Annotated in this window: 37 protein-coding genes and 3 pseudogenes (2 of these 40 cut by a window edge); 21 read left to right on the top strand and 19 right to left on the bottom strand. The window is 64.9% G+C overall.

Going from position 1 to position 57,671, the window contains the following annotated elements; genetic code table 11:
* Together ACVWZ8_RS15860 and ACVWZ8_RS15855 are read left to right on the top strand one after the other, a co-directional pair.
* Positions 1–303 carry the final stretch of an MFS transporter gene (locus ACVWZ8_RS15860; RefSeq protein ID WP_456505139.1) on the top strand. Its footprint begins 948 nt before the window's first position, so 303 of the gene's 1,251 nt are visible here — the last part of the coding sequence; its start codon lies beyond the left edge, outside the window; it ends in the stop codon at positions 301–303.
* Between the two features lie 87 nt (positions 304–390).
* Positions 391–2,085, top strand: a complete 1,695-nt coding sequence (locus ACVWZ8_RS15855) for a hypothetical protein (RefSeq protein WP_456505138.1) — start codon at positions 391–393, stop codon at positions 2,083–2,085.
* A 79-nt stretch (positions 2,086–2,164) separates the two neighbouring features.
* Here the strand turns inward: ACVWZ8_RS15855 and ftsY are convergent, their stop codons facing one another.
* The 7 genes from ftsY to coaD all read right to left on the bottom strand — a co-directional run bounded on the left by ftsY (position 2,165) and on the right by coaD (position 10,421).
* Positions 2,165–3,376 (bottom strand): signal recognition particle-docking protein FtsY, encoded by a 1,212-nt coding sequence (ftsY, locus tag ACVWZ8_RS15850; protein ID WP_426978389.1) that lies wholly within the window; start codon positions 3,374–3,376, stop codon positions 2,165–2,167.
* Positions 3,377–3,464: 88 nt separating this feature from the next.
* On the bottom strand, positions 3,465–7,076 hold the full coding sequence (gene smc / locus ACVWZ8_RS15845; protein WP_456505137.1) for a chromosome segregation protein SMC: 3,612 nt from the start codon (positions 7,074–7,076) through the stop codon (positions 3,465–3,467).
* Positions 7,077–7,192: 116 nt separating this feature from the next.
* Positions 7,193–8,185, bottom strand: a complete 993-nt coding sequence (mutM, locus tag ACVWZ8_RS15840; RefSeq protein ID WP_456505136.1) for a bifunctional DNA-formamidopyrimidine glycosylase/DNA-(apurinic or apyrimidinic site) lyase — start codon at positions 8,183–8,185, stop codon at positions 7,193–7,195.
* Between the two features lie 7 nt (positions 8,186–8,192).
* Positions 8,193–8,960 carry a ribonuclease III gene (rnc, locus tag ACVWZ8_RS15835; RefSeq protein ID WP_426978392.1) on the bottom strand — a complete coding sequence of 256 codons (768 nt, stop codon included), beginning with the start codon at positions 8,958–8,960 and terminating at the stop codon, positions 8,193–8,195.
* A 21-nt stretch (positions 8,961–8,981) separates the two neighbouring features.
* Positions 8,982–9,185 (bottom strand): 50S ribosomal protein L32, encoded by a 204-nt coding sequence (gene rpmF / locus ACVWZ8_RS15830; RefSeq protein ID WP_009356569.1) that lies wholly within the window; start codon positions 9,183–9,185, stop codon positions 8,982–8,984.
* Positions 9,186–9,221: 36 nt separating this feature from the next.
* On the bottom strand, positions 9,222–9,746 hold the full coding sequence (locus ACVWZ8_RS15825; protein WP_426979707.1) for a YceD family protein: 525 nt from the start codon (positions 9,744–9,746) through the stop codon (positions 9,222–9,224).
* 189 nt (positions 9,747–9,935) lie between these two features.
* Positions 9,936–10,421, bottom strand: a complete 486-nt coding sequence (gene coaD / locus ACVWZ8_RS15820; RefSeq protein WP_426978393.1) for a pantetheine-phosphate adenylyltransferase — start codon at positions 10,419–10,421, stop codon at positions 9,936–9,938.
* A gap of 152 nt (positions 10,422–10,573) precedes the next feature.
* Between coaD and ACVWZ8_RS15815 the strand changes: the two genes are divergently transcribed.
* Entirely contained in the window at positions 10,574–11,782 is a 1,209-nt protein-coding gene (locus ACVWZ8_RS15815; RefSeq protein WP_456505135.1) for an aminotransferase class I/II-fold pyridoxal phosphate-dependent enzyme, read from the top strand.
* Positions 11,783–11,786: 4 nt separating this feature from the next.
* The gene (locus ACVWZ8_RS15810) at positions 11,787–12,581 is read left to right on the top strand and encodes a spermidine synthase (protein ID WP_456505134.1); all 795 of its coding nucleotides are present in this window, start codon (positions 11,787–11,789) and stop codon (positions 12,579–12,581) included.
* A 273-nt stretch (positions 12,582–12,854) separates the two neighbouring features.
* On the opposite strand, the gene rsmD is transcribed toward ACVWZ8_RS15810, so the two are convergent.
* The 4 genes from rsmD to ACVWZ8_RS15790 are packed head-to-tail and all read right to left on the bottom strand — an operon-like array spanning position 12,855 to position 17,866.
* A complete protein-coding gene (gene rsmD, locus ACVWZ8_RS15805) occupies positions 12,855–13,460 on the bottom strand; it encodes a 16S rRNA (guanine(966)-N(2))-methyltransferase RsmD (protein WP_456505133.1) in 606 nt (201 codons plus the stop codon).
* A gap of 30 nt (positions 13,461–13,490) precedes the next feature.
* On the bottom strand, positions 13,491–15,749 hold the full coding sequence (locus tag ACVWZ8_RS15800) for an ATP-dependent DNA helicase RecG (RefSeq protein ID WP_456505132.1): 2,259 nt from the start codon (positions 15,747–15,749) through the stop codon (positions 13,491–13,493).
* Positions 15,739–16,818, bottom strand: a complete 1,080-nt coding sequence (locus ACVWZ8_RS15795; protein ID WP_426978398.1) for a DAK2 domain-containing protein — start codon at positions 16,816–16,818, stop codon at positions 15,739–15,741. The genes ACVWZ8_RS15800 and ACVWZ8_RS15795 overlap by 11 nt, the downstream gene beginning before the upstream one ends.
* Before the next feature lie 22 nt (positions 16,819–16,840).
* Positions 16,841–17,866 carry a thiamine-phosphate kinase gene (locus tag ACVWZ8_RS15790; RefSeq protein ID WP_426979708.1) on the bottom strand — a complete coding sequence of 342 codons (1,026 nt, stop codon included), beginning with the start codon at positions 17,864–17,866 and terminating at the stop codon, positions 16,841–16,843.
* Positions 17,867–18,109: 243 nt separating this feature from the next.
* Here ACVWZ8_RS15790 and wecB point away from each other — a divergent pair, with 243 nt between their 5' ends.
* The 3 genes and pseudogenes from wecB (at position 18,110) to ACVWZ8_RS15775 (ending at position 20,165) form a co-directional block, all read left to right on the top strand.
* A complete protein-coding gene (wecB, locus tag ACVWZ8_RS15785) occupies positions 18,110–19,252 on the top strand; it encodes a non-hydrolyzing UDP-N-acetylglucosamine 2-epimerase (RefSeq protein ID WP_456505131.1) in 1,143 nt (380 codons plus the stop codon).
* A 200-nt stretch (positions 19,253–19,452) separates the two neighbouring features.
* Positions 19,453–19,575 (top strand): annotated as a pseudogene (locus ACVWZ8_RS15780) (IS110 family transposase); the annotation flags it as partial.
* Positions 19,576–19,742: 167 nt separating this feature from the next.
* Entirely contained in the window at positions 19,743–20,165 is a 423-nt protein-coding gene (locus ACVWZ8_RS15775) for a YybH family protein (RefSeq protein WP_456505130.1), read from the top strand.
* Between the two features lie 922 nt (positions 20,166–21,087).
* Here the strand turns inward: ACVWZ8_RS15775 and ACVWZ8_RS15770 are convergent.
* Positions 21,088–21,666: a transposase gene (locus tag ACVWZ8_RS15770; protein WP_456505965.1), complete on the bottom strand. Its 579-nt coding sequence runs from the start codon at positions 21,664–21,666 to the stop codon at positions 21,088–21,090.
* A gap of 360 nt (positions 21,667–22,026) precedes the next feature.
* Here ACVWZ8_RS15770 and ACVWZ8_RS15765 point away from each other — a divergent pair, with 360 nt between their 5' ends.
* Complete coding sequence (locus ACVWZ8_RS15765) at positions 22,027–25,365, top strand: discoidin domain-containing protein (RefSeq protein WP_456505129.1); 3,339 nt, start codon at positions 22,027–22,029, stop codon at positions 25,363–25,365.
* Positions 25,366–26,052: 687 nt separating this feature from the next.
* Positions 26,053–28,494, top strand: a complete 2,442-nt coding sequence (locus ACVWZ8_RS15760) for a discoidin domain-containing protein (RefSeq protein ID WP_456505128.1) — start codon at positions 26,053–26,055, stop codon at positions 28,492–28,494.
* A gap of 31 nt (positions 28,495–28,525) precedes the next feature.
* Here the strand turns inward: ACVWZ8_RS15760 and ACVWZ8_RS15755 are convergent.
* Positions 28,526–28,795, bottom strand: a pseudogene (locus tag ACVWZ8_RS15755) (transposase); the annotation flags it as partial.
* Between the two features lie 339 nt (positions 28,796–29,134).
* Here ACVWZ8_RS15755 and ACVWZ8_RS15750 point away from each other — a divergent pair.
* Positions 29,135–31,168: a discoidin domain-containing protein gene (locus tag ACVWZ8_RS15750; RefSeq protein WP_456505127.1), complete on the top strand. Its 2,034-nt coding sequence runs from the start codon at positions 29,135–29,137 to the stop codon at positions 31,166–31,168.
* A gap of 93 nt (positions 31,169–31,261) precedes the next feature.
* On the opposite strand, the gene ACVWZ8_RS15745 is transcribed toward ACVWZ8_RS15750, so the two are convergent.
* The 4 genes from ACVWZ8_RS15745 to ACVWZ8_RS15730 are packed head-to-tail and all read right to left on the bottom strand — an operon-like array spanning position 31,262 to position 36,846.
* Positions 31,262–33,415 carry a glycosyltransferase gene (locus tag ACVWZ8_RS15745; protein ID WP_456505126.1) on the bottom strand — a complete coding sequence of 718 codons (2,154 nt, stop codon included), beginning with the start codon at positions 33,413–33,415 and terminating at the stop codon, positions 31,262–31,264.
* Positions 33,416–33,452: 37 nt separating this feature from the next.
* Complete coding sequence (locus tag ACVWZ8_RS15740; RefSeq protein ID WP_456505125.1) at positions 33,453–34,337, bottom strand: hypothetical protein; 885 nt, start codon at positions 34,335–34,337, stop codon at positions 33,453–33,455.
* Between the two features lie 20 nt (positions 34,338–34,357).
* The gene (wecC, locus tag ACVWZ8_RS15735; RefSeq protein WP_456505124.1) at positions 34,358–35,611 is read right to left on the bottom strand and encodes a UDP-N-acetyl-D-mannosamine dehydrogenase; all 1,254 of its coding nucleotides are present in this window, start codon (positions 35,609–35,611) and stop codon (positions 34,358–34,360) included.
* A gap of 14 nt (positions 35,612–35,625) precedes the next feature.
* Entirely contained in the window at positions 35,626–36,846 is a 1,221-nt protein-coding gene (locus ACVWZ8_RS15730; protein ID WP_456505123.1) for a glycosyltransferase family protein, read from the bottom strand.
* Between the two features lie 33 nt (positions 36,847–36,879).
* On the opposite strand from ACVWZ8_RS15730, the gene ACVWZ8_RS15725 reads away from it, so the two are divergent.
* On the top strand, positions 36,880–37,377 hold the full coding sequence (locus ACVWZ8_RS15725; RefSeq protein ID WP_456505122.1) for a hypothetical protein: 498 nt from the start codon (positions 36,880–36,882) through the stop codon (positions 37,375–37,377).
* Positions 37,378–37,844: 467 nt separating this feature from the next.
* On the opposite strand, the gene ACVWZ8_RS15720 is transcribed toward ACVWZ8_RS15725, so the two are convergent.
* Complete coding sequence (locus ACVWZ8_RS15720; protein WP_456505121.1) at positions 37,845–40,796, bottom strand: hypothetical protein; 2,952 nt, start codon at positions 40,794–40,796, stop codon at positions 37,845–37,847.
* Positions 40,797–41,006: 210 nt separating this feature from the next.
* On the opposite strand from ACVWZ8_RS15720, the gene ACVWZ8_RS15715 reads away from it, so the two are divergent.
* The 9 genes from ACVWZ8_RS15715 to ACVWZ8_RS15675 all read left to right on the top strand — a co-directional run bounded on the left by ACVWZ8_RS15715 (position 41,007) and on the right by ACVWZ8_RS15675 (position 55,688).
* The gene (locus ACVWZ8_RS15715) at positions 41,007–41,594 is read left to right on the top strand and encodes a YdcF family protein (RefSeq protein WP_456505120.1); all 588 of its coding nucleotides are present in this window, start codon (positions 41,007–41,009) and stop codon (positions 41,592–41,594) included.
* A 69-nt stretch (positions 41,595–41,663) separates the two neighbouring features.
* Positions 41,664–41,981 (top strand): hypothetical protein, encoded by a 318-nt coding sequence (locus tag ACVWZ8_RS15710; RefSeq protein ID WP_456505119.1) that lies wholly within the window; start codon positions 41,664–41,666, stop codon positions 41,979–41,981.
* Between the two features lie 195 nt (positions 41,982–42,176).
* A complete protein-coding gene (locus tag ACVWZ8_RS15705; protein WP_456505118.1) occupies positions 42,177–42,875 on the top strand; it encodes a phosphocholine cytidylyltransferase family protein in 699 nt (232 codons plus the stop codon).
* 28 nt (positions 42,876–42,903) lie between these two features.
* Positions 42,904–44,727 (top strand): TIGR03767 family metallophosphoesterase, encoded by a 1,824-nt coding sequence (locus ACVWZ8_RS15700; RefSeq protein ID WP_456505117.1) that lies wholly within the window; start codon positions 42,904–42,906, stop codon positions 44,725–44,727.
* Positions 44,728–45,018: 291 nt separating this feature from the next.
* Complete coding sequence (locus ACVWZ8_RS15695) at positions 45,019–47,940, top strand: CDP-glycerol glycerophosphotransferase family protein (protein WP_456505116.1); 2,922 nt, start codon at positions 45,019–45,021, stop codon at positions 47,938–47,940.
* A 66-nt stretch (positions 47,941–48,006) separates the two neighbouring features.
* A protein-coding gene (locus ACVWZ8_RS15690) for an IS3 family transposase (protein ID WP_354184461.1) occupies positions 48,007–49,190 on the top strand; the annotation gives its coding sequence in 2 pieces (ribosomal slippage) (positions 48,007–48,268 and positions 48,268–49,190; 1,185 coding nt in all).
* A 56-nt stretch (positions 49,191–49,246) separates the two neighbouring features.
* A complete protein-coding gene (locus ACVWZ8_RS15685) occupies positions 49,247–49,972 on the top strand; it encodes a CDP-glycerol glycerophosphotransferase family protein (RefSeq protein ID WP_456505964.1) in 726 nt (241 codons plus the stop codon).
* A gap of 97 nt (positions 49,973–50,069) precedes the next feature.
* Positions 50,070–53,906 (top strand): CDP-glycerol glycerophosphotransferase family protein, encoded by a 3,837-nt coding sequence (locus ACVWZ8_RS15680; RefSeq protein ID WP_456505115.1) that lies wholly within the window; start codon positions 50,070–50,072, stop codon positions 53,904–53,906.
* 498 nt (positions 53,907–54,404) lie between these two features.
* Complete coding sequence (locus ACVWZ8_RS15675; protein WP_456505114.1) at positions 54,405–55,688, top strand: hypothetical protein; 1,284 nt, start codon at positions 54,405–54,407, stop codon at positions 55,686–55,688.
* 45 nt (positions 55,689–55,733) lie between these two features.
* Here the strand turns inward: ACVWZ8_RS15675 and ACVWZ8_RS15670 are convergent, their stop codons facing one another.
* Positions 55,734–56,228, bottom strand: a complete 495-nt coding sequence (locus ACVWZ8_RS15670) for a hypothetical protein (protein ID WP_456505113.1) — start codon at positions 56,226–56,228, stop codon at positions 55,734–55,736.
* A gap of 444 nt (positions 56,229–56,672) precedes the next feature.
* Here ACVWZ8_RS15670 and istA point away from each other — a divergent pair.
* Positions 56,673–57,671, top strand: a pseudogene (istA, locus tag ACVWZ8_RS15665) (IS21 family transposase) (it continues 555 nt past the right edge of the window).

Raw genomic sequence — 57,671 nt, 5'->3', positions numbered from 1 at the left:
CTGCCCTGGTTCCTCGTGGCGTCCGCCGTCGCGGGCATCGGCTCCGGCCTGCTCGGCCCCGCCCAGCAGGCGGCCATTGCCGATGTGATCGGCAATGAACGTTCGGGCGGCCGCGTCCTCGCCGTGTTCCAGATGACCGCGGACAGCGGCGCCATCATCGGTCCCGTGTTCGCCGGGCTGCTGGCGGACCGTCTGGGCTACGGTTGGGCTTTCGGCGTCACCGGCGGCATCTTGGTCGCCGCAGCAGCCGGCTGGCTGGTGGCCCGGGAGAGCCTCCGGGCCCAGCCCGCGGCGAAGGCCTGAGGCCGGGGGCGGCGCCACGGTCAACCGGGCGCCCCGGCCTTGGCTAAGCTGGACGGGACTTGCCAAATCTTCCGGAGGTACTGCCTTATGGCGCCAATCGACCATTCACGCGGGTATTCAGCTGCCCCCGACCCCTCCGATGATGACGGCGCGCCCAAGGGCAACAAGAAGCGCTCGCGGCTGATCGCCGCCGCAGGGATCGTCGCCGTCGTGGCAGCTGCCGCGGTGGCCATCCCGCTGACCTTCGGCGCACCCGCGCCGGGGCCGCAGTCCGCTGTCTCGAGCCCGGCCGCAACGGCCGCAAGCAGCGAACCCGCAGAAGTGGGTCCTGCCGTCACCTACTACGAGCAGGCCGGGCCACCAGCCGGTTCACCGCTGGAAAAGGTTGAACCCCTTAAGGTCGACGTGTCCAAGGACCTGGTGGGCACCTCCCTGAACAAGGGCCTGACAGGAATCTCGCTGGAGGCCACGGACCTGGCCGACCCCGATCTGAGCAGCGACAACGCCTCGATGGTGAAGCTCCTCAAGGAGATCGACCAGCCGGTCCTGCGGTTTGGCGGCAACGCCGTGGACCGCCGGTTCTTCTGGACGTCCTCCAACGAGGCCCTCCCCTCCAACTACCGCGGAGACAAGGCGCATCCCGCAGAGGCTGTCGGTCCGGCGGAACTCACCCGGGTCAAGACGCTGCTGGACGCAACGGACGCCAGGGTCAGCCTCACCGTCGACCTCGGCCACTACGACCCGAACCGCGCGGCGGACATGGTCAAGCACGCCTCGGAAATCTTCGGTGACCGGCTGCTCAGCATCACCATAGGCAACGAGCCCAACGGCTTCGTCTTCAACGATGTGAAGACCGACGGCTACAGCCTGGACCAGTACATCCGGGAGCTCAAGGACTACGCCAAGGCGATCTATGCCGTGGCCCCGAATGTGCCCATTTCAGGTCCGGGCGCCTATGACCAGAAGTGGTGGCAGCCCTTCGTCGATGCGGACATCCCGCAGAAGAAGATCCTCACGTTCCACAACTACCCGCTCTACAGCTGTGATGGCAGCGACCCCAAGGGCTCGCCCACCATGTCCAACCTGATGAGCCGGCTCATGCACGACCGTGCGGCCGATTACCAGCAGGCGGCCCTCAAGGTGGGCCAGGCGGCGGGCCTGGAAACGTGGCTCCCGGAAACCGGGATCGCAGCCTGCCCCGGCTCCAACGAGACCTCCCGCACGCACGCATCGGCACTCTGGACCGCAGACTATGCCCTCAACGCCGCGCAGCTGGGGATCACCAGGATCGGGTTCCACAGCTCCATGCTCAGCTGCAAGGGCGGCCCGCCCATGTCCGCCATCTGCAGCGCCGGCGCCTACCCTCTGGGCAACGGCCAGATGTCCGGCCGGGCCAACTTCTTCGGCATTTCGATGGTGGCCGAGCTGGAGGCCGGAAAGTTCATGAAACTGGACAGCTCCGGAGGCGGGCTGGCGTACAGCTACGCGCTGCAGAACGCTGACGGCAGCACCAGCGTCGTCATCGTCAATGAGAACGATCCGGAAAAGGCCGCCCAGACCGATGTCACGCTGAACCTTCCGGGCAAGCCGCTGACCGGCACCATGACCCAGCTCACCGGCCCCAGCTACGGGGCCGAGGACAGCACCGTGATCGACGGGGTCACGTCCGAACCGACGCCGCTGGCGGACCGCGCCACGGTGCCGGGCTTCCAGTACAAGTCCGGGACCCAGAACTTCAAGCTGACGGCCGGCACCGTGACGGTGCTGAACTTCAAGTACTGATCCTTCCCAACTGGCTCGCATTCGTTGTCGTTTTCAGCGGTCAAAACGGCAACTACTGCGAGCCAGTTGGGTTGCGGACTCAGTTCAGCAGGGCGTCGACGAAGCCCTCCGCGTCGAACGGAGCGAGGTCGTCTGCGCCCTCGCCCAGGCCGATCAGCTTGACCGGGACGCCCAGCGATCTCTGGATCGCGACGACGATCCCGCCCTTGGCGGTGCCGTCCAGCTTGGTCAGGACGATGCCGGTGATGTTGACGACTTCGGCGAAGACCCTGGCCTGGTTCAGGCCGTTCTGGCCCGTCGTCGCGTCCAGGACCAGCAGCACCTCGTCCACTTCGGCGAGTTTTTCAATGACGCGCTTGACCTTGCTCAGCTCGTCCATCAGGCCCACCTTGTTCTGCAGGCGCCCGGCGGTGTCGATCATGACGACGTCGACTTCCTGATCAATGCCCGCCTGGACCGCCTCGTAGGCGACGGACGCCGGGTCCGCCCCGTGGACGTGGGACCTGACCGTGGGGACGCCCACGCGTGCACCCCAGGTGGCAAGCTGCTCGGAGGCAGCGGCGCGGAAGGTGTCCGCGGCGCCCAGCAGCACGTCCTTGTCCTCGGCCACGAGCACGCGGGCAAGCTTGCCCACGGTGGTGGTTTTGCCGACGCCGTTGACGCCGACCACCAGCACGACGGCGGGCTTGTCGGCATGGCGCTCCACCCGCAGGCTGCGGTCCATCGTGGGGTCCACGAGCTTGATCAGTTCCTCGCGCAGCAGGGCCTTGACGTGCTCCGGGGAACGCGTGCCCAGGACTTTCACCCGTTCGCGGAGCGCGTCCACGAGCTGCATGGTCGGTTCGGTGCCGAGATCGGCGAGCAGGAGGGTCTCCTCCACCTCGTCCCAGACGTTTTCGTCGATCTTGTCCGCGGAGAGCAGGGCCAGCAGGCCCTTGCCGAAGATGTTGTTGGACTTGACGAGGCGTTCGCGCAGGCGGGTCAGGCGGCCCGCCACCGGCAGCGGCGTCTCCACCGGGACGGTTTCCAGGCCGGCCACATCGTCCGGCACCTCGACCGTTTCGAGGCCCTCCAGGTCGGCGGTCTCCGGCGCCCCGCGTTCTCGCGTTGGCGAGGGCCGGTCCTCGACGAGGGTTCCTCCGGCGGAGCCTGACTGCACGGGATCGTTCTCGTCACGCGTGCCCGGGTAGCTCGTGATGTTCTTCCGGGTCTTCATGAGGACCGGAATCAGCGCACCGAGGACCACCAGGGCAGCGAGAATGGGCAGGATAATGGGGAGGATGTCGTTCACTCCCCTAGCTTCTCACAAACGCGAAAGCGGCCGCGGAGACGCCTGGGTCCGGGGAGCGGCCCGGGCCGCCGTCCGGGCAAAGCGGGTTTCAGACCTCCGCGCGGAGCCGCTGGCTGATGACCGTGGAGACGCCGTCGCCGCGCATGGTGACACCGTAGAGCGCGTCGGCGACCTCCATGGTCCGCTTCTGGTGCGTGATGACGATCAGCTGGCTGGATTCGCGCAGTTCCTCGAAGATGGTGATAAGCCGCCCCAGGTTGGTGTCGTCCAGGGCTGCCTCCACCTCATCCATGACGTAGAACGGTGAGGGCCTGGCCTTGAAGATCGCCACGAGCAGGGCCACGGCCGTCAGCGAGCGTTCGCCACCGGAAAGCAGCGAGAGCCGTTTGATCTTCTTGCCCGCCGGGCGGGCTTCGACCTCGATGCCGGTGGTGAGCATGTCCGACGGGTCCGTCAGGACCAGCCGCCCCTCCCCGCCCGGGAACAGCCGGGCGAACACGCGGACAAACTGGGCGGACGTGTCCGCGAAGGCTTCCGCGAAGACCTTCTGCACGCGCTCGTCGACTTCCTTGATGATGTCCAGCAGGTCCTTGCGGCTGGACTTGAGGTCCTCCAGCTGCGTGCTCAGGAACTGGTGGCGTTCCTCCAGGGCGGCGAACTCCTCGAGGGCCAGCGGATTGACGCGGCCCAGCGCGGAGAGGTCACGTTCGGCACGTTTGAGCCGTTTCTCCTGCTCTTCCCGGACAAAGGGCTTTCCTTCGACGATCTCGGCGCCGTCCTCACCGACGGGGGCTCGCAGGGCAGCCCATTTGTCCGCCGCTTCCCCGGCGGGCAGGGGCACGGGCTGGTCCGGACCGTAGTCGGCCACCAGCTGATCGGCCGTGAGCCCCAGTTCCTCGACGCTCCTGAGTTCCAGGCCCTCGATCCGCAGCCGCTGCTGGGCGCGGGCCAGTTCGTCGCGGTGCACGGAGTCGGTGAGTTCCGCGAGCTCGCGGGCCAGGGCGTCGGTACCGGTGCGGACCTCGGCGAGTTCGCGGTCCATCTGCTCCCGACGCTCCTCGGCGCTGTCCCGCTCCTGCCGGGCGAGCTCAACGGAGACATCGATGAAGCCGAGCACCTGTTCGACGGCGGCGGAGACGGCGGCGGCGCGTTTCGCCTGGCGGCGGCGGCGGCGCGCGCGTTCGGCGGCTTCCTCGCGGGCGCGGCGTTCGGCGGTGGCGGCGCGTTCGAGCGAGGCCGCCCGGTTGGCGGTGGCTGTGAGTTGTTCCTCGGCGCTGCGCAGCGCGAGCCGCGCCTCCATCTCGGCGGCGCGGGCCTGCGAAGCCGCAAGGGCAAGGGCGTCACGGTGCTCGGCGGACGGCTCTTCCTCGGCGGGCGTTTCCTGGGCGGCGGCCAGCCTCGCCGCCACCGCTTCGAGGGACGCCTGTTCCGTGCGGATGTTCGCCTCGGCCTTGGCGAGGGACGCGGCGAGCCGTTCACTTTCGCCGACGGCGCTGCGCAGCACGGAATTGAGGTGTCCCAGCCGCTCGGCCACGGCCGCGAGCCGGGCGTCCGAGTCGTGGAGTTTCTCCAGGGCGGCGTCCGCGCGGTCCTGCGCTTCGGCCCGCCGTGCCTGCGCTGCGGACAGCGCGAAGCGGTTTCGCTCCAGCCCGGCGGTCACCGCGGCCAGCCTTGCGGCGGCGTCGTCGACGGCGGCCTGGACCTCCAGCAGCGAGGGTGCCTTGGCGGAGCCGCCGCTGGCCGTCAAGGCGGTAAACACGTCCCCTGCCCGGGTGACGGCTGTCAGCTCCGGCCGTCCCGTGATCAGCTCCGCGGCGGCGGCGAGATCGTCGACGACGGCGATGCCCGCCAGCAGGCCGGACAGCGGCAGTTCGGCGATGGCCGTCGGGGACCCGGCGGAGGCGACAAGGCTTGAGGCCCAGCGAGCCCCGCCCGGCAGCCCGGCGTCCGGCAGCAAGATGTCCGGCTGAGCCGGGGCGTCCGGGGCCCCCGCTACCAGCAGCAGCGAGGCGCGGCCGGCGTCGTCGTCCTTCAATCGCTGGACCGCGGCGGCGGCGGCCTCCGCGTCCTGCACCACGACGGCGTCCGCGGAGGTACCGAGGGCGGCGGCGATGGCGGCCTCGAAACCGTTCTCCACCGTGATCATGGCCGCCAGGGACCCCAGCACGCCGGGCAGCCCGGCGCCGAGCACATGGCCGGTGCCGTCCTTGCGGTTCAGGCCAAGCTGCAGGGCGTCGCGGCGCGCCACGAGGGCACCGCGTTCGCGCTCGCCCTCGCGCTCGGCCGCCTTGAGGGCGTCAATCTCGGCGATGACCGCGTCGAGGGCACCGTTGGCGTCCTCATAGTCGGCGTCGAGGGTTTCCTCGCCGTCCTCGACGCCGGCCACCTGGGATTCCAGGGCGGTGAATTCGCTCTGGGCGTGCCGGCGGCGCTCCTCCCCTGCCTTCTGGGACTCGCGGAGCCGGCCGAGTTCGGCCTGCGCCGACTCGACGCGGGACCGCGCCGCGCCGACCTGGCCGGCGAGTTTCGCCAGGCCCTCACGCCGGTCCGCGGCGGCACGGAGCAGGGCCGCGAGCCGCTTGTCCTCGGCGGCGGCCGCGTTCTCGGCGTCCTGCTTGGAGTCGGCAGCAGCGTCCAGCGCGCCGCGCCGGTCCAGGATCTGCCGCTCGAGGTCGGCCTGTTCCTCGCGTACCCGCGCGGCCTGCCGGTCCAGCTGGTCCGGGTCCCGGCCGGTGTCCGGGACCGAATCTGCCGCGCCCAGCAGCCGCCGGCGTTCCTCGGCGAGGGAGCCGAGGGACCGGAGCCTTTCGCGTCCGGCGGAGAGCTGGTACCAGTTGTCCCGGGCGGCGTTCAGCTTCGGCGTGGCCCCGGCGGCGAGCTGTTCCAGATCGGCCCGGCGCTGCCGGCCGTGTTCCAGCTCCCGCTCGACGACGGCGCGCCGGGCCTTGAGGGCTGACTCGTCGGCGACGTCCTGCTCCAGCGCGGACTGCAGCTGGACGAGATCGTCGGCGAGGAGGCGGGAACGTGCGTCGCGGACTTCGAACTGGACAGTCTGGGCCCGGCGGGCCACCGCCGCCTGCTTCCCCAGCGGGGTCAGCTGCCGCCGGATTTCCCCGGTGAGGTCGCTGAGCCGCTGCAGGTTGGCCTGCATGGCTTCGAGTTTGCGGACCGTTTTTTCCTTGCGCCGCCGGTGTTTGAGGATGCCGGCGGCTTCCTCGATGAAACCTCGCCTGTCCTCGGGCGTGGCATGCAGGACCTTGTCCAGCTGCCCCTGCCCGACGATGACGTGCATCTCCCGGCCCAGGCCGGAGTCGGAGAGGAGTTCCTGGATGTCCAGCAGCCGGCAGCCTGCGCCGTTGATGGCGTATTCCGAGCCGCCGGTCCGGAACAGGGTGCGGGAGATGGTGACTTCGCTGTAGTCGATCGGCAGGGCGCCGTCGCTGTTGTCGATGGTCAACGACACGTGGGCGCGTCCCAGCGGCGGCCGCCCGGACGTCCCGGCGAAGATGACGTCCTCCATCTTGCCGCCGCGGAGCGTCTTGGCCCCTTGCTCGCCCATGACCCATGCCAGGGCATCCACCACATTGGATTTGCCCGAGCCGTTGGGTCCGACCACGGCGGTGACGCCTGGCTCGAATTCGAAAGTCGTCGCCGAAGCGAAAGACTTGAATCCCCGGACGGTCAGGCTCTTGAGGTGCAAAGTGCTTCGGAACTCCTTCAGTGGCGGCAGTGCCGTGAATCTACGTGCCCAATCTACCCCGTGGACCACGGGAATCCGCGGATTTCCAGGGTTGCCGGTGCTGCTTGGCAGCCCGTCTACCAGCGGCCGTTGCGGGGCCTGGGCTGGCACACGGGGCAGGTGTAGGAGGACCGGTTCATGAACTGTTCCCGCTTGAGGATGCTCACCAGACCGGCGGCGGCGCAGCGCTTGCACTGCTGCCCTTCGCGGCCGTAGGCGTTGAGGGAACGGTCGAAGTAGCCGGAGGCGCCGTTGACGTTGACGTAGAGCGAATCGAAGCTTGTTCCGCCGGCGGCCAGGGCGTCCGTCATGACCTCCCGCGCGGCGTCCAGCACCCGCTCGGCGTCCGCCCGGCGCAGGGTGTCCGTGGGGCGTGCGTAATGCAGCCGCGCCTTCCAGAGAGCCTCGTCCGCGTAGATGTTGCCGATCCCCGAGACCAGCCCCTGGTCCAGCAGCGCCCGCTTGAGGCCGGTCTTCCGGGCCCGGAGGCGGCGGTAGAACTCGTCGAAGGAGAAGTACGGGTCCAGCGGGTCCCGGGCGATGTGCGAGGCTTCCTCGGCGATCAGCGGAAGCGGCGTTTCGGCGAGCCCGCCGGGACCGCCGTCGGACGTGGCGATCAGCGAGGTGAGGAACAGCCCGCCGAAAATTCGCTGGTCCACGAAGCGGAGCTGTTCCGGCATGCCCTCAGCCGGGCTCAGGCGCAGCCGGACCTTCAGGTGTTTCTCGTCCGGAACACCGGCGTCCTGCATCAGGAGCTGCCCGGACATGCCGAGGTGGGCCATGAGTGCCACGGCCGGCCGGGGGGGTCCCGATTCGGCGTCTCCCGATACGGCGGGTCCCGATACGGCGGTACCGTCCGGTGTATCGGCCAGCGGCAGCCACAGGAACTTCCCGCGCCGGACCACGTCCAGCACCCGGGCACCCTCGAGGTTGCCGGCGAAGTCCTCGGGACCGAGCGCGTGCCGGCGGACGGAGCGCGGATCCACCACGTCAACGGACGTGATGGTCCGGCCGCGTACCCAGCTCACCAGGCCGCGGCGGACAACTTCAACCTCCGGCAGTTCAGGCACAGCGCGCCTAGCTGTCGGTCTGGGTCAGCTGCCGCGTCTCCGAAGGCGTTTCGGGAACCGGTGCCGGGGGAACCGGTGCCGACGGTGCAGGGGGAACCGGTGCGGAGAGCCGGCGCCAGGCGTCCGCGGCGGCTTCCTGCTCGGCTTCCTTCTTCGAATTCCCCGAGCCGGTGCCGTAGTCCGTGCCGCCGATCCGCAGTATGGCCTCGAACGTCCGCGCGTGGTCCGGGCCGGAGCCCTCCACCGCGTAGTTGATGGTGCCCATCTGCCGGCTGGCGGCCAGCTCCTGGATGCTGGTCTTCCAGTCGGTGCCGGCGCCGAGGGCGGCAGCGTCCGCCAGCAGCGGCCCGATCAGCCGCATGACCAGCTGGCGTGCCGTCTCAATGTCGTTGGAGATGTAGGTGGCGCCGATCAGCGCCTCCATGGTGTCCGCCAGGATGGACGCCTTGTTCTTGCCCTCGGTGAGCTTCTCGCCCTGTCCGAGGAAGATGTATTCGCCCAGCCCGATGCTGCGGCCGATGCCGGCCAGTGCCCGGGTGCTGACGACGGCGGAGCGGCGCTTGGCGAGGTCCCCTTCCGGCAGCGTGGGGTTGTCACGGTACAGCGCGTCGGTGACGGAGAAGCCCAGGATGGAGTCACCCAGGAACTCGAGCCGTTCGTTGGTGGGAATGCCGCCGTTTTCGTAGGCGTAGGAACGGTGTGTGAGCGCAAGACGAAGCGTCCCGGCGTCAATAGAGACACCGAGACGCTTCAGAAGCTCTTCAGTTGAAGACATCTTATTCAGCCTGTCGGCGGATTAGACGTCTGCGACCTTGCGGCCCTTGTATTCAAGGAACAGCGCGGTGCCAGCCGAGTCGGTAACGACCTTTGCCTGGTGCGGCAGGCTGTAGGTAACCTGGCCGTTCTCGACAGTCTTCACCAGGTGGGGGGCAGTTGCCTTCCACTGGGAGCGGCGGGCGCGGGTATTCGAGCGAGACATTTTCCGCTTCGGGACAGCCACGGCTAACTCATTTCTCTCTAGTCCAACACTTACAAATCAGTTTTGCCGGTCAGGCTTAGCCAAGTCGGCTAGGGCAGCCCAGCGAGGATCTACGATCTCGTGGTGATGCCCCGGCTCGTCTTCCAGGCGAACTCCACATTCGGAGCAAAGGCCCTGGCAGTCTTCCCGGCACACCGGCTGGAACGGCAGCATGGTTACAACTGCGTCCCGCAACACCGGCTCAAGATCGATAACATCGCGCTCGACTCGATATTGCTCTTCTTCGTCTTCTTCATCCGAGAATTCAGCATCCTCGTAGAAGAAAAGTTCTTGCACATTGACCTCGAGGTCATACGCAAGGGGATCCAGGCATCGGCCACATTCGCCGGTTACTTCGACGTTTGCGGTTCCTGATACCAGAATTCCTTCGTGTACGGCCTCCAGCCGCAGGTCCAGCCCGACATCCGAGCCTTCCTGCACGCCAATGAGCGCCACACCAAGATCACCTGGTGCGGGTACATGTTCCGTCAGCGTCCGCATGCTTCCCGGACTGCGTCCGAGGTCCTTGACGTCGAACGCCAGGGGCGAACTAGCATCTCGTTTAATGAGAACTCCTGTTGAACATATGACCGACGTACTATCTTAGCCTGATCTTCCGGACGGACTCAAACCGCGGATACGCCTGGGGCTCACACCGCAAACGGCTTTGGATTCGGGCCGCGCAACCGGCAGCAGGCCGCCGAGTACCGATCAAGCTTACCCTCTGTGCGCCTAATCCTGGACAGGCCCGCCCGCGTGCAGCCGTTTCAGCACGGATCGGGGCACAAACTCCGAGACATTGCCGCCCAGAGTGAAGACTTCCTTGATCAGGGTGGACGACAAATGAAGGTAATGGGCTTCCGCCGGAAGGAAGACCGTTTCGACGCCGGTGAGCTGCCGGTTCATGGTGGCCATCGGCAGTTCGTAGTCGAAGTCCGACGACGAACGCAGGCCCTTGACGATGGCGGACACACCCCGCTGGCGGCAGTACTCGGCCAGCAGCCCCTCCCCCACCGGCTCCACAACAATGCCGCGCAGGGACGCCAGGGTTTCCCTGGCCATCTCGATCCGCTCGTCCAGGCTGAAGCGGTACTTCTTCGCGTAGTTGGTGGATACTGCCACGATCACCTCGTCGAAGAGGCCGGCTGCTCTGGCGATCACTTCCAGGTGTCCATTGTGAATGGGGTCGAAGGAGCCAGGGCATACGGCGCGTCTCATGCTCCGAACCTACCGTATCCGCGCCGCCGAGCGGGATACCATGGCTGAATGTCAGCTTCCAGCAACCCTTTCGCCGTGGCCGGGGGCGTCGTGCTCGTCACGGGCGCCGCCAGGGGCATGGGCCGGCTCTACGCGCTCCGCGCAGGCTCCCGGTGACCGCCCCGCTGCGGTTCCCGTGGCAGCGGGCCGCGACCGGCGCCAACCTGCTCTCCGCCGACGGCACCCTGGGTGTGACGATCTTTGAGGAAATGACCACGCTGGCGCTGCACACCGGCGCCATCAACCTGGGACAGGGGTTCCCGGACGAGGACGGCCCGGCGGAGATCAAGGCGGCCGCCCAGGCCGCTATCGCCGCCGGCTACAACCAGTACGCGCCGGGCAAAGGCATCATTGAACTGCGCGAGGCAATCTCCCTCCACCAGGAGCGCTTCTACGGCCTGACCCCGGACCCGCAGACTGAAATCATCGTCACCACCGGCGCCACCGAGGCCATTGCCGCCTCGCTGCTCGCCCTCGTGGGCCCCGGCGACGAGGTCCTCACCTTCGAACCCTTCTACGACTCCTACGGCGCCATCATCGGCCTCTCCGGCGCCCGCCACGTCACCGCGCCGCTGCTGGCACCGGACTTCATGCCGGATCTGGACGCCCTTGAAGCGGCGTTCAGCCACCGCACCAAGGTGGTGCTGGTCAACAACCCGCACAACCCGACCGGTGCGGTGTTCCCGCGCGGGGTGCTTGAGCGCGTCGTCGAGCTGGCCACGAAGTACGACGCCGTCATCATCACCGATGAAGTCTACGAACACCTCACCTTCGGCGTCCGCCACATCCCCCTGGCCACCCTGCCCGGAGCGGCCGAGCGCACCCTCACCATTTCCTCGGCCGGCAAGACGTTCTCCTTCACCGGCTGGAAGATCGGCTGGCTCAGCGGCCCCGAACACCTCGTCGCGGCCGCCCGGACCGTGAAGCAGTTCCTCAGCTACAGCTCCGGCACACCGTTCCAGGGCGCCATCGCTGTGGGCCTCGGCCTGCCGGACGAGTTCTACGCCGGGATCGCCGACACGCTCCAGCTCAAGCGGGACATCCTCAGCGAGGGCCTCCGCGCCGCCGGGCTGGACGTCTTCACCCCGCAGGGGACGTACTTCGTGAACGTCGACACCGCGTCGCTGGGCATCTCGGACTCCGTGGACCTGGCCCGCCGGCTGCCGGCGCTCATCGGCGTCGCAGCGATCCCGGTGCCGGTTTTCTGCCACCCGGAAGGAGCCGAGCGCACCCGCAGCCTCCTGCGCTTTGCCTTCTGCAAGCGGATTGACGTCTTGCAGGAGGCCGCCGAACGGCTGGCAACCCTGCGGGACCGGCTCTAAAAGGGTGGCCGGAACACCGGCGGCGGCGTCGCGCTTTCTGCGGACCACGGGCCAGCACGCCACGATCGAGCCCGATGAATTCACCGAGGGCGGCTTCGTGCTCAGCATCGGCGGGGCCGAGCAGTCACACGTGAACCTCACCGACCTTTCGGACATCTTCTACGAGTACCTGCGCCGGATCGGGCACGTGGTGGACCTCGCGGCGCCGTGGGGTGAGCCCATCAGCGCCCTCCACCTCGGCGCCGGGGCCCTGACGCTGGCCCGCTACATCCAGGCCACCCGGCCCGGCTCCGTGCAGTACGCGGTGGAACTGGAGCGGGAACTGCTGGACTTCGTATTGCAGCAGCTGCCCTTGCCCGAAGGCATACAGCTGCACACGCTGATCGGCGACGCCAGGGAGGCGCTGGCCGGGCTGCCTGCAGGACAGCGCTTCGACGTCGTCATCCTGGACATCTTTTCCGGCCCCGAGGCACCCGCGCATCTTGCCTGCACAGAGTTCTACCGCGAGGCCGCCGCGAAGCTGACCCCGCGCGGAGTGCTGATCGTCAACGTGGGTGACGAACCCGGGCTGACCCTGGTCCGGAGCCAGGTGGCCGCGCTGCGCCGGGCGATGACGGACGTGTCGGCCGTCGCCGAGGCCGGCATGTTCACCGGCAGGTATCCCGGCAACATCATCCTGACCGGCACGCAGACGCCGTGGCCGGAGGCGTGGACCGCGGCGCTGTTGGCCCGCGGCCCGCATCCGGCGAGGGTGCTGTCCGGCGTCGGGCTCGATGAACTCTCGGACCAGCCGGGCTGACCGGGCTGCTCCCCCGGGAGGACATGTCCAGTTCTCGCGCCCGGGGCCGGGCATAACCGGAATATGTCCATCCGCAGACCCCGGCGCGGGGCATGTCCGGGCTCCGGGGTGGCACGTCCGGACCAGGGGCGCGTCCGGTTCCAGGGCCCCCGAAGGACATGTCCAGGCCTCGCGCCCAGGACCGGGCATAACCGGTCTATGTCCATCCGCGAACCGCGGCGCGGGGCATGTCCAGGCTCCGGCGGCAGGTGCGGTGGCTCCGCCAGTGGCGGGCTACTCCCCGTCTTCCAGCACTACCTCCGGGACTTCCGGCACACTGGGCTCAGCGAACCAGAGCCGGGTCTCCCCGTACTTCCGTTCGGCAAACCGTTCCAAGCCGTCCGGCCAGGTGGGTTCGGGGCTCCGCGAGGAGCGTTCCACCACGACGACGGCACCTTCCGCCAGGTGCGGTGCGAGCTCGGCCAGCACGTCGGCCAGCGCGGGTTCCTCCAGCGGGTAGGGCGGATCCAGGAAGACAAGGTCCCAGCGGACAGCCTCCTGGGTCCGTTCGAGGAACGATTCGACCCTGGAGCGGTGCACCGAGACCACCTTGCGGCGCGCGACGGTGTTGACGAGGTCCGCGTTGCGCTGGCAGACCTCGCTGGCCTTGGCATCGAACTCCACGAGGTCCACCGTCTCGGCGCCCCGGCTGGCGCTCTCCACCCCCAGCGAACCGGAGCCGGCGTAGAGATCCAGCACGCGGGCGTCCGCCACGACCTCGAAGGCGTCCAGCCGGGAAAACAGCGCTTCCTTGACGCGGTCCGTGGTGGGGCGGGTCAGGGAGCCGGGCACGCTGACCAGCGTGGTTCCGCCCGCGGCGCCGGCGATGATGCGGCTCATCGCCGGGACCCCGTAGCTGCGTGGATTCTGCTAGCCGCGTTCAAGGAACGCCTCCTTCTCAGGGTTAAGGTATTCGTCGATTGCCTCGGCGAGCCCGGGGTGGCCCGCTAGCGACGGGTCGGCCGCCACGATCCGCTGGGCGTCCTGCCGGGCCCGGGCGATGATGTCCTCGTGTTCGAGCACCCGCAGGAGCTTCAGCGTGGACCGGCCGCCCGACTGGGAGGCACCCAGGATGTCGCCTTCACGGCGCAGCTTGAGGTCCTCCTGCGAGAGCTCGAACCCGTCCGTGGTGGCCGCAACGGCATCGAGCCGGCGGCGGCTGGGATGGCCGGGTTCCAGAGTGGTGACGAGCAGGCAGGTCCCGGGCAGGCCGCCACGGCCCACCCGGCCGCGGAGCTGGTGGAGCTGCGAGATGCCGAACCTGTCCGCGTCCAGGATCACCATGAGCGTGGCGTTGTGCACGTCCACGCCGACTTCGATCACGGTGGTGGAGACGAGCAGTTTGGTCTCGTTCGCGGTGAACGAGGCCATGGTCCCGGACTTGAGCGCAGGGTCCTGGCGGCCGTGCAGGGGCGCCACGGTCACCCCGGCGAGTGCCGGTTCGTCCCGCAACTGTTCGACGACGCCGGTCACGGACGCCAGCTCGCGCCCGCCGCCGTCGCCTGCGAGGTCGGCGGCGGACGGTTCGGTTTCCCCGGGACTGAAGTCGCCGTCGTCGTCGGTGCCGATCTTGGGACAGACGACGTAGACCTGGTGGCCGGCGTCGATCTCCTCACGGGAGCGGGACCACAGCCGGGCGAGCCACGCGGGGTGCTCGGCCAGCCCCACGACGTGCGTGGTGATGGGCGCGCGGCCGGCCGGGAGCTCGTCCAGCACGGAGGTTTCGAGGTCGCCGAAGACGGTCATGGCCACGGTCCGCGGGATCGGGGTGGCGGTCATGACCAGGAGGTGCGGAGGTTTGCAGGCCTTGGAGCGCAGGACGTCGCGCTGTTCCACGCCGAAGCGGTGCTGCTCGTCGACCACAATCAGGCCGAGGTCGTAGAAGGAGACGTTGTCGCTGAGCAGCGCGTGGGTTCCGATCACGATCCCGGCCGTTCCGGAGGCGGCATCCAGCATGGCCTGCTTCCGCGCCGCGGTGGGCATGGAGCCCGTCAGCAGGCTGACCTGGACGGCGTCGGCTCCGAGGCCGCCGAGCATCCCGTCCCGGGACAGCGGGCCGAGCGTGCGGCGGATCGACTCGAAGTGCTGGGCGGCGAGGACCTCGGTGGGTGCCAGCAGGGCCGCCTGTCCCCCGGCGTCGACCACCTGCAGCATGGCGCGCAGCGCCACGATCGTCTTGCCGGACCCCACCTCGCCCTGCAGCAGCCGGTTCATCGGGGAAGCCTGGCCGAGCTCTTCGGCGAGCGTCTTGCCGACGGCGGACTGGCCGGCTGTCAGCGTGAACGGCAGCTGGCGGTCGAAGGCGGGCAGCAGACCGCCGGCTGCCGGGCGGCGGGCGGTGGCCTCCTCGGCGGCGAGCTGGGCGCGGCGCCGTGCCAGTGCGGACTGGAGTACCAGGGCTTCCTGGTAGCGGAACCGGTCGCGGGCCCGCTGCCAGTCCGGCGGCGTCTGCGGGGCGTGGATCAGGCGGTAGGCCTCCGCGACGGGCAGGAATTTCTCCCGGGCGGCAATCTCCGCCGGCAGCGGGTCACCCAGGGCCTCGAGCTCGACGGTGTCCAGGAGCGTGGAAATCACCTTCTGGATGGACCAGCTGGTCAGCTTGGCCGTGGCCGGATACACCGGGATGGGCATGGCCGCGAGCTTTTCCGGATCCATCCCCGGCGTCTCAGGGTCCTCGTCGAGCAGCAGGAAATCAGGGTTGGTCAGCCCGAGCGCGCCGCCGTAGCGCGTGACCTTGCCGGAAAACATGGCGCGCCGGCCCGGCTGGAGTTCGGCTTTGGCCCGGAAGCCGTTGAAGAAGCTCACCTTCAGGGTGCCCGGCATCCTTGCTCCCGGGGGCCGGACGGCGCCGGCGGCTCCCCCGGCATCATCGGAGATCACGACGTCGGTCAGGGAGCCGCGGCGGGCGCGCATCTGGCGGGTGCTGTTGGAGATCACGCGGGCGATGAGCGTGACTTCCTCGTCGAGCGGGACCTCACTGATCGGGGTCAGCTCGCCGCGGCTGAGGTAGCGGCGCGGGAAGTAGTTCAGCAGCCCGCCCACGGTGGTGATGCCGAGGTGCTTCTCAATGACCGCCGCGGAGCGCTTGCCGATCCGGCGCTCCAGGCCGAGGTCCAGTTCAGCGTTCATGTCCGTCGGGGTCCCGCGGCTCAAATTCACGCGGGAGGGCGAGTTCGCTGACGGAAAAGTCCGAGGGCTCGCCGAGCGATCGGATCAGGGCCACGGCCGGGCCGGCGTCCAGAACATGGACGTGGACCCGCCAGCGGTACTGGCCGGAACTGTCGGCCGCGGCGCCCACCTGGCTCATGATGACCGAGTCGCCCATCTCATCGAGCCGCTGGCGCATCATCGCGGCATCCAGCGGCGAGAGCGTGATGGTGCACATGACTTCCACGCCCTCGTCCCGGGGCATGGCGGCGTGGATGTGCGGATCCTGGACGTCGTAGCCGTGCAGGCCGTCGAGGAGTTCGCTCTGCAGTTCCTCGCCCAGGACGGCGGAGCGCAGGCAGTCAAGGATCAGCAGCATTCCGACCCCGCCGGCGTCCACCACATGGGCGGCATGCAGGGCATCGAGCTGGTCCTCGGTGTGGATCACCGCTGCCAGGGCAGCCTCGACGGCGGCATCCAGTGCCAGTCCGAGCGTGTGGTTGCTGTCGTCGCCGTCGTGCGCTGAGTCCACGGCGGCGGCGGCGCGGGCGGCGGCTTCCATGACGGACAGCATGGTTCCCGGCACGGGATCGCTCAGCGCGGACCAGGCCCGGATCTGGGCCCGGTTGAGGGCGGCGGCCAAGAGCGGGGCGCTCAGCCGGGTGTGGCCGGCGAGTGGCTCGGCTGCGGCGCAGAGGAAAACAGCGAACAGCGTCCCGGAGTTACCGCGGGCCTGCTCCATGGCGGCCTGGCCGGCCCGTGCCAGGACCGCGCCGACGTCGTTCTGGGCCGGACCGGGGCTCCCGAAAGCGGTTTGGGCCAGGTCCCCGGCGACCAGCGGGATGGAGGCGGTGTCGGCGGTTAAGGAGGCCGTGTCCATGGCCGTGCCCGTGGCTGTGTTCGTGCTTTGCAGTGCGTGCACCGCGGCCCGGACCGTCAGGTAAAGGTTGGTGCCGGTATCGCCGTCGGCGACGGGGAAGATGTTGATGGCGTTCAGGCGGTCGCTGTGGTTCCCTAGCGTTGTTTCTGCCTTGCCCAACCACCGCTTCATCGCTTGCGCGTTGGCGGCAATTTTAGTCTGCAAAGTGATCCCATCCCACGGTGTCAGCGGGCCGGCCCGCGATCTTGACGCCCGCGCTGTCCAGAGGTGCAGGGGCTTCTATCGAGCCTATCGCAGTGAAACCGGGAGGCAGCTGAAGGCCTGCGGGGAATGTGGCGAGCAGTCCGTGGTCTTCCCCGCCGCCCAGGACCCAGGCCAGCGGGTCAGTGCCAAGCAGCGTCGACGCCGGCAGCAAGGGAACGGCGAGTTCCTTCAGTGCGGCGGCGTCCAGGTTGAGCACCGCGCGGCTGGCTGCCGCCATGCGGCCGCCGTCCCGCACCAGGCCGTCGGAGATGTCCATCATCGCCGTGGCCCCGGCTTCCCTGGCCAGCGGACCGGCGGCGAGCGGTGGCCGGGGCCGGCATTGGGTGTCCATCAGGGCCCGCTGCTCCCCGCTGAGCGAGTGGACGCCGGTGTCCGATTCGAGCAGGGCCAGCCCGGCGGCCGCCCGTCCCACGGTTCCCGCCAGCGCCAGTGTGTCCCCGGGGCGGGCTCCGGAGCGCAGCACCGGTTCCCTGCCGTCCAGGGTCCCCAGTATCGCGACGCTGACAGCCAGCTCCCGCCCGCGGCCCAGGTCTCCCCCGGCCACGGCGCAGTCCGGGGCGCCAAGTTCCCGGATGCCGGCGGTCAGTCCGTCCGCGAAGTCCTCCACCCAGGAGACGGCCGTTTCCGGCGGCATCGTCAGGCTCACCACCATGGCCGTGGCGCGGGCTCCCATGGCGTTGATGTCGCTGAGGTTTTGCGCGGCGGCCTTCCAGCCGACGTCGTATCCGCTGGTCCGGTAACCGTTCTTCCATTCGAGCCGGAAGTCCTGGTCCGCCACCTGGGTGTCGATGCTGATCACGGTCCGGCCGTCGGGCACCGCCACGATGGCGGCGTCGTCCCCCGGGCCAAGCAGGACCGCCAGGTTGCCGCCGGTGCCGCGGTTGAGCCGGGGGAAGATCCGTTCGAGGAGCTCGGACTCGGAGAGCGCGGCAACGGTCAGGGAAGCTTCGGGCACGGTGGAGTCGGGCACGGTGGAGTCGGGCACAGTCGATTCAGGCACAGCCCTACGCTACCGCGGGGGCCGGACAACAGACTCACGGGACGGGACGGGACGGGACGGGACGGCAGGACCCCCCGGCAGGCACCCCGGCAGGATCCCCGGCGGGGTGGGGTCGCCGCGGACGCAGATTCACACCGCGTTGAGGGCGTCCAGTACGATCGATGGGTCAGCGGCCTAAACTCTTTCGGGGGAATCACCATGCCTAGTGTCATGCCAATTTTCGGGACCCGTCCCGAAGCTATCAAGATGGCCCCTATAGTTGCCGCCCTTCAGGAATCTGAGCATTTCGACTGCGTCGTCACGGTCACGGGTCAGCATCGCGAGATGCTCGATCAAGTCAACCAGCTCTTCGGCATTGTGCCGGATCATGATCTGAATATTCTGCAGCAGCGCCAGTCACTCTCCGCCATCATGACCCGGACCATCGATGGGCTGGACAAACTCTTCGCAGCCAACAAGCCAGACGTCGTCATCGTTCAGGGTGACACGACGACGTCCACCGCCGGCGCCATCGCAGCGTTCTACCATGGCATCCCCGTGGTGCACGTTGAAGCAGGCCTTCGCAGCGGAGACCTGTTCTCCCCGTTTCCGGAGGAGGCAAACCGCAAAATCACCAGTCAAATCGCCAGCCTCCACCTTGCACCCACAAGCGTGAGCAAGGCCAACCTCGTCGCCGAGGGAATCGACCCTGCCAACATCGTCATTACCGGAAACTCTGTCATCGACGCCTTGCTCACCACGGTCGGCAAGCAGATCCCATTCACGGACCCGCAGCTTGAGGAACTCGCTGCCAGCGGCAGGAAGATCCTCCTGGTCACCACCCACCGGCGTGAAAACCAGGGAGGCGCCATGCAGGGCGTGGGCCGGGCCCTGGCCAGAATCGCGGAAGCCGAACCGGATCTGATGATCGTGCTGCCGGCCCACAAGAACCCGGTGGTCCGCGAAGCTGTGCTCCCGGCGTTGGCAGGCTTATCCAACGTCATTGTGACCGAGCCGCTGGCCTACGGTGAATTCACCCGGATGCTTTCCCTCGCCCACATCGTCCTGACGGACTCGGGAGGTGTGCAGGAAGAGGCCCCCAGCCTCGGAAAGCCCGTCCTCGTCATGCGGGACAACACTGAACGGCCCGAAGCGGTCGACGCCGGCACCGTGGCCTTGATCGGGACAGACGAAGAGGTCATCTTCAAGGAAGTCGACCGTCTCCTGCATGATCAGGAACATTTTGACTCCATGGCCAATGCGGTCAATCCTTACGGCGACGGCCGCGCATCCGAGCGGACAGTCGCGGCCGTGGCCGCCATGCTAAACCTCGGTCCACGCCTCCCCGAATTCGGCCAGTAGCTGCGGGCCGGCTGACGTATCTTGAGGGGTAGCCGAGCCCCCAAGAGCGTGGGTCGAAAGGGTCTCCGTGACTCAGGCGCCCTTCCTTTAGGCTTCTGCGGTGGCCAGGATCCCGGTGGTTTCCCGGTATTTGAAGAGTTTGAGCAGGTTGTGGCAACCCGCCGGGAGCTCCCGTTCGCGGGCGGCTTCCCCACCGGGACCGCCACCCGGCCTACTGGGCCTGCTACGACCGGAAACGCGGCAAAGGCAAACGCCACAACCAGGCCCTCGTCGTCCTCGCCAGGAGACGCTGCGATACCCTCTACAGCATGCTTCGGGACTGAACCCTCCACCAGCCGAGAACCACCGCAGTGACCTGATAGAACCCCAAGGATCTCCGTACAGCAGCCACCGCCCGATTGGAAGATTCAGGAGGCCGGCGACGGGCTGGGCACGGAGCCGCTAGGATTCGCATACCCCAGACGCCCCTATGAGTCAGAAGGTGGGACCAATGCATCTTGACGAGGTCATCGACCAGTTTCATCGAGCGGTAAATCAGTTTGCTAAAGGCGACCCGGAACCCGTCAAGGCCATTTTCTCCCACAGCGGGGATGTCTCCCTTGCTAATCCCTGGGGCCCTCCGGTGGTGGGCTGGGAGCGAGTATCAGAGGCCCTCGATTCAGCGGCGGCACGGTTCAAAGATGGACGCGTCACCGCTTTTGATGCCCTCACCAAGCACGTCACTACCGATCTCGCCTGCTTCCTGGACATAGAACACTGGCAGGCCAAGGTCGGAGGAGGAGACAAAATATCGCCGTTTGATCTGCGGGTAACGAGCATTTATCGCCTTGAAGGTGACACTTGGGCACTTGTGCACCGCCACGCAAACCCAATCACCACACCGCAGGCACCGGACGCCGTGCTGCGAAAATAGCGCACGGGATTCACGCGATCCGAATCCACCCCGGGGTTGCAGACGCACATGGCCGGCCGGACAAACGGCCGTGCGCTCGACGCCGAGCCCCATTGTCCCGGGCGTGCCCCGGTCCAGGGTGCGACATGCCCTCCCATGCATCTTGACGAAAACCATAGCGGCACCCCGTGTTTGTGCCAGCCCGTCGCGATGAAGAACTCGGTCCCACCGGCGGTCTCGATTTCCGTGACATATTCGTGGTTGGCTGCTTCACAATGCCCGGCATCAATGGTCCATTGGAAGGGCATCTGTCCCACGCGCCGGGTGGTGTGTTCGATCATCGAGGCCAGTGGCCGCCTCCGCCCGGGCCTTCCGGGCGGCTTCGCCCTCCATGGGACTTGCGGGCAGCGGCCAGCGTCGCAAGCCGCGATTCCCTGTCCGCCAGAGCCTCCGGCAGCTGGTCCCCGCGCTTGCCCGCACCGTACCGGTTGTCCCTCGGCCGCGTCCACGGCCTGGGGCCGGGCCAGCAAATCGCTGACCTCGTCGGCAAGGATCCTCTGCTTCTCCGTCAGCCTCGCGTAGCTCATCACCTTGCGCCCGGAGGAGCTGGCCCGCACCTTCGTCCCGCCCAACGCGACCCTCCTCCGAGAGACCATGCCCGGGGCCCGGCAGAGCCCCGGGGCCTGGAGGACCACATGGCCCAACGCGGCCAGGTGTTACCGCGCACGTTATTTGACGACGGGTCGGTCACGTTGTCTGACGATGGAGCCCTCTTCTTCGGTCCTTCGCGTTACACGGTTTGACGATCGAGGCGTGAGCAATGACCGCGTCAGCATGACGATGAGCCACCCGCCTTCGTGCAGCGCGTCGAGCCGTGTGCTCGTGGGCCGCCGGAGGGTCTTCCAGCCCGTGGTGCGCCCCGACGAGCCAAGCCCCTGTGTGGTCAGCGCTGTGAACGCGCGGCCAGGGGCTCCTGGCTGGCCCAGGCCATGTGCGGTGCACAGTCGGCGCCGGCGGATCTCTGCCGTCGCGCATCCGAGCGATTCACACGGGATTTGAGCGCGTCAACATGCCGACGGGGCCGCCCGACGTGGGCTGGACAGCACACGTCACCTTGACGATGCGCGTCGGCACCGACGATGACGCCTACGGCGTCAAATAACGTGCGCGGTAACACCAGGTGACGTTGGCGGAACCGTCCAATGGACCGGAAAACCGGAACCTGCTGTCCGGCGAGCCAACGGAACGCGACCACCTCCTCACAGCCCCGTTCCAGCTCCCGTGAGGAGCGCACCCCGACGCAGCATCCGTGGAGCAGGACCCGGACGATGAGCCGCGGATCGCACGGCGGCTGTCCCTTCGCCTTCGCATACGAGCCGTAGAACCGGGCCGGATCCAGTTCCTCGGCGACGACTTCGGCAATGAACCGGGCCAAATTTTTCTGCGGCAGCCACTCGTCCAGCGACGGCGGCACCAGCATCACCGTCTCCGGCCGAAACGCCCATGGACAGCGACGAGCCATCTCAGAAAGCGCCCTCGCGAGCCACCTTCCCGCAACCCCGCGCAATGTCCGCGTCTGCCGCCCAAGGTTTTCCCAAGCTGCCCTGTCTAGCGTCTGTCCTATCCCTAGGACCAGTGCCGCCAGGAGGCGCAGATGGATCGCAGAACAGCACCTATCCTCCTCCCCGCGACCAGGTCCCTTGCGAGGCACTCTAGCCAGGGGCGCCCGCGTGCTTCTTTCCTGCGGCCCCGCACCACACTGATTCAATCCCTCATCTTGGGGCCGACGGCCGGCAGGCATCGGGCTGGCCGCGGCGGAACGCGGGGGCCAGTGATCCTGGGGGCGCCGCGTGTTGGAATTCTCCGCGCGTCCGCGCTTCTGGTGACAGTCCTGCTGATCATGGGGTACGTGGCGACGGCTCCGCAAACCTACTCGGGCGCGGCCGGATCGCACGTTCACTCGGCGGCGCTGCCGGCTCCGCAAGACTCCGCAGGCGTGGCCGGACCGCACCTGCACGTCCCCGAGGTGCTGCCGGCTGCCGCGACGGAGGCACTTCCGGCTCCAATGCCACGGACCGGGTGGACGGCTTCGTCCAGCGACGAGGAGATCTCCGGCCAGAACGGCCGCGCCAGCAATGTGCTCGACGGGGACGCCGCCACCTTCTGGCACAGCAAGTGGACCGCTCCTGCCGGCCCGTTGCCGCACACCATCACGATCGACACTAAGGCGACGCAAAGCATCTCGGGGTTCCGCTATCTCCCGCGTTCCACCACCGCGAACGGGCGGGTCGGCAGCTTCGAGATCCTGGTGAGCACCGATGGCACCACCTGGAGTGCCCCGGTGGCTCAGGGGACCTGGGCGGACAGCAGTGCGGAGAAGACGGTGACCTTCACCGCGGTCAGCGCACGGTACGTCCGGCTGATCGCAACCGCTGAGGCCGGCGACCGCGGTCCGTGGAGCAGCGCCGCCGAGATAAACCTGGTCGCCGGGCAAACCGCACCCCCTACCACCGAGATCAACCTGCTCGCCGGGCAAACCGCACCCGCTGCCGCCGAGATCAACCTGCTCGCCGGGCAAACCGCACCCGCTGCCGCCGAGATCAACCTGCTCGCCGGGCAAACCGCACCCGCTGCCGCCGAGCTCGTCGGCCCGTCGCGGGGGTCCTGGGGTCCCACGATCAATTTCCCGATCGTCCCGGTCGCAGCGGCGCTATTGCCCGGCAACAAGCTGCTGACCTGGTCCGCCTATTCCCCCACCGCTTTCGGTGGCAACAGGGGCTACACCCAGACGTCCATCCTGGACCTCACCACCGGCAAGGTGAGCCAGACCCGGGTGTCCAACACCGGTCACGACATGTTCTGCCCCGGGACCTCGCTGCTACCGGACGGCAGGATTATGGTCAGCGGCGGCGCCAGCAGCACGAAAACCAGCCTGTACAACCCTGCGACGAACACCTGGAGCCCGGGGCCGGACATGAAGATCGCCCGCGGCTACCAGAGCAACGTGACCACCTCCACCGGTGAGGTGTTCACCATCGGCGGGTCGTGGTCCGGCGGTACCGGCAACAAGAACGGCGAGGTGTGGTCCGCCGCCGGCGGCTGGCGAACGCTGCCGAACGTGCTGGTCGACAAGATCCTGACCGCCGATCCCCGCGGCGAGTACCGTGCCGACAATCACGCCTGGTTGTTTGCCGCCAGCGGTGGCCGCGTGTTCCAGGCGGGCCCGAGCCGCCAGATGAACTGGATCTCCACCACCGGCAAGGGCAGCATCACCTCGGCCGGTCCGCGCGCAGATAGCCAAGACGCGATGAACGGCGACGCCGTGATGTACGACGTCGGAAAGATCCTCACCGTGGGCGGGTCGACCGCCTACTCCAATACCCCGGCTACGGCGCGGGCGTACACCATCGACATCAACAACGGGGTCAAGGTGGCCCGGACCGCAGACATGGGAGTGACCCGGTCGTTCGCGAGCGGAGTCGCACTGCCCGATGGCCAGGTGCTCGTGGTCGGCGGTCAGGCCACCCCGGTTCCGTTCACGGACACAGCCGCCAGGATGGCCCCGGAAATCTGGAACCCGGCCACCGGAAAGTGGACCACGCTGGCCCCGATGGCCATCCCCCGGACGTATCACAGCATCGGCATGCTGCTTCCCGATGGCAAGGTCTTCGTCGGCGGTGGCGGGCTGTGCAACACCTGTACCACCAACCATCTGGACGGCGAAATTTTCACCCCTCCCTACCTGCTGAACGCCGACGGGAGTGCCCGCACCCGGCCGGCGATTGTGACCGCACCGGCCACCGCCGCGACCGGCAGCACGATCGCGGTGACAACCAAAGCGCCCGTCACCAACTTCTCCCTGATGCGGATGAGCACCGTGACCCACACCGTGAACACCGACCAGCGGCGGATCCCGCTGACCGCAACTTCGGTGTCGGGCAACACCGCGTCGCTGACGTTGCCGGCGGACAGCGGCGTGCTGGTGCCGGGCACCTATATGCTTTTCGCAATGGACGCCAACGGGGTGCCCAGCGTCGCCTCGACGATCAGGATCACCGTTTCGGCAGGTTCTTCGGGAGGTTCTTCGGGAGGTTCTACGGCAGGTTCTGCGACTGAACCAGGGACACAAATTCCAATAACGCCGTTCCGGGCGTTGGATACCCGTAAAGGTGCCCCGGTCGGTGCTGACTCGTCGGTGTCCTTCCAGGTCGGCGGCGTGAGCGGGATCCCGGCGAATGTCTCTGCCGTGACGTTCAACCTCACTGTGACCGAGCCCCGGTCCTTCGGCTTCGCCGCCGCGTATGCCTCCGGCGCTGCGCGCCCGAACGCTTCCAACTTGAACTTCGCCAGGGGCCAGACTGTCCCGAACTCGGTGACCGTTCCCGTAGGTGCGGACGGGAAGGTCACGCTCTTCAACCGCTCCTCAGGCACCACCCACTTCATCGCCGACGTCTCCGGTTATTACATTGCGGGCACCCCGACGGCGGCTGGTGCGTTCAAGCCCACAGCACCGTTCCGGGCGTTGGACACCCGCAGCCGCGCCGCGGTCGGTGCTGACTCGTCGGTGTCCTTCCAGGTCGGCGGGGCGAACGGGATCCCGGCGAATGTCTCGGCCGTGACGTTCAACCTCACCGTGACCGAGCCCCGGTCCTTCGGCTTCGCCGCCGCCTACGCCTCCGGCGCTGCGCGCCCGAACGCCTCCAACTTGAACTTCGCCACGGGCCAGACTGTCCCGAACTCGGTGACCGTTCCCGTAGGTGCGGACGGGAAGGTCACGCTCTTCAACCGCTCCTCGGGTACCACACACTTCATCGCCGACGTCTCCGGTTATTACATTGCGGGCACCCCGACCGTGGCTGGTGCGTTCAAGCCCACAGCACCGTTCCGGGCGTTGGATACCCGCAGCCGCGCCGCGGTCGGTGCTGACTCGACGGTGTCCTTCCAGGTCGGCGGGGCGAACGGGATCCCGGCGAAGGTCTCGGCCGTGACGTTCAACCTCACTGTGACCGAGCCCCGGTCCTTCGGCTTCGCTGCCGCTTACGCCGGCACTGCGCGCCCGAACGCTTCCAACTTGAACTTCGCCACGGGCCAGACTGTCCCGAACTCGGTGACCGTTCCCGTAGGTGCGGACGGGAAGGTCACGCTCTTCAACCGCTCCTCGGGAACGACCCACTTCATCGCCGACGTCTCCGGCTACTACATCGCCGGCCCCCCGAAATGACGTGACAGCGCCTACGACGCGAGCTGTTCGATGATAAGTGATGGAACAGCAAACGTGCGCCAACACGCATTTTGTCCCGAGATTCCCGGACCATCAGCAAAGCACGGATGATGACGAAAGCTGCCACCAGCTAATCGTGAGGTCGGGAGATCGAGCCTCCCCACCGCTACCAACTAAGACCCCCGGAATCCTCGTGATTCCGGGGTCTTTTGTTTGTGGGCGGGATTGGGTCCGCGCGTTCCTCCCGGGATGCCCCTCCGACCAATAACCGCGTCACTGCGCGCAATCTCAGCGTCTACGCCGCCGCCCGCAGGTTTTCCCATGCTGCTCTGGCTAGCGTCTCCAATTACAGGGTACTCGTGCCGCAAGGAGGCGCAGATGGATAGCACATCTGGTCGCTTCCCCGTGGGCAGGGCGCCCGGCAGCAGCGCTCGTCATAGGCGTCCGCATGCTGGCCGGTCCCTGGCATCTGCCGCAAGTACTCCCGCTGGAACGCGACAAGCATCGCTGGCCTTCGCCCCTGATACTTTCCGGCCGCGCCGCACTTCGCTGATCTCCCTCCTCGCGGTGCCGGCCGGTGGCAGGCACCGGGCTGGCCGCAGCAGGCCGCCGGGTGCAGCGTTCCTGGTGGGGCGGCCTATGGGATTTCGTCTCTCGTCCACTTTTCTGGTCGTACTCCTGGTTATCGTGAGAGAGGGGGTCTCGGCTCCGCACGATTCCTCGAGTGCTGCCGGGTCGCACCTGCACGCGGGGTCGGTTACCTACGACTCCGCGGGCGCGGCCGGTTCGCACATTCACAATGCGGTTCTGCCGGCTGCCGCGATGGAGGCGGCTCCGGCTGCATTGCCGCGGACCGGGTGGACGGCTACGGCCAGCGATGAAGAGGTTACCCGCACGAACGGCCGCGCCGCCAATGTGCTTGACGGCAATGCTGCCACGATGTGGCACAGCAGGTGGTACCCGGCGCCGGCGGCACCGCTGCCGCACAGCATCACGATCGACACCAAGGCGACACGAAGCATCTCGGGGCTGCGCTATCTCCCGCGTACTGACCTCGCGAACGGGCGGGTCGGCAGCTTCGAGATCCTGGTGAGCACCAACGGCACCACCTGGAGTGCCCCGGTGGCTCACGGGACCTGGGCGGACAGCAGTGCGGAGAAGACGGTGACCTTCACTGCGGTCAGCGCACGGTACGTCCGGCTGATCGCGACCACTGAGGCCGGCAACCGCGGTCCGTGGAGCAGTGCCGCCGAGATCAACCTGCTCGCCGGGCAATTCGCACCCCCTACCGGCGTGCTGTCCCGGACTGGGTGGACGGCTTCGGCCAGCGATGAAGAAGTCACCCGCACAAACGGCCGCGCGGGAAATGTTCTCGACGGCAGTGCGGCCACCATGTGGCACAGCCGGTGGTACCCGGCGCCGGCCGCGCCGCTGCCGCACTCCATCACGATCGACACCAAGGCCACGCGCAGCATCTCAGGTTTCCGCTACCTCCCGCGTTCTGAGGGAACGAACGGGCGGGTCGGCAAATACTCGATCGGAGTCAGCACGAACGGACTCACCTGGAGCGTGGTCGCCAGCGGTGCCTGGCCGGACACGAGTGCGGAGAAGACGGTGAACTTCGCCGCGGTCAGCGCCCGGTACGTCCGGCTGACCGCGACCACCGAGGCCGGCAACCGCGGTCCGTGGAGCAGCGCCGCCGAGATCAATCTCCTCGGCCCGTCGCAGGGGTCCTGGGGTCCGACGATCAGCTTCCCGATCGTCCCGGTCGCGGCGGCGCTATTGCCCGGCAACAAGCTGCTGACCTGGTCCGCCTATTCCCCCACCGCTTTCGGTGGCAACAGGGGCTACACCCAGACGTCCATCCTGGACCTCACCACCGGCAAGGTGAGCCAGACCCAGGTGTCCAACACCGGTCACGACATGTTCTGCCCCGGGACCTCGCTGCTACCGGATGGCAGGATCATGGTCAGCGGCGGCAGCAGCAGCACGAAAACCAGCCTGTACAACCCTGCGACGAACACCTGGAGCCCGGGGCCGGACATGAAGATCGCCCGCGGCTACCACAGCAACGTGACCACCTCCACCGGCGAGGTGTTCACCATCGGCGGGTCGTGGTCCGGCGGTATCGGCAACAAGAACGGCGAGGTGTGGTCCGCCGCCGGCGGCTGGCGAAAGCTGCCGAATGTCCTGGTGGACAACATCCTGACCGATGATCCCCGTGGCGGCTTCACTTCCGACAATCACCCCTGGTTGTTTGCCGCCCCCGGTGGCCGGGTGTTCCACGCCGGGCCGAGCCGCCAGATGAACTGGATCTCCACCACCGGCCAAGGCAGCATCACCTCGGCCGGACTCCGGGCTGACAGCTCGGACGCGATGAACGGCGACGCCGTGATGTACGACGTCGGAAAGATCCTCACCGTGGGCGGGTCGACCGCCTACAATAGCATCCCGGCTACGGCGCGGGCGTACACGATCGACATCAATAACGCGGTCAAAGTGGCCCGGACCGCAGACATGGCCGTCACCCGGTCGTACGCGAACGGGGTCGCGCTGCCCGATGGCCAGGTGCTCGTGGTCGGCGGTCAGGCCACCCCGGTTCAGTTCACGGACACCGGCGCCAGGATGGCCCCGGAAATCTGGAACCCGGCAACCGGAAAGTGGACCACGCTGGCCCCGATGGCCATCCCCCGGACATATCACAGCGTCGGCCTGCTGCTTCCCGATGGCCGGGTCTTCGTCGGCGGTGGCGGGCTGTGCAACACCTGTACGACCAACCATCTGGACGGCGAGATTTTCACCCCGCCCTACCTGCTGAACGCTGACGGCAGTGCACGCACCCGGCCAGCGATTGTGACCGCACCGGCCACCGCCGCGGCCGGCAGCACCATTAACGTGACCACCGGAGCGCCCGTCACCAACTTCTCCCTGATGCGGATGAGCACCGTGACCCACACCGTCAACACCGACCAGCGGCGGATCCCGCTGACCGCGACCTCGGTGTCGGGCAACACCGCGTCGCTGACGTTGCCGGCGGACCGCGGCGTGCTGGTGCCGGGCACGTATATGCTCTTCGCCATGGACGCCAACGGGGTGCCCAGCGTCGCCTCGACGATCATGATCAAGTGAAACTCTTGAACCTGGGCCGTGGTTTCGCGGGTCAAGCGTTTGCTGAATATTTGATCCACGCCGGGCCTGGCCTTTGCCAGAACAGCGGTATGAGCAGGTTGTGGCATCCCGCCAGGAGCCCCAATTCACGGACGGCTTGCTCGAGCCCACGCAGGAGCACGTGTTTTCGCTGGCGGGTATGGATCTGCCCGAAGACCGGTTCAGCGATCGCCTTGCGCCGCGCGTAGACGGCCCGGCCCCTCTTGGTTTTGAGTTTCCTCGCCATGCGTTCCTTGAGTGTGGCGTTGGCCGGAATCCGCCCCAGGCGTGTCCGGGACGATCTGGGATCCACTTCTGCCGCCCAAGGTTTTTCCATGCTGCCCGGCCTAGCGTCAGTCGTGTCCCCTCAGACCAGTGCCGCCAGGAGGCGCAGATGGATCGTTACGTAGCACCGATCCCCCTCTCCGTGACCCGGTCCCTTGGGAGGCACTCTAGTCATGGGCACCCGCGTGATTCCTACCGGCGGCCCCACACCACACTGATTCAATCCCTCATTTTGGGGCCAACGGCCGGCAGGCATCGGGCTGGCCGCGGCGGAACGCGGGGGCCAGTGGTCCTGGGGGCGCCGCGTGTTGGAATTCTCCGCGCGTCCACACTTCTGGTGACAGTACTGCTGATCATGGGATACGTGGCGGTGGCTCCGCAAGCCTCCTCGGGCGCGACCGGACAGCACGTGCACTCGGCGGCGCTGCCGGCCGCCGCGAGGGAGGTGGCTCTGCAAGACTCCGCGGGCGTGGCCGGACCACACCTGCACATCCCCGCGGTTCTGCCGGCCGCCGCGACGGAGGCGCTTCCGGCTTCATTGCCACGGACCGGGTGGACGGCTTCGGCCAGCGATGAAGAAGTCACCCGCACAAACGGCCGCGCGGGAAATGTTCTCGACGGCAGTGCGGCCACCATGTGGCACAGCAGGTGGTCCCCGGCGCCGGCCGCGCCGCTGCCGCACTCCATCACGATCGACACCAAGGCCACGCGAAGCATCTCAGGTTTCCGCTACCTCCCGCGTTCTGCGGGAACGAACGGGCGGGTCGGCAAATACTCGATCGGAGTCAGCACGAACGGACTCACCTGGAGCGTGGTCGCCAGCGGTGCCTGGCCGGACACGAGTGCGGAGAAGACGGTGAACTTCGCCGCGGTCAGCGCCCGGTACGTCCGGCTGACCGCGACCACCGAGGCCGGCAACCGCGGTCCGTGGAGCAGCGCCGCCGAGATCAATCTCCTCGGCCCGTCGCAGGGGTCCTGGGGTCCGACGATCAGCTTCCCGATCGTCCCGGTCGCGGCGGCGCTATTGCCCGGCAACAAGCTGCTGACCTGGTCCGCCTATTCCCCCACCGCTTTCGGTGGCAACAGGGGCTACACCCAGACGTCCATCCTGGACCTCACCACCGGCAAGGTGAGCCAGACCCAGGTGTCCAACACCGGTCACGACATGTTCTGCCCCGGGACCTCGCTGCTACCGGATGGCAGGATCATGGTCAGCGGCGGCAGCAGCAGCACGAAAACCAGCCTGTACAACCCTGCGACGAACACCTGGAGCCCGGGGCCGGACATGAAGATCGCCCGCGGCTACCACAGCAACGTGACCACCTCCACCGGCGAGGTGTTCACCATCGGCGGGTCGTGGTCCGGCGGTATCGGCAACAAGAACGGCGAGGTGTGGTCCGCCGCCGGCGGCTGGCGAAAGCTGCCGAATGTCCTGGTGGACAACATCCTGACCGATGATCCCCGTGGCGGCTTCACTTCCGACAATCACCCCTGGTTGTTTGCCGCCCCCGGTGGCCGGGTGTTCCACGCCGGGCCGAGCCGCCAGATGAACTGGATCTCCACCACCGGCAACGGCAGCATCACCTCGGCCGGTCTGCGCTCCGATAGCCCGGACGCGATGAACGGCGACGCCGTGATGTACGACGTCGGAAAGATCCTCACCGTGGGCGGGTCGACCGCCTACAATAGCATCCCGGCTACGGCGCGGGCCTACACGATCGACATCAACAACGGGGTAAAGGTTACCCGCACCGCAGACATGGCCGTGACCCGGTCGTACGCGAACGGGGTCGCGCTGCCCGATGGCCAGGTGCTGGTGGTCGGCGGTCAGGCCACCCCGGTTCAGTTCACGGACACCGGCGCCAGGATGGCCCCGGAAATCTGGAACCCGGCAACCGGAAAGTGGACCACGCTGGCCCCGATGGCCATCCCCCGGACGTATCACAGCGTCGGCCTGCTGCTTCCCGATGGCAAGGTCTTCGTCGGCGGTGGCGGGCTGTGCAACACCTGTACGACCAACCATCTGGACGGCGAGATTTTCACGCCGCCGTACCTGCTGAACGCCGACGGCAGTGCCCGCACCCGGCCGGCGATTGTGACCGCACCGGCAACCGCCGCGGCCGGCAGCACAATTTCGGTGACCACCAAATCGCCGGTCACCAAGTTTTCCCTGATGCGGATGAGCACGGTGACCCACACCGTCAACACCGACCAGCGGCGGATCCCGCTGACCGCAACATCGGTGTCGGGCAACACCGCGTCGCTGAAATTGCCGGCGGACCGCGGCGTGCTGGTGCCGGGCACCTACATGCTCTTCGCAATGGACGCCAACGGGGTGCCCAGCGTCGCCTCGACGATCAACATCAAGTGATGACGACGACCGTCCGCATCAACCCATTGGCTGATGCGGACGGTCACTTTGTCACTTGACCCTCCGCATGGACCGGACGGGTGAGCCGTGAGTTCAGCTCCGAAAGATCTCCTCCAGCCACTGTTCGCCGGTGGCTCGCATATCGAACCGCCGGACGTATTCGGCCGCCGCCAGGGACTCCTCCTCATGCGCTTCCGGAGAGCTGTTGAGCGCGGAGACGAACTCTCGAACCTGGGACGTGGTCTCGCGGGTCCAGCGTTTGCTGAATATTTGATCCACGCCGGGCCTTTGCCAGAACAGCGGTATGGAACCTGATGCCATTCCCTCGGCGGGGGCAAGGTGGAAGCTTTCGTCCGAGCTGGGCGAGAGAATGTATCCGATCTTGCGCATCCAGCTGGCCATATCCGGGCCGAACGGTTCGAAGACCACGGCGTCCCGCAGCGCCGGGGACTGTCCGATCCGGTCCAGGATTTCTAGGTACGCCTCCCTCTGAAGCGGCTTCTTCCACTCGTACGGATACTCCCAGGGCATTCTTCCCCGTATGTGCAGGGTGTACCTGGAGTCTTCGTCCAGTAATTCCTCCAGCAAGTCCAGTGCCCTGTCCAGGCGCTTGCGCATCGGAACAATGCCCACGAGGCCCAGCCGGAATCTGTGATCCGCTGCTTTGGGCCTGCGGAGGTCCGCCAGGTCAATTGCATTCGGAATGACCCGGAACGGAGTGCTGGTCCAACCCGTACTTTCGAGGGTGCGCTCCACGAACAGCTGCGACACGCAGATGAGGGCGTCAATGTTTTCAGCGGCCACATTCGTCAGCCAGGGACCGTTGAGCTCGAACATGTGAAGACGCACAATGAGCTTCTGTCGCTGCCGTTTGTTATTCGAGTACCACACTGCGTTGGGTCCACACCACTCACAAATGATGACATCAGCCCAGTCCCTGAGCCGCTCGGACTCCTTGGCATCATGGTGATGCAGTGTTTTCCAGTGGTCGAAAGCAAGTTCGATGTCGTCCCTCATTTCGAGGACGGAAACGAGCTCGCCTGCGAACTTAAGGTCGTGACCGGCAATCAGCACCCTGGTCTTGTGCTTGGAGCGAGGACTGCGGACGTAGTCGCCCTCGGACCGCTCGAAGTAGGCTTTCAGCCGGCCTGCGGAGGATGAAATCGAATAGTGCCGGACCCGCGAACTTACGTCCTCTTTCACCTCTGCCAGGGTTTCCCTGGCATCCAGAAGGGTGTTTACAACGCCCTCCGTCGAATCGTCGTCGACATACAGCGGGTAATCGGCGCCGAAGAGCTCAAGATGCTGGGCATTTCGGTTCACCATGGGCGGTACCCCCAGGGCAGCGTATTCGAGCACCTTGGTCGAAATTTCGAGACTGGCGTCCATGCTTGCATCACGCCAGCTCAACCCGACATCGTGCCGGCTGACCTCCTTTGCCGCCTCATCACGCGACATCCCTCCCGTCCAGTCGATGTACGGCAAGGCCATGGCATCCTCCATCGTGACCGACCATGCGGGGTCCTGGGGGTCATGCTGGAATTTGTCGCCGATCATTGTCAACGCCAGCGGAAGATCGTTCTCCTCGGCCGCAGCCGGGAGTGAGCACATCTCAAGAGTGCGCCACTTCTTGGCGAACTTACCGGAATAGACGGCGCTCAATTGCGTTCCGCTGCTCGGGTAGCTTCCCCGCAGATCAAAGTATTCATCGGGCACCATCGGCGTGAGGACAAGTGTCTTACCGGCAGCTTCGGGAATCGTCGCCTCAACGTACGAGCGTGCGGCCTCAGTCTGCACGAAGAATCGCCGGCATTGTCCGACGGTCCGTCGGAGCATCGCGAGATCGCCTTCAGAAAGTCGGGAGCTGGGATGTGCGATGTCGGTGATGTAAAGCCACGATTTGGGACCAAGGACTTTGGAATTTGCGACGTGCGCCGCTACCTGGGTGCCGCGGGCGATCACGACGTCGAACGGCCTCTCGGCGTCGAGTTGGGCCATGCGCTGGGCTGCATTTCGAGGCTTCAGTGCCTCAACGTCCTCGGTTGCGTCTGGCTGCACGATTTCCACGCCACGCAGGCCGGCAATCCGTTCCAGGAGCCGCGTGTTGGTGACCGCGGTCTTGAGCAGTACGCAGACCTCGGAGCCCGTCAGTGACAACGCTTCGGCCATGGAGACAAGCCAGACGGCTGAACCGTCGATGATGTTCAGGTCAACGTCTCCGTACAGGAGGACGGTCCGCGCGGACACGGTTGTGTCAGTGCGAGTTGTGTCAGTGCGAATTGTGTCAGTGCGAGCCAATGAGTGCCTCTTTTTTCATCTTGACAAAAGTTTCCAGCGAATTGAGCAGGCCAAATTTGTAGTCTTCGGTCCACTCGTCCATGGACGAACGATCCGAAAACACAACATCCGATGCAGCCTCTAAATCCCTGGTGTAAATCTCGGCCGCTCGCCGCGTTCTCACAAAATAGACGGGCACTCCCTGGGACCGGCATTCAGCCAGTGCCTGGAGGATTTCGTTCGCCAGCACGGTCCCCGCCGCGGAATCGGCTCCGAACCAGATTCCCGACGCAAATGCGGTGTCGTCGACGATCAGCGCGGATCCACTCCCGTTCGCGATCTGGGCGGCTATGGTGCTCGGACGCAGAGCTTCCAGCGCGTGCGCATCGCCCAAGTACCGGGACAGGTCCCTGCCGAGGATGGAGTAAATGACCCGTCCGCCCCACGGCGCAGTCGGAGGCACCCCGAGATAGCCAAGAATTCTGGACTGACGCTGCCGGTCGTCCGTTGCAGCGGCCGCCAGCCGGCCGATTGCTCCCCCGGACGATGGAGCCGGTCCGGACGATGAACCGGTCCCGGGAGACGCGGGCGGCTTCGCCGACGCTGTGGCCACTCTCGTTTCCGGAATCTGTTGAACCGACTTGGAAATTCCGCCCAACATGTCACGGAGTTCGCGGAAGCGCGAGCGGGACTTCTTGGCTTCGGTTTCCTGGACCCACCGCATACTGACCAGTTGCGATTGGGCCGTCACCGCCATGAGGGTGAACAACCCGAGGGACAGAACCGCGAACGCCGGATGCCCGACTGAAAAGTAGAGGGATCCGGCCAGTAGCGCGGCGATCCCGCAGAGGGCCATCGCGATGACGCCCCGACTCTTGACGGCTGTGCGCATACTCTCAAGGAACCGGCGGATCATGAGCTGAAGACCCCTCTGGTATCGACGAGGAGCTTCCCTGCAAGGGCCTCAGGGGGCAGAGCACGGACGGCGTCATGGTCAACAAGCACAACCACCAGTGAGGACCGGCTCACGGCTTCCTCCAGGTTCACCAGCCGGACGTTGTCCCGGCCCCGAAGGCGCGGGGGCAGCTCATCGATGTGGGACTCGGCGACGTTGATCTGCGTGGCTGGCATCGAATCGGCAATGGCTTGGGCTATTTCAACAGCGGGCGACTCACGAAGGTCGTCAATATTTGCCTTGAACGCAAGTCCCAGGACGGCGATCTCGGAATTCACGGGCAGCTTGGCAAACGCATCATGCACCTGGTGCAAGACCCAGCGCGGCTTGTGGTCGTTGACGGTCCGTGCCGTCCGGATCAAACGTGATTCTTCCGGTGCTGCAGCCACGATGAACCAAGGATCCACTGCGATGCAGTGCCCGCCGACACCAGGCCCGGGCTGCAGGATGTTGACGCGTGGGTGGTGATTTGCCAGTCTGATCAGCTCCCAGACGTTGATGTCCAGCTTTGCACTGATGACGGAAAGTTCGTTGGCGAAGGCAATATTGACGTCGCGGTAGGCATTTTCCACCAGTTTGGCCATTTCCGCTGTTACGTCGTCGGTGACCAGTATCTCCCCCTGGCAGAACACCGAATAAAGCTCCTTCGCGAGCTCGGCCGCTTCTCCGGTGATGCCTCCAACAATTCTGTCGTTGGTGACCAGCTCGATCATGACTTTGCCGGGCAGCACGCGCTCGGGGCAGTGGGCCAGCAGGATCGCAGCCCTGCCGTTGGCGCCGTCCAGCGACAAGTCCGGCCGGAGCGAGATGATGTACTCCGCCAGGTGGCGGGTTGCCCCGGGTGGTGACGTCGATTCCAGGATGATCAGTTCGCCGCCCTGCAGCAGGGGTGCGATGCCGCGTGCGGCTGCCTCGATGTAGCTCAGGTCAGCACTTTTGTCCGATCTGAACGGCGTTGGCACGGCGACAATGTACGCATCGGCAGCCGGCGTCTCGGTGGTGGCCTTGAGCCGGCCGTGGCTGACGGCTCCGGCGACGTGGATCTCAAGATCTGGCTCTACAAACGGGACGCGCCCGTTGTTCACCGCGTCCACGGTCCGCTGGTTGACGTCGACGCCGATCACGTCAAGCCCGTTGGCCGCCAGGATTGCGGCCGTGGGCAGCCCGATGTACCCGAGCCCGATCACGGCGATGGTCTGGATCTTTGTCAATCTGTTGTCCCCAATCAAAGAGTGATGTGCTCACGTGGATTTCCGGAAATTTGGATATTGCCGCGCGCTGCGAGTTCGTCATCCGGTGCGGTCAAGGGGCGCCCCGCTCCGGGGCTAACCTGGCAGTAATTGAACCTGTCGGCTGAGTAAATGGAGCCGTTGGCCGCCGACACCGCTGCCAGGAAGGCGGTGTCCTCGCCTCGGCTCAGCGCCTCAAAGGGGTGCGCCTCGAAGAGCTCCCGCCGTGCGGTGATGGTTGGTCCCATGACACGGCGGCTGAACCGGTGCTCATGGTGCGCAGCGCGGAGCACCGTCGCCTGGCTGGAACGGATATGCCGGTAGTGGGCCTGTTTCCCCACCACATCCGCGCCGGAGTAGCTCAGCGCATGCAGCAAATCAACGAGGTACTTCGGCGCGTAATAGTCGCCGTTGTCCATCCTGGTGAGGACCGCCCCGGCCGATGCTTTTACGCACAGGTTGAGGCACTCCCCGAGGGTCAGGGCGTCCGGGGCGGCGAGTACTGTGTACCTCGCCACGCCATGGGTGTGGGCCAGATCCGCCAGCTGCCCCTCGGCGGCCACAAAACCGTGGGTCAGCAGAACCAGCTCCAGGTCCACGCCGTCCTGGCTCCCCGCGGTCTGGAATATGCGGCTCAGCTGCTGCGGGCGGGTGGTGCTCACAAACGCGCTGACCGGGGGAAGATCGACCGGCAGGCATCGCTCCGGCGCGATCGCCCGGACGATGGACTCGGCCCGGTGCGCGTAGGTGTGCTCCCGCCAGATTCGGCGCTGGGCCTTATGGACCACCCGTTCATTGAATTCCACGTTGGATGTCAGCATCCGCAGCATGTTCTCCGCCTCAGGCTTGGCTTCGGCAACCAGGACCTCATCGTCTTCGAAGAACCGCGGTATCGCGGCGCTGGGCGTCGAGACCACCGGTGTGCCCGAGGCCGTGATCTCAAATATCCGGCGGGCACACATGCTGGGCGATCCGGTCACGGAATTGACATTCAAAAAGGCCTTGTACGCCCGGTACGCGGTCAGCATCTGGGCGTAGCTCAATGAGCCCACAACATGCTTGTCAAACGGATCTGGGAACTGGTACTTCGTGGCACCTCCCAGCTGGCGGGAGAATATGTCCAGCTCGGCGCCGCCCGTTATTCCTTCGGTCATGGCCGCCCCCAGGAGCATGTCCATCTGGGCGCGCCGTTGGGGGTACTTATGGGCAAAATACATCCCAGCGAAAGCCACGCCCCGCGAGTGCCGTCCGTGGCCCGTCCGGACGGGGTTGTGAATGGCTGGCTGCGCGGCAAACGGAAGAGTGTCAACCCTGTCATGGCCCAAATCCCTCACGTAGTCAGGAATGCGGTCCGAATCACTGGTAAAGACATGGTCAAACAACCTGGCTGCCGGAAGGAAATCATCGTAGTGGGGCGGGTCTTCCTTATTCCAGAAGACGGTCGGAATTCCGTGCTCACTGCACCATTCCAGGAGCCGGATAAACTCCAGGCCCGGGCCGGCGGCACCCGTGAGCTGACCGTGCCAGGATCCGGAATTTCCATTCCAGGCAGATTCCACGAACAAGAAATCGATCCGGTTTTTCCCCAGCTGATCACGCCACAGCTCCCTGCGCAGTTCGAGGAGATTCCATTCGAACGAAAAAGCGGTACGCGTGAAATCGTCAAGAATCACGCCGACGTTCAGATCCGTGCGCCGCCGTGCCAGCCGGGAGGATTCGTAGGGCGCGAACTGCACCTGCCGGTTTGATCCTCGGCCCGCACGCTCCCCCGCTGAGGGACCCTTGGTGCCCTGCGGGACAGGGATGCCCGGTTCCGCCTTCTGCCGCCGTCTCCACTCCAGGAGCTGAGCCATGCCACCGGATCTCAAATGCCACACGGCTTTTCGCATGCCGCCGACGACGCCCGGCAGTTCCCGGCGCCCGTCTCCCTGATCCTGCGGCGACTGTGCGGCCGTATCCGGTACGACGTCGCATTCTGCACGCACTGCCCGGTTCTCCTCAACGTTCGTGCTGCAGTAAGCGTGGTGGCGGCGAGGGCCACTGCATCACGGCAGCGCAGAGATCCCTCGGGCTAATCCGCCAAAAGGAAGTTGGGCACGTTTTGTACCTTCATCGAAGGTAGGGGTCTCAGGTAAAGAGAATGGCGGTCCGACGTGAACGCAGGACTAACGACGCCCGGAGAGCCGGTTACCTCCGCCCTGCCCGGCTGCAGTTCTCAATAGGTGATGGCTTTGCACCCGAGCTGGGAAACGCCGGTGGTGAGCACCGTGATTCCCGGGCTGGAGGCACACACGGTGTATTTTCCCCGGCTCGAGATCGGCACAACCGTGCGGTAACCGTGGATTCCGCTGATTCTCAGCGCAGCGTTGACGTCCGGCCGGGCAACGTTCGTGGTGGACTTGAAGGTCTTCGACGTGCCGTTCGGAAACCTGACGCTGACGTTGACCGGCACGCTCCGGCTCGGGAAGCTGGGATCCACAGTCCAGCCGCTGGCCGTCACGGACCTGCTGGTGCTCGTGCCGGTCAGGCTCACGGTGTCCAGGTAACCCGTCGGGGCAGACGCTGCCGCCGCCGTGAGGTCCCTGCAGCCCAGCAACGTGTTGCCCTCGTTGAGGGGGCTCACCCAGATACCGTAGGCGCAGACGCGGTACTGGCCGGACCGGGTGATGGGGATGCTGACCTTGTAGCCATGGCGGCCGGACACGGACAGCGCCGCGTTGACATCGTCCCGGGCCTGGTTGGCGGTGAAGGCGTAGCCGGTGCTCTTGCCGTCCGGGCCCGTGACGTAGACGTGGACATCGTTCGACGCCGACGGCGTCGCCTGTTCGAGGCTCCAGCCGGACACCCGGACGACGGCGGACGGGTTGCTGGCATCGATGCGCGCGTCATCCACATAGCCGACCGGGGCCGCGGCCGCCGTCGTCCGGATGTCCTTGCAGCCGAGGAACGCATTGCCCTTCGTGAAGGCGGTCACCGCGATCCCGTAGGCGCAGACCCGGTGGTTCCCTGTCTGAGTCACCGGGATGCTGGTCCGGTAGCCGTGGGATCCGCTGATCCTCATGGCGGCGTTGACATCAGGCCTCGGCAGGTTGGCCGTGGTTGTCACCACCTTGGTGGAGCCGTCCGGTGATGTGACGTAGAGGTGGATGGGGATCGACTTTGCGGGCGTACCGACGTCGTAGGACCAGCCGGCCACCCGGAGGGCCGCTGACGGTTTGGCGTTCGTGAAGTCCGCTGAGTCCAGGTATCCGCGGGGATAATCGGCGGCGGCGGCCGTGACCGTCTGGCAGCCAAGCGGGGAATTGGGCGCTGCGGCAAAGGCCGAGACGGAAATGCCGTAGGCGCAGACCCTGTAGTCACCGGTCTGGGTGGCCGGGAGGGTAACGGCGAAACCATGGCGACCCGTGATGCCGAAGGCCCGGTTGACGTCGGTGCGGGTCTGGTCCGCGGTGAAAGCCCGTCCGGTGGTGACGCCGTCGGGAGTGGTCACGTAGACGTGGACGGGGATCGATGCCGCGGGAGTGCCGCGGTCGACGGCCCAGCCGCGGAGCTTGAGCTTGGGCTGGCCTGATTCCATCTCCGTGCTCACCGAGTCCAGAAAGCCTTCCGCGGCCGGCGTGCCGGTGAAGGTCGCCTTGCGGCAGCCCAGCGCGGTGTTGCCGGCGGCGCCGATGGCATAGGCGCACGCCTGGTAGGTGCCCGCCGCCTTGACGGCGATGGAGCTCCGGAAGCCGTGGTTTCCGCTGATGCCCAGGGCCGAGTTGACGTCCGGACGGGCCTCGTCCGCCGTCAGCGCGTAGCCCGTCTGCGTCCCGTTCGGGGCTGTGACATAGACGTGGGCCTGGGTGGAGGCGGAGCTTTTGGACGGGTCCACGGCCCAGCCGTCCACCTTCAAGTAGGCGCCGGAGGACGTGACGGAGGGGTTTGCGCGGTCAAAGGAACCCGTCGCGGGAGCGCCCGGCGGACTGATTGTCAGAGTGGCGGCGGAGTTGCTGACCGATTCGATCGAGACCTTTGTTCCGGCGTGCGTCGTGAAGGTCTGGCCTTCCTGCCACGCCTGTGTGTTGCTGTAGTAGCCGGCGAAGGGACGGGTGTTCGGCGGCAGCAGGATGGAGGAATTGCCGCCGCCCTGTTGCGTGATTTTCACGCCGCGGTTTCCGCCTGTGGCGATCCCGGCGTCGTAGCCCGCCGGGGCCCGCAGCTCCAGATAGTAGACCTCACCGGACTTCGGATCCGTGAACTTTGCGGCCCGGTTCGCTCCGGAACCCGCCCAGGGCTTGAGGGTGACGTTGCGGGGCGAGGAAATGGTGCCGAGGTTGGCGATTTCGTCGCCGTTCCCGAACCGTCCCATTTCCCAGAAGCTGGCGCTGATGACCGGCATGAGGTCCCAGTGCGAGATGCCCATCAGGTCCAGGTTGTCACCGTAGGGCCTGATGGTGCAGGTGGAGTCGGCGAATCCGGCGAAGGGTCCGGAGCCCACGTCGGCTGCCCCGCTGCCGCACTGGAGGCTGTTCGCGTGGTCCATGCCGAGGGCGTGGCCGAACTCATGGGTCAGCACGGGGGTGGTGAGCCTGCTGTTCTGCGGCATCACGATCCGGCCGCCGATGTTGCCGTTGCTGTAGGTCATACCCGCGGCGCCGTTGTTCAGGTAGGCCCCGGGAATGAACATCACCAGCGCGGTGTACGGGTTCTGTTTCCAGCCCAGCTCGGCCGTGACGATGTCGGCGATTTCGCCGGGCGACTGGCTGGACCGGGCCGCCGATTTGTGGCGGGTCCTGGTCTCGACCAGGGAAATGTCCACCCTGCCTGATGTCGCACTCCGCCAGTAGCCCTTGGCGGCGCTGATGGACGCCTTTGCTGCGTCCATGGGCACGGCATCGTCGGTTGCCGCTGCCGACTTGTCGGCCAGCTGGACCGTCAACAATGTGGTTTTCATGGTCCCAGCGAGCGGTGCACTCACGTAGGTGTACTCGGATTTGGCCCTGCCGGCAGGCGGCTCCGGCCGGACAAAGTCGTCCACGTGTGGTGTGGGCGAAGGCTCCGTGACCGAGGGCACGGCCACCGCTACTCCCGCATCAATCTGCGTCGCGGCGGAGGCTGCCGGTGGCAGCGCGGCTGCCAGCATCACGGCGGCAATGACGGTTGCCGCTACGTTCAGTTTTCGCAAGATTGCTCGCTTAAGGGTGAGACCTAAAGGTTGAGACCTGTTGGTGAGACCTACGTGGGTGCCTATAGCATAAGCGTCAAATCACATCTGTCACCCCACACACTTTCGTCACTTCCTCCACAAGGGCGCCGCGCCATTTTCTTTGTCAGTTTTGGCGCAGGAATTTCCCACCATTTCGCCCAGTCAACCGCGCGTGAAAGACTCTGACCCGTGCTTCCTTCCGTCCCCGCGGTGACTACCGCAACCCGCAGGGCGCTTGCCTTCACCGCCGGGGGCTTCCTGCTGTGGCTGATCGTCGCCGTGCAGCTCTTCGTCAACACCGATCCGTTGACCGTGCACCGCACGGATGCCGTCATCATGCTCGGGGGCGCCGCCTCGGAACGATTGCCCGCGGCGCAGCGCCTCCAGCAGGACCTCGGCATCCCCGTCCTGGTACTTTCCTCCACGGACACCTTCGGCAACAGGGCGGCCGACGCCGTCTGCCGCTCGGTCGCATTCCCCAACCCATCGCTGGTCTGCTTCCGGCCACCGGATCTGGACACCCGGGGCGAAGCGCGGGCGATTTCCCGGATCGTGGCGCTCAACGGCTGGAAGTCCGTCACCGTGGTCACCTCCAGCTACCATGTGACCCGCGCCGGACGGCTGATAGGCCAGTGCACGACGGCGGACGTACAGATGGTTGCCTCGCACCCGGATCTCGACCCAGGCCAGTGGTTGCGGCGTTTTGTCATCGAAACCGGGGGCCTCATCGACGCGTCTCTACGGCCGGAATGCGTGGATCAGTCGGCTGCAATGTAACAATTGATGATCATCAGGTTGAACCCGTCAGCCTGATTTATGTTCCATTGGGGCGAGGAGGACGAGACCTTGGAAAACCCTGCCTACGGCGCTCCCCCGCTGGTCGCCGCCCCGCGGCACCTGCGCCGCCGCCGACTTCACGGGGACATCCCGGACTGGCTTCTGGTCCCCGGCGCACGGCCGCTTCCACGGGTCCCAGAGCACCCGCCGGCCGCTGAGCGCCCCACGACCGCCAAGCGCCCCACGACGGCCAAGCGCGCCGCCGATCTGGACACGGACGACGCGGAAGTGACGTACAGCCGCAAACGCCTCACGGCGTTGGTGGCCGTCATAGTGGTTATCGTCGCCGTCCCGGCCTTGGTCATCGCGCTGCTGCTGCTGGGCTGAACAGGCCGGCGCCGAAGCTAACACGGCATTAACGCCCGGTGACCTGCGGCTTTGGGGCCCGCGTTGCTCAACCGTTATGCTTGACCCCGGGGGAAGCTCCCTTTGGCCCGTGCAGACGGTTCCGAGGTGATCTTGAGTGATGCCACGGCTCGCCGCTCCCGCCACCAGGATCGCTCGTCGAAGAGGAATGAACATATGAAAATCCAGGCCGTAATTCTTGCCGCCGGAATGGGCACGCGGTTGGCGCGTCCGCACCCCAAGCCCATGACCGAGCTCAGTGATGGCCGGACCATCATGCACCAGCAGGTGCAGAACCTGCAGAACAAGTTCGGCAAAAAGCTTCGGCTCACCATCGCGGTCGGTTTCAAGCTCGAGATGATCCTCGAGCACGTGCCCAACGCTTCCTTTGTGTACAACGAGAACTTTGACCAGACCAACACGTCCAAGAGCCTCCTGAAGGCCATCAGGAATTCCGCCAAGGGCGGCGTGCTGTGGATGAACGGCGATGTCGTGTTCGACCCGGACATCCTGGAAATGCTGGCGCCCTACATCAAGCGGGACGAATCATTCATCACCGTCGATGTCTCCTCGGTTTCCGATGAGGAAGTCAAGTACACCACCGACGCTGACGGCAAGATCCAGGAGCTTTCCAAACGGGTGCCCGCGGACGTCGCTCAGGGCGAGGCTGTCGGCATCAACTACGTCAGCTCGAAGGACAAGAAGAAGTTCCTCAAGCGCCTCATTGAGGTCGACGACCAGGACTACTTCGAGGGCGCCATCGAACTGACCATCAAGCAGGACGACGTCAAGTGGACCCCCGTGGACATCAGCGAGTTCTATGCCGTTGAGGTGGACTTCCCGGACGACCTGATCCGCGCCAACGCCAGCATCTAGAGGCAACAGCAAAGGTCCACATCAGCAAGTGCGACAGATCAGGAAGCTAGCATCGCGACGTGACGCCGTTCGGTGGGCATTTGGCGGCGCGATCGGCTTCACCGTGCTGGGGCTGACCGAGTCCACCGGCAACGCAGGCGTGAAGCCGCAGTCTGGTGCACTGGAGCCCCAGCCCGGTGCTGCGCCGGAGCCGCAGCTTGGTGCCACGTTGACAACCTTGGACGGCACAGTCATCGCCGAGCCCCGGCGCGTGTCGCGTCTGCCGTACCGGCGGCTCGCGCGCGGGCCGGCTATCGAGACAGAGATTCGTGAAGAGCTCTGCCCCCGGAGCGGCACCGCGACCGGCAAGCGGACAGGGCTGGCCGCTTTCGGGCACCTGACCGATTCGCATGTGCTGGACGCGGCGAATCCGGGGCGGCTGTCCTTCCTGTGGCAGTACTTGGACTTCGCCGAAGGATTTCCCAATTCCGGGAAGTTCAGGCCACAGGACCTGCTGACGATTCACGTGTTGAACGCAATGGTAGGAAGACTCAATGCCGTGGGGCGCGGTCCTGTCAGCCAACGAGCCCTGGATTGCCTGGTGATTACCGGTGACCTCACGAACTCATATGCCCTCACTGAGTTGTCGGCGGCGGTGGGCGTATTCAAGGGTGTGCCGGTGAGCTCACACCCGGCTGGCAGCTACCAGGGGATCCAGGATCACGGTCCGGCCCCCCTCGAACTGTCCAAGAGCATCTGGCATCCCGAGCCTGAAACCTCGCTGCTGCCCCCGGACGACTGGAAGACCCGGCACGGTTATCCCACAGTTCCGGGGTTCCTCGCCGCGGCGATCAAGCCGGTGGCAGCAGAAGGCTCGGATTTCCGCTGGTACATCGGCGTGGGTAACCACGATGAAGCCGGCCGGCCGGCGTCCGGTCCGATTTCGCCGAAGGCCGAGTTCGTCGATGCTGTTCGAATCGGCGACCGGCTTCCCACCCGGCTGCCTCGTGGCCTGAACCCAACTGAGTTCTGGAAAACAGTCAGGAGTTCCGATGACGCTGAACGCCGGCGCCTCATCGCGTCCATGACGTCACGAAAAGTGAGTGGCTCCAAACTTCGGCGAGCGTTCAGCAAGGCTGAGTTCTTCGACGCCTGGCCGCAGGATGCTGGGAATGCCCGGTTTGGCTCCGGCCCTAATTCACAGGCCGAGCCCTACTACACGTTCGAGCTATCGCCAGACGTTACGGGCATTATGCTCAACACCGCGAGCCCGGATGGAGGCACCGAGGCCGCGCTGGACGCCGCCCAGGCCGACTGGCTGGAGGAAGAACTCCGGCGGGTTTCCCGGAGATTCTACAATTCAAAGGGCAAGCTCACCACCTCGAACGCTAGAGATCGCCTCGTGGTTTTGTTCAGCCACCATCCCCTGGCATCGTTTGACGACGTTGAGCCTTCGTCCGACGGCGGGCCGCCGCCTTTGAATCGATCAGCCGTCCTGGAACTCGTAGACCGTTTTCCCAACGTAGTCGCTTGGATGAACGGCCACAGGCACCACCACCGAGTGACTCCTCATGAAGCGAAGTATGAAAACGGCGGATTCTGGGAAATCACCACGGCCTCGCTGATCGACTACCCGCAGCAATCGAGGATTGTTGAACTCCTGGACAACGGAGACGGAACGCTGTCCATCGCGGCCACTCTGGTAGACCACTCGGCGCCGGAGAGCGTGACGTATGAGGGAGCGCACACAGCGCGGTCCCTGGCCGCTCTGAGTCTCGAACTCGCCAGCAACCGCCCGGGACTTGACCGTGAGGCGGTCATGGGAAGCGCCGGGGACCAGAATGTCGACTTGCTCCTGAGGAAACCCTTCTGAAGCTGACGCCGCAGGATCGGTCAGTTGCCGGCCGCCGTGCCATTATTGACAGGACGCGCAGAGGGCAGCATGCCGTAGAGCGCGGACCAGGCAGCCGTCTGGCCAGCGCCGCCCAGCACCACCATTGAGCCAGCACCCCATTGACTTGTACCAAATCATGTTCACGTGACAACCACCGGTTGGAAACAGACGAGAGAAGCGAAGACGAGAATGCCACGTCCCAAGCAGAGCCAAGCAATAGCTGCGTTGAAAGCCACCGCCGAAAGGAACCTTCGTCGCGTATGGCGGGCCTTGCCGCAGGAGCAGCAACGGCAGATCCGGAAGGTGGCCCACCCGGCGAATCTCGCCAAAGCCCGTCGGGCGGTCACCGTAACTCCGGTTGCAACCCTGCAGCAGCCGCAGCTCTCCGTCGTCGTGCTCCTGACGGACTACGCAGGTGATCCGGCCGAGACGCTGGGGAGCCTCGTCGGCCAGAATCCGTCCGCCATGGAAATGATCGTCGTTGATACCTCTCTGGCGGGGCTGGGCCGCGAACAGGTCCAGGAGTTCGCGCAGCGGGACGGTCGGGTGAAGTACCTCGCGCTTGCTGGCGCCGGCGAGGAGGAAGCCCGCAAACGCGCTGTAGCGGATTCGGAGGCCCCGTATCTGATGTTCCTTACGGCCGGAGACGTCGTCAAGAAAGACAGCCTGGACGTCATGTTCGGAACGCTGCGTGAGACCGGCTCGTCCTTCGCCGTCGGCATGACAGGGATAGCTAAGGGCAAGTCCAGCACCACGCCGGAGTGGCAGCGCGAAATCCATGCAGATCCGCGGCCCGCCGCGACCGTTTCGGAAGTTCCGGACATTCTGCTGGACGGCGCCCTCGCCAACAAGGTCTTCGCTCGGGACTTCTGGATCTCGGCAACCGCCGACGTCGCACTGGACCGGGAGCACTGGCAGTACCAGGCGGTTCCGACCCTTTACACCCGGGCAGAGTCGTTCGACATCGTGGAACTCACAGTCGTTGACACCTCCCTGGACGCCGCCGTGCGCACGCCCGAACGCGAAGTGCTCTGCCAGACGGGGCACCTCCAAGACCGCCTCAGCCGCCTCGAATCGCTGGCTGCCGTGATCCATGAACTCTCAGCGCCGGACACGTACCGTCGCTGGCTCTCCGGCGAGCTAGGCAACGGGCTGTTCCCCTACTACGAGGTGGTCCCCCGGACCGAGCCCGGGTACTGGGATCTGCTGCACGCCGCTGTCCGTCGTCTCGGCGACGGACAGGAGCTGGACTGGGATGTCATCAGAATCCACAACCGCCTGATCCTCTCGGCTGTCCTCGCGGACAAGCGCGAGGACGTTGTCCGGATCTGTAACCACCGCAGCGACTACAGCTCCAGCTTCCCCACCCGGATCACGGAATCCGGCCTGCTGGCACAGCCTAGGTACCTCGACGAACTCACCGGCTACGACCCGGAGCTCCTGCCCTGCCGCGATATCGACCTTCGCCTGATCAGCAAGATGACGCGCTTCGCCTGGCAGGCCGACGGCCGGCTTGAAATCGGCGGCCATGCCTACATCTCCTCGGTGGATCCGCTCGAGGGCAACCTCGCGATCCAGATGTCCCTGGTCAAAGCCGGCAGCGGCGAGACTGTCCCGTTGACAGTGCAGCGCCACTCGGACAAATCCATCGACTGGGAATCCAACGACAACTGGACCAGCTACGCCGAAGCCGGATTCAGCGCCATGATCGACCCGGCCGTGATGCAGGGCGGAACCGGGGCCCCCGCCGACTGGTACGTTCTCCTTACTGTCGCCGCCGGCGGCAGGACCTTCGCAGAGCCATTGACCCGCCGGGACCTGAACGGATCCACCGGCCACCTGCCTGTGGGGCCGATGCTGGAAACTTCGCGGATGGCCGTGGAGATGCGCCCGGCGACCACGGGCCTGACCTTTGTTCCGGTCACCCCGCTGTACGTGGCCACCTCCCTGGAGCTGACGGGACGAACGTTGACGCTGACCGTCGAGTCCCGTTCGGCCCCCGTGGCCGCAAAGGTATCCATCGAGTCCCCCAAGTTGGGCATCAGGAAGACGGCGACGTGCCTCGATGTGGATGGCAACCGGGCCGTCTACGTCATCAATGTTCCAGCACTGGGGCCCAAGGCCACCAACACTGCCGAGTATGAATGGCAGCTGCGCCTGGACAGCGGGTTCAAGACCCCCCAGCCGGTGGCGTGGCCGGAAGGTTCCGCGGAGCTGGAAGACTTGTCGGACCAGACCCGCAGCCTCCGGCTAGGCCTGACAGGGTACGGGTTCATCACCGTGGAGGAGCGCAAGACCCGCGTTATTGCTTCCACCGTCGAGCTGTCAGCCGACAAGCGCACCCTGCGGATCGAGGGTACGGCCGATCTGCCCGTCATCCACTCGCCCCGGTTTGTCCTCGCCAGCGGGAAGGCAATAATCCCCGCGACCGACGTTTCGCTGACGGTCCGTACCAACGACGGAAGCAACGCCTTCACCGCCGATTTCCTGCTGCCCCAGAACCCGTGGGGCGGCGAGGAAGTGATGCCGGAGGCTGGCGCCTACAGTGTTCGCTTCGTTCCGCCGGGAGTCGCCGACCACCTCGGCCACTGGTTCCCGGCGTCGTCCGGGCTTCAGACGCAGATGCCCCGGCGGATGGAGGCGGGCCGGCTGGAAGTCGGCCTGAGCCGCACTGCCAAGGCGGCGGCGTTGACCATCCACCTGCGGCCCCCCTTCGCGGCTGATGAGGTGGGTCGGTTCGATCAGCAGGCGCTCCGCACGCCGGTAACGGTGGGCGGCGACGCCGAGCTTACGGACGCCGTCCTGTTCATGTGCTTCGGCGGACGCCGCGCCACAGACAGCCCGCGGCGCCTTCTGGAGGAATTCGAGCGCCGGGGAAGCCAGTGGCCCATGTACTGGGCCGTTGCTGATTTTTCGGTGCCCGTGCCCGCGGGAACCGAACCGGTGCTGATCGGTTCCCGGCTGTGGTACCGGCTCCTGACCGAGGCCCGGATTCTGATCAACAACAACAATTTCCCGTTCTACTTCCGCAAGCGCGAGGGGCAGGTCTACATCCAGACCTGGCACGGAACACCCCTCAAGAAGCTTGGCAACGATGTTGCGCGCACCAACTTCTCGCTTTCGTACTGGAACCTGATGTGGCGCGAGGCGGAGTACTGGGATGCGCTGCTGGCGCAGAACGACTACGCCTGAGCTGCTGCGGAGTTCTCGGACAGTGGGCCCTCTTAAAATGGGGGTCGACTGAAAGTAGAGATCAGCATGAGTGCAGCACGGCGGCGTTTCACCCAGGAGTTCAAAGACGAGTTGTGCCGTGAGGTGATCAACGCGTCCAAACCCATCAAGGATGTTGCCACCGCATACGGCGTCGGCCCCGAGACGCTCCGCAACTGGCTGAACAAATACCGCGAGGCCAACGGGGGCACCGAGACGGACCTGACGTTGCCGGAACGGGCGCGGCTGAAGGAGCTCGAGAGGGAAAATCAGGAGCTGCGCGCGGAGACTCTATTCCTGAAAAAAGCAGCCGCTTACTTCGCGCGGGAGCAGCGGTAGTGAGCAAGTACGAATACATCGACTCCCAAAGAACCGAGCCCGCCAACCTGAATTCGGTCGTGAAGATGTGCCGCTGGCTGGGCGTCTCAACCTCCGGTTTCTACCACTGGCTGACGCGTCCGCAATCGGCGACTGCCACTCGCCGGAAGGCCCTGATAGCGCGGATCCAGCACTATTTTGAGGAGTCCGAAGGAACGTACGGGTATCGTCGAATCCACGCCGACCTCGCGGCGGAAAAGACGCAGTGTTCGCCCGAGCTTGTGCGGCACCTCATGCGCCAGGAGGGTCTCGTGGCCTGCCAACCGAGGCCCTTCCGGGTCACGACCGAGGCCGACGCTTTGGCCGCGGCGAACATGCCTGACCTCGTCAAGCGTGACTTCACCGCCACTCGCCCGGGGGTGAAGTTTGTCGGCGACATCACTTACATCCACACCTGGCAGGGGTTCATTTATCTGGCCACCGTCATCGACTGCTACTCCAAGAAGGTCGTCGGCTGGTCGATCGCCGATCACATGCGCACTGAACTCGTCGCTGACGCCCTCAGCAACGCCGCCGCAACGACCCTGATCGAGCCTGACGCGATCTGGCACTCGGACCGCGGCAGCGTGTATACCTCGGCCGGGTTTCGGGCCTTGGTGACCGGCCTGGGGATGCGCTCATCGATGGGACGCACGGGCGTGTGTTGGGATAACAGTATGGCGGAATCTTTTTTCTCGATGCTCAAGAACGAGCGTGTTTACCGGACCGTTTACGCGACGAAATCACAGGCCCGCAGCGACGTTATCCGCTATATCGAGGGGTTTTACAATAGTCGGCGCCGACACTCCGCGCTCGGTTACCGCCGGCCTAACGAAGTCCACTATGGTTATCAACAGCCAGCCTTGGCAGCGTAGAAGAATTCACCAATTCCGCTGTCCGAAATCCTCGCGGCAGCTCAGCCGCCGGTGTCCTGGCCAACTGCTTCGGCTTTGAGGGACGGGTTGTGACGGAGGGTTATCCCCGTAACGACAGCCTGACCCGCGAACGGATGGCCGAGGACCGCCCGGGCATCCGCAGCCGGCTTGGCATCCCCGAGGGCAAGACGGCGATTCTCTATGCGCCCACCTGGCGCGACGATGCCAAAAACGCCTCACGGCAGTATGAGCTGGTCACGTACCTCGATTTCGAAAAGGCCCAGCAGCTGCTCGGCGACGACTATGTGCTGCTGCTGCGCGGACACCACAACATCGCCGGCCAGCGGCAGACGGCGGCAAACAAGTTTGTCATCGATGTGACCGAATACCCGGAAGTCAACGACCTCTACACGGCCGCGGATATCCTGGTGAACGATTATTCGTCCGTCATGTTCGATTTCTGTGTCACCGGCAAGCCGATCATCTTCCTGACACCGGATATCGCGCAGTACCGGGACGCGACCCGCGGCTTCTACTTTGATCTCGAAGAAAAGGCGCCCGGTCCCCTGCACAACACCACGGAGCAAGTGGTTCGTTCCATCAAGAACATCTCTTCGGTTTCGCGCCGGTACGCGCCTAAATATGAGGCCTTCGTCGAGGAGTTTGCGCCCCTATGCGACGGAGAGGCCACTCAGCGCGTGTTCGATGCGCTGTGGCCGGAAGTCCCAGGCGCGCCGGTGCCGGTGGGATCCAGTCAATCGGCTTCGCAGGCGGAGATTTAGTCGACCGCTGCCGCGGCAACGAAACAAACAAGCATGATCAGGTTGCCAGACGGTTCTGTCCGTCTGTCAACCACGACCTTAGGACGCAGTACACATCATGAGCCCCGCGCAAGACACGATCGATTATGGCCTTCTTCTCGAAGAGAGACAAGAGTGGACGGCCGCCGTTGAGGTCTATACCGAATTGCTGGACGGTCCCCAAGGAGCCGATGCCGAGTTAGCGTTTCGTCTGGGGCATGCGCACTTCCACCTCCGGCAATTCGAGGAATCGGCTGAGCATCTCCAGGAGGCTACGGCGCTGAAACCGGGGATGGCATCTTGGCATTACCGGCTCGGCTTTGTCCAGGAGCAGCTCGGCAGTCTTAAGGACGCGCTTGAAAATTACACTGTGGCAATCTCGCTCGAACCTCATCGGGAAAGGTGGCAGCTCCGACTGCAGGCGGCGCGCGATCTGCATGCAAAAGCGGGACGCGGGTCAGTTCCGGGTGGCGCGCCTTCCACTGATCCGGGCCACTACTCCACGAAACTCGAGCAATTACGGGCAGCCAAAGGCCAACTATGGCAGGAACTCGATGTCTTGGAGGCTGGGGCGCAGGCACACAGCGGGGACGCCGAGTGGCTGGCTCAGTTGGGAGCCGCTCAATACGGCATGAAGTTATTTGCCGAAGCAGCCAACAGTTTTACCGCCGCTTCTGCAATCGACGACGCCAATTCTGAGTGGCATTTCCTTGCGGGCCATTCTTACGAGATCATCGGACGGCTGGACCAGGCCCAACAGTCATATGAAAAAGCTATACAGCACGACGCTTTACTGAAAGCTGACATCTACGGAGTGGGCGCATTTTTCCAAAAAAAGGGCCTGTGGGTTGAGGCTCTCGAACATTACAAGCAGCTCGCACTTCTTCATCCGTCGAGAGCGGAGCTTGCCTACAGAGTCGGCCTCGCTTCCGACCGCTGTTATCGGTGGGAGGAAGCCGAATATGCCTACGGTACCGCCATAACCCTTGGGCCGGACGTTCCATACTGGCACTATAAACTGGGCCTCGCTCGCGAACGCCAGCTCGATTGGGTTGGCGCAGCTGCTGCCTACGCGCATGCAGCTGCCTTCGATGCGGCCAAGCCCTACTGGTCTTACAAGGCCGGCTACGCCCTTGAGGCTGCGGGGCGGCCGCAGCAGGCTGCCGCTCACTACATGGCTTCCGGCACGCTCCCGGCGTCACTGCAGGCTGGGCTCCACGCCCAAGAAGACAGCCTCGGGGCAGGCTCGTACTGGCGGCAGGTTCTCTCTCTAGGAATCGATGCCTTGGTTCCATTGCATTCAGGGGACGCCATGGGCCGTGCCGGAGAGCTTGCAATCCGCATTGGGGACTGGGAGGCCGCACGCTCGGCGCTCACGGAAGCCACGGCCCGGAGCGCCGATTTTAACTCCCAGCGCTTCTTTCTGCTCGGCGTGGCTCACTTCAAGCTGGAAGACTACCCGGCAGCTTGCCAGGCGTTCCGTCAGACCAGACTTTTCAAGACTTCCGACGGAATAGACGTCGAACAATATTTGAAGAACAAAACCCAAAAGTTGAGCATGGAATATGTTGAACATTACGAAAACCTGGACCTCAGGGACGACATAATCCTGTGGGAAAGCAACCATGGTGCGTCCATTGGATGCCACCCGTTGGCCATCTTTGATCAAGTACAGCAAGATCCCGATTATGCGCATTTCAGCCATTATTGGGTAATCAACAATGACTCGAATATCCCGGACCGGCTTCGAGGCCTGGAGAACGTCTTCTTCGTTCAGACGCACTCGGACCTCTACAAACGAGTACTAGCCTCCGCCAGGTATCTTGTCAATAACGTGTCCTTCCCGCCGTACTTTATCCGCAAAGACCGGCAACATTATCTCAACACCTGGCATGGAACACCGTTGAAGACACTCGGCCGCGACATGGCCGGCGGCCCGGTCGCGCACGCGAACATTGCTCGAAACTTCCTGCAGGCTAGTCACATAATGAGCCCCAACACCCACACGTCCCAAGCGATCGTGCAGCGTCATGACATCGAGGGGATTTTCCGGGGCAAGATCGCGGTAACGGGTTCCCCGCGCATCGACGGGCTCGTGACGCCCAGCCCGTCCAGGCGCGAAGAACTTCGTCGGCGGCTAGGTATTGACCCGGATGATTCGAGGCCTGTCGTGCTCTATGCACCGACGTGGCGCGGCGCGTCGGACGACAGGTATGTAGATGCGAGCAGATTGCAGCAAGACCTTGAAGGCATGCAAGGTGCGGATCACCACCTCTTCTTCCGGGCACACCGCCTAACGGAAGGCCTCCTCAGCGACTTCGATGCTGGACAGGCCCTGGTCCCGGGGGATATCGACACTAACGATCTACTGATTGCAGTCGACCTCCTCATAACCGACTACTCAAGTATTTTCTTCGATTTTCTGCCCACGGGCCGCCCTATAGTCTTCTACGCCTACGACCTTGCCGACTATTCCGCAGAACGTGGCTTGTATTTCGATATGAACGATATGCCTGGTCGACTGGTAACGGAGCGGTCGCTTCTTCCAACCGAAATATCTAGTTCGTTGCAAGAGCCTCAGTTCGGTCATCCGCGTCATCTTTCCGCCCTTGCTGACTACTGCCCCTCAGAGGACGGAAGGTCCGCGGAAAGAGTCGTGCGCTTCTTCTTTGAGGACGATCCCGACGGCCTGGCTGAAGCGATTACCGACGACAAAACGACTCTTCTCTTCCACCACGGCCTTCTTCCCAACGGAATCGCCACCTCGTTCCACAACTTGGTGTCCAGCTTGGACACGCAAAAGTTCCGCGTCGTCCTTATCGTGGAACCGCATGTCCTCGCCGCAAACGAAGGGAGACTCGAAAAGCTCCGAGATTTACCCAAGCATGTACAAATCATTGGACGGGTCGGCGTCCAATCCCACACGCCAGAGGAGCGTTGGATTAACCGAAAGTTCACTGCTCAGTTCAACTTGGCGTCCGACGCACAATGGAGTATCTACCGGTCCTCTTACCGCCGCGAATTCAAGCGAATCTTTGGCGTTGCGAGCTTCGATTCACTCATCGAGTTTGACGGCTATGCGCCCTTCTGGACTGGTCTGATTGCCAACGGAAGCCCATCCGGCCATAAATCGATTTATATGCACAATGATATGGCCGACGAAAACAAGATGAAGTTTCCCGTCCTGGAGACGGTGTTCCGTCAATATCATGACTTCGATTCGCTTATCTCGGTTGCCGACAGCGTGTCCAAACGCAACCGAGAACAGATCGCGCACAAATATGGACTGAATCCCGACAGGTTTGTTCACAGCGATAATCAGATCAATCCACAAAATGTTCTACAAGCGGCCGAGGAGGATGTCGATCCCGATATCGCTGAGTGGTATTCTTCGTCGCCGCGAAATTACGTTGCCATTGGCCGCCTGTCACCCGAAAAAGATCACGCCAAGCTTATTAGGGCCTTTGCCCGCTTTCATGGCGACAGCCCAACTTCGAAGTTGCTCATTCTTGGTGACGGGCCGCTGCGGGAGGATCTGGAAAGACTTATAGCCGATTTGGGGGCCACTGACTTCATATGGCTTGCAGGTCAGCGTTCCAACCCATATCCGGCCTTGAAGCACGCCCACTGCTTCGTTTTATCATCCTTGCACGAGGGTCAGCCCATGGTCCTCTTTGAAGCCATGATCTTGGGTCTTCCCATAGTCTGCACGGACATGCCAGGGCCTCGGGATGTCCTCCAAGACCGATATGGAATGATTGTAGAAAACTCGGAGGAAGGGCTTATTACGGGCTTCGCGGCTGCGGAACTGGGTCAGGTTCCCAACGAATACTTTGACACCTTGAAATATGTAGCCAGCGCGCGCAGCCAGTTCCTGAACCACAATCTAGCCAACACGTTTCAACCCAGCATCTAGTCCGACAACCAACACACAGGAGACCGATATACTTCCTGGCGTCGGACATTGTGCCAAGTGACATTTAAGTGGGAGTAGACGGCAAGTGACACGCCCACGGGCACCCGCCGGCAGCCGGTGGCTTGTGCTCATATTGTAATTTACACGCTTTGATTAAACTACAAGAGAATTGATATCCTAATGCCAATGTATCGCACAGTCGTACGCCCGTGGCCAGTCATACTGCCTTCGAAGTCGAAGACAGTTAGACACCCGCCCCGCCCGGTAGAGTTACGGCAACCGAGTTATGCAGACCAGTTTGATGCGAGAACGCTTTTTTATGACGTCTTCCGCGAAGGTTCCGATGTTGTTCTCTCCGGCCCCCCACTTTTAAATTTGAAGCCCATCTTGGATTCCGCCCAATTGTCGAACGAGAATGGCAGAGTACTGTCCGCGTCTTTTGGCGATCTGGATCGCACCCAAGACTCGAGAGTTCATGATGCAGCTGACTCCCTTCTCTTGACGACTTCTATTGATGGAACCGAACTTTCATTTCCGGTTGCGCCCAGTCTTTCGGGTCTCTTTACCGATCGCAAAGTGCTGTTCACGAAATCCAAGGATAATGAACTGGAATGGATTCGCGATTGGGCGATTTTCCATGTCCTAAATCAGAAAATCGATGCCATTCTCATTTACGACAATGGCTCCACAAAGTACGAGCCGGAGGATGTCCTGGACTGCCTCAAGGGAATCGAAGGCCTAGAAGTGGCCGTAGTTGTCCACTGGCCTTTCCCGTTTGGGCCGCAGGGCGGCAGCTGGGATGGGCTAAGGAATGCCCCATGGGATTCAGATTATTGCGAATATGGAATTATTCAGCATGCTAGGCACCGTTTCCTTAAGGATAGCTACGGCGTCATTCAGGCGGATGTGGATGAACTAGTAATGTCAGACGATGGGAGGACCGTCTTCGAGATCCTCGAGGGTTCCGCTGCGCCGGTCATTGGCTATTCGGGACGATGGATTGAGGCCACCGGGGCCGATCAGTCTCAGGTCTATCGCTTTGGGGACTTCAGGTATTTTGACTTGAGGCGTCCCCCTACGAGCCCAAAGTGGTCGGCGCTAACGAAGGGCATTGCTGAAGCCAAGCAATGGAAGACTCACTATGTCCAGGGTGCCGTGGTGGAGAAGACTGACTCCGTCGTCCATCGGCATTTTGTCGGCATCAGTTCAAGTTGGAAGTTCGATCGGACAAAGGAAAATGCCTTCGACTCGAAGTATTTTGTTGTAGACGAACTGTTGGTTGATCTTCTAGAAAGCCAGAGATCGAAATTCGGGGAAGGGATCGAAACTGCGCCCATGATAGCCGAGCAGCCTCCGACGAGAAGTTCGGATTACTATGCCCTTCAGGGGATCCAAAAGGACATTCATGCCAGCGGTCTTCTGCCCCAACCGGTTGCCCGCGAGTGGTACCATACGGTATCAACGCTCGTTTTCGACTACAAGTGGAACGGCAAGAATTTTGCTTTCGATATCACTAAGAAACAGGGTGAACTGACTATTCAGTTCCTTGGCCGGGACCAGGCTTCGGAAAGCTTGGTGGCGCGCACCGTGTCCGCTGCCGGAATCGCAAGCACTCTTAGTCCGCAGCAGAAGCACATCGTTCTCGAACTTCGAGAGCCGTTCGTTGGTGCCGGGGCTGAAGTTGCCAAGCGCATGGCGCTTCTTGTTAACGCGGGGCATGAGGCTGGCATTGTCCTGTCTCCCGACAGGCCCATTCATGAGGCGACAGAGTTCCCGTCCTAACTGGTGGTCCGGGCGCACCAATTTCGGTGACCTCATTGGCCAGGGCTAATGCAAAGTCGTGGCTAGCCCAGCCGGCCACAGATTCCGGAATATGTTCCGCGGAACATATTCCGGAATCAGGACCTTGAAAACGCCGCCGCAGAACGCCCGGGCCATCTCGCACCCGGCGATCACCGCGGCCAGCGTCTGGGTGTAGGTCAGCCAGACGAACATGTGGCGCGAATACACGGCGGTGAAGGTCATCGCGTGGACCTTCCGGTCCCGCCCGGTCTCCGGGTCCGTGATCGCGCCCATCAGGGCGAAGTCGATCTGGCACTCCACCCCCGGCGCCCCGTCGTTCACGTGCACCGCGGTGGCATTGGCCCGGTAGCCGCAGCGCTGCGTCGCGAACCGGTGCAACGTCCGGTACGGGACCTGGCAGCCCTGCCGGGCCAGCAGCTCCTGGACCTTCACCAAGGACAGGGCGCTGGCGCCCTTCCCGGCACCGGTGCCGCTGATCCAGGTCCGGATCTGCTCCTCATGGGCGGCAAGCGCGTCCACCCGGCGCCGTGCCCGTTCGGCCTTGACAGACCGCGGCCACCACCGCGCCGACCAACTCGTCGGTCACCGCCCCGATCCCTGCGGCCCGGTCCAACCCAGCGGCCTCGGCGGCCTGGACGTACCGGCGGGCGGTCTTGCGGTCCACCCCGGCCCGTTCGCCCGCCGTCCGCAACCCCGCCCCTCCAACCAGGCCCGGAGTACTTCTCTGATTTCAACCACACTGACCTCCCTGAACCCCATCCCCGTAGACCTCCGCGTCGACGACACTGACGCGATGATCCAACAGTGAATATTCGTTCTTGAGGGGTCCATGTGTGGTGCGGGTTAGCGCCGGGGTCCGGGCCCACGGTTTGCGCTGGTCAGCGCCGGTGTTGGTGTGGTTGAGCGCCACCTGAAAAGCTCCTTCCACCGCGTGAGGGCCACGTGGTGGAAGGAGTACCGGTAATGGTACGGAAGATCAAGGCGAAGCTCGTCTTGCAGTTGCATAATCAGGGCCTGTCCGGCAGAGCGATCTCGCTCGCTCAGGGCATGTCCAGGCACAGCGTTCAGGCGGTGATCGATGCCGCGAATCAGCTCGGGCTCGGTTGGGACGACGTTGCGGAGAAGTCTGAGGGCGAGGTGTATCTGGCGCTGTTTCCCGGTCGCGGGGTGCGGGAGAGCGTGTTCGCGCAGCCGGACTGGGTCCAGGTGCACCGCGAGCTGGCCAGGGTCGGGGTGACGTTGAAGCTGCTGCACCAGGAGTATCTCGACGGGTGCGGTCGGGCCGGGCAAGCGGCGATGAGTTATGACCGGTTCTGCAGGCTTTACGGCGATTACGCCAACGTCACTGGCGCGTCGTCTCGGGTCGGCCATAAGGCCGGCCGCAGCGTCGAGGTCGACTGGTCCGGGCCGACGATGCAGCTCGTTGACCCGGCAACGGGAGAGGTCTCGAAGGTGTATTTGTTCGTCGTGTGCCTGCCGTTCAGCAGATATGCGTTCGTGGAGGCGACGTTGGATATGCGGCAGGAGTCGTGGCTGCGCGCGCATGCGGCGATGTTCGCGTTCTTCGGCGGCACGGTCCCGCGGATCGTCCCCGACAACCTCAAGACCGGGGTGATCTCTCACCCGCGCGAGGGCGAAGTCGTCCTCAACGACGCCTATCGCGAGATGGCGGCGCATTATTCGGCGGCGGTACTACCGGGCCGGGTGCGGCACCCGAAAGACAAAGCCAGCGTCGAAAACACTGTCTCCCACGTCGCCACCTGGGTGATTGCGGGTCTGAGGCAGGAGCAGTTCACCAGCCTGGTGCAGCTGCGGGCCCGGATTCGGGAGCAGATCGATGCCTACAACCGATAGCCGTTCCAGAAGCGGGAGGGCTCCCGGCTGAGCGTGTTCGCGGCCGAGGAGAAGCCGCTGCTGCAACCGTTGCCGGCGGTGACTTTCGAGATCAGCACCTGGACATAT

Source organism: Arthrobacter sp. UYCu723 (assembly GCF_054059215.1).
The sequence above is the reverse complement of the archived record's forward strand: the minus strand, read 5'-3'. Positions and strand labels throughout refer to the sequence as shown.

Bases quoted from the DNA above. Each gene is read 5' to 3' on its own strand.
- ACVWZ8_RS15855 (WP_456505138.1), top strand. From the start codon at position 391: ATGGCGCCAATCGACCATTCACGCGGGTATTCAGCTGCCCCCGACCCC.
- rnc (WP_426978392.1), bottom strand. From the start codon at position 8,960: ATGTCTTCAACTGAAGAGCTTCTGAAGCGTCTCGGTGTCTCTATTGAC.
- coaD (WP_426978393.1), bottom strand. From the start codon at position 10,421: ATGAGACGCGCCGTATGCCCTGGCTCCTTCGACCCCATTCACAATGGA.
- rsmD (WP_456505133.1), bottom strand. From the start codon at position 13,460: ATGAGCCGCATCATCGCCGGCGCCGCGGGCGGAACCACGCTGGTCAGC.
- ACVWZ8_RS15800 (WP_456505132.1), bottom strand. From the start codon at position 15,749: ATGAACGCTGAACTGGACCTCGGCCTGGAGCGCCGGATCGGCAAGCGC.
- ACVWZ8_RS15795 (WP_426978398.1), bottom strand. From the start codon at position 16,818: ATGAAGCGGTGGTTGGGCAAGGCAGAAACAACGCTAGGGAACCACAGC.
- wecB (WP_456505131.1), top strand. From the start codon at position 18,110: ATGCCTAGTGTCATGCCAATTTTCGGGACCCGTCCCGAAGCTATCAAG.
- ACVWZ8_RS15775 (WP_456505130.1), top strand. From the start codon at position 19,743: ATGCATCTTGACGAGGTCATCGACCAGTTTCATCGAGCGGTAAATCAG.
- ACVWZ8_RS15770 (WP_456505965.1), bottom strand. From the start codon at position 21,666: ATGGCTCGTCGCTGTCCATGGGCGTTTCGGCCGGAGACGGTGATGCTG.
- ACVWZ8_RS15740 (WP_456505125.1), bottom strand. From the start codon at position 34,337: ATGCGCACAGCCGTCAAGAGTCGGGGCGTCATCGCGATGGCCCTCTGC.
- ACVWZ8_RS15730 (WP_456505123.1), bottom strand. From the start codon at position 36,846: ATGTATTTTGCCCATAAGTACCCCCAACGGCGCGCCCAGATGGACATG.
- ACVWZ8_RS15705 (WP_456505118.1), top strand. From the start codon at position 42,177: ATGAAAATCCAGGCCGTAATTCTTGCCGCCGGAATGGGCACGCGGTTG.
- ACVWZ8_RS15680 (WP_456505115.1), top strand. From the start codon at position 50,070: ATGAGCCCCGCGCAAGACACGATCGATTATGGCCTTCTTCTCGAAGAG.